48 protein-coding genes, 1 tRNA gene and 4 pseudogenes (1 of these 53 cut by a window edge) are annotated in these 56,562 nt (G+C 71.0%); 26 read left to right on the top strand and 27 right to left on the bottom strand.

The annotated features are described in order from the left end of the window. Positions 1-266, bottom strand: partial view of a uridine kinase gene (locus tag ACFWBD_RS17065; RefSeq protein WP_385667373.1) — the start only. 376 nt of this gene lie to the left of the window's left edge; 266 of the gene's 642 nt are visible here — the first part of the coding sequence; it begins with the start codon at positions 264-266; the stop codon falls past the left edge of the window. Positions 267-485: 219 nt separating this feature from the next. On the opposite strand from ACFWBD_RS17065, the gene ACFWBD_RS17060 reads away from it, so the two are divergent. The 3 genes from ACFWBD_RS17060 (at position 486) to ACFWBD_RS17050 (ending at position 3,458) form a co-directional block, all read left to right on the top strand. Next, the gene (locus tag ACFWBD_RS17060) at positions 486-1,283 is read left to right on the top strand and encodes a DUF2293 domain-containing protein (protein ID WP_385667372.1); all 798 of its coding nucleotides are present in this window, start codon (positions 486-488) and stop codon (positions 1,281-1,283) included. A gap of 56 nt (positions 1,284-1,339) precedes the next feature. After that, positions 1,340-1,819: a DUF1772 domain-containing protein gene (locus tag ACFWBD_RS17055; protein ID WP_385667371.1), complete on the top strand. Its 480-nt coding sequence runs from the start codon at positions 1,340-1,342 to the stop codon at positions 1,817-1,819. A 151-nt stretch (positions 1,820-1,970) separates the two neighbouring features. Then, on the top strand, positions 1,971-3,458 hold the full coding sequence (locus tag ACFWBD_RS17050; RefSeq protein ID WP_385667425.1) for a glutamate synthase subunit beta: 1,488 nt from the start codon (positions 1,971-1,973) through the stop codon (positions 3,456-3,458). Between the two features lie 109 nt (positions 3,459-3,567). Here ACFWBD_RS17050 and ACFWBD_RS17045 read toward each other — a convergent pair whose 3' ends face one another. Next, positions 3,568-4,185: a carboxymuconolactone decarboxylase family protein gene (locus tag ACFWBD_RS17045; RefSeq protein ID WP_385667370.1), complete on the bottom strand. Its 618-nt coding sequence runs from the start codon at positions 4,183-4,185 to the stop codon at positions 3,568-3,570. 47 nt (positions 4,186-4,232) lie between these two features. Here ACFWBD_RS17045 and ACFWBD_RS17040 point away from each other — a divergent pair, with 47 nt between their 5' ends. After that, positions 4,233-5,678 (top strand): PLP-dependent aminotransferase family protein, encoded by a 1,446-nt coding sequence (locus ACFWBD_RS17040; protein WP_385667369.1) that lies wholly within the window; start codon positions 4,233-4,235, stop codon positions 5,676-5,678. 83 nt (positions 5,679-5,761) lie between these two features. On the opposite strand, the pseudogene ACFWBD_RS17035 reads toward ACFWBD_RS17040, so the two are convergent. From ACFWBD_RS17035 to ACFWBD_RS17025, 3 genes and pseudogenes are all read right to left on the bottom strand, one after another. Then, positions 5,762-6,408, bottom strand: a pseudogene (locus ACFWBD_RS17035) (SAM-dependent methyltransferase). Between the two features lie 160 nt (positions 6,409-6,568). Further along, entirely contained in the window at positions 6,569-6,844 is a 276-nt protein-coding gene (locus ACFWBD_RS17030) for a DUF397 domain-containing protein (RefSeq protein ID WP_351767763.1), read from the bottom strand. Next, positions 6,845-7,705: a helix-turn-helix transcriptional regulator gene (locus tag ACFWBD_RS17025; RefSeq protein WP_385667368.1), complete on the bottom strand. Its 861-nt coding sequence runs from the start codon at positions 7,703-7,705 to the stop codon at positions 6,845-6,847. It lies immediately after the preceding gene. 268 nt (positions 7,706-7,973) lie between these two features. Between ACFWBD_RS17025 and ACFWBD_RS17020 the strand changes: the two are divergent. The 3 genes and pseudogenes from ACFWBD_RS17020 to ACFWBD_RS17010 all read left to right on the top strand — a co-directional run. After that, positions 7,974-8,672, top strand: a pseudogene (locus ACFWBD_RS17020) (ATP-binding protein); the annotation flags it as partial. Between the two features lie 257 nt (positions 8,673-8,929). Further along, entirely contained in the window at positions 8,930-9,376 is a 447-nt protein-coding gene (locus tag ACFWBD_RS17015) for a hypothetical protein (RefSeq protein ID WP_385667367.1), read from the top strand. A 330-nt stretch (positions 9,377-9,706) separates the two neighbouring features. After that, positions 9,707-11,572, top strand: a complete 1,866-nt coding sequence (locus ACFWBD_RS17010) for an ABC transporter ATP-binding protein (protein ID WP_385667424.1) — start codon at positions 9,707-9,709, stop codon at positions 11,570-11,572. A 4-nt stretch (positions 11,573-11,576) separates the two neighbouring features. On the opposite strand, the gene ACFWBD_RS17005 is transcribed toward ACFWBD_RS17010, so the two are convergent. Beyond that, positions 11,577-11,753 carry a hypothetical protein gene (locus tag ACFWBD_RS17005; protein WP_351767768.1) on the bottom strand — a complete coding sequence of 59 codons (177 nt, stop codon included), beginning with the start codon at positions 11,751-11,753 and terminating at the stop codon, positions 11,577-11,579. A 154-nt stretch (positions 11,754-11,907) separates the two neighbouring features. After that, positions 11,908-12,555: a DUF899 family protein gene (locus ACFWBD_RS17000; RefSeq protein WP_385667366.1), complete on the bottom strand. Its 648-nt coding sequence runs from the start codon at positions 12,553-12,555 to the stop codon at positions 11,908-11,910. Between the two features lie 342 nt (positions 12,556-12,897). Between ACFWBD_RS17000 and ACFWBD_RS16995 the strand changes: the two genes are divergently transcribed. After that, positions 12,898-13,866 (top strand): endonuclease/exonuclease/phosphatase family protein, encoded by a 969-nt coding sequence (locus ACFWBD_RS16995; RefSeq protein WP_385667365.1) that lies wholly within the window; start codon positions 12,898-12,900, stop codon positions 13,864-13,866. Positions 13,867-13,921: 55 nt separating this feature from the next. Here ACFWBD_RS16995 and ACFWBD_RS16990 read toward each other — a convergent pair whose 3' ends face one another. From ACFWBD_RS16990 to ACFWBD_RS16970, 5 genes and pseudogenes are all read right to left on the bottom strand, one after another. Continuing rightward, complete coding sequence (locus ACFWBD_RS16990; RefSeq protein WP_385667364.1) at positions 13,922-15,811, bottom strand: FUSC family protein; 1,890 nt, start codon at positions 15,809-15,811, stop codon at positions 13,922-13,924. A 532-nt stretch (positions 15,812-16,343) separates the two neighbouring features. Further along, on the bottom strand, positions 16,344-17,075 hold the full coding sequence (locus ACFWBD_RS16985) for a hypothetical protein (RefSeq protein WP_385667363.1): 732 nt from the start codon (positions 17,073-17,075) through the stop codon (positions 16,344-16,346). 74 nt (positions 17,076-17,149) lie between these two features. Beyond that, positions 17,150-17,539, bottom strand: coding sequence for a hypothetical protein (locus ACFWBD_RS16980; protein WP_385667362.1), 390 nt, complete (start codon positions 17,537-17,539; stop codon positions 17,150-17,152). A gap of 127 nt (positions 17,540-17,666) precedes the next feature. Further along, positions 17,667-18,449: an aspartate/glutamate racemase family protein gene (locus ACFWBD_RS16975; protein ID WP_385667423.1), complete on the bottom strand. Its 783-nt coding sequence runs from the start codon at positions 18,447-18,449 to the stop codon at positions 17,667-17,669. Positions 18,450-18,463: 14 nt separating this feature from the next. Next, positions 18,464-18,940, bottom strand: a pseudogene (locus ACFWBD_RS16970) (cytosine permease); the annotation flags it as partial. On the opposite strand from ACFWBD_RS16970, the pseudogene ACFWBD_RS16965 reads away from it, so the two are divergent. Both ACFWBD_RS16965 and ACFWBD_RS16960 read left to right on the top strand, forming a co-directional pair. Continuing rightward, a pseudogene (locus tag ACFWBD_RS16965) lies at positions 18,938-19,201 on the top strand (FCD domain-containing protein); the annotation flags it as partial. The pseudogenes ACFWBD_RS16970 and ACFWBD_RS16965 overlap by 3 nt on opposite strands. A gap of 57 nt (positions 19,202-19,258) precedes the next feature. Continuing rightward, on the top strand, positions 19,259-20,716 hold the full coding sequence (locus ACFWBD_RS16960; protein ID WP_385667361.1) for a LamG-like jellyroll fold domain-containing protein: 1,458 nt from the start codon (positions 19,259-19,261) through the stop codon (positions 20,714-20,716). 7 nt (positions 20,717-20,723) lie between these two features. Here ACFWBD_RS16960 and ACFWBD_RS16955 read toward each other — a convergent pair whose 3' ends face one another. Together ACFWBD_RS16955 and ACFWBD_RS16950 are read right to left on the bottom strand one after the other, a co-directional pair. Beyond that, positions 20,724-21,431, bottom strand: coding sequence for a uracil-DNA glycosylase (locus ACFWBD_RS16955; protein WP_385667422.1), 708 nt, complete (start codon positions 21,429-21,431; stop codon positions 20,724-20,726). A 281-nt stretch (positions 21,432-21,712) separates the two neighbouring features. Next, the gene (locus tag ACFWBD_RS16950; protein ID WP_385667360.1) at positions 21,713-22,396 is read right to left on the bottom strand and encodes a class I SAM-dependent methyltransferase; all 684 of its coding nucleotides are present in this window, start codon (positions 22,394-22,396) and stop codon (positions 21,713-21,715) included. Between the two features lie 174 nt (positions 22,397-22,570). On the opposite strand from ACFWBD_RS16950, the gene ACFWBD_RS16945 reads away from it, so the two are divergent. Further along, complete coding sequence (locus ACFWBD_RS16945; protein ID WP_385667421.1) at positions 22,571-22,837, top strand: DUF6343 family protein; 267 nt, start codon at positions 22,571-22,573, stop codon at positions 22,835-22,837. Between the two features lie 108 nt (positions 22,838-22,945). On the opposite strand, the gene ACFWBD_RS16940 is transcribed toward ACFWBD_RS16945, so the two are convergent. The 4 genes from ACFWBD_RS16940 to rpsA all read right to left on the bottom strand — a co-directional run bounded on the left by ACFWBD_RS16940 (position 22,946) and on the right by rpsA (position 26,811). Then, a complete protein-coding gene (locus ACFWBD_RS16940) occupies positions 22,946-23,326 on the bottom strand; it encodes a tetratricopeptide repeat protein (RefSeq protein WP_385667359.1) in 381 nt (126 codons plus the stop codon). A gap of 50 nt (positions 23,327-23,376) precedes the next feature. Then, positions 23,377-23,997, bottom strand: a complete 621-nt coding sequence (coaE, locus tag ACFWBD_RS16935; protein WP_385667358.1) for a dephospho-CoA kinase — start codon at positions 23,995-23,997, stop codon at positions 23,377-23,379. Positions 23,998-24,099: 102 nt separating this feature from the next. Beyond that, positions 24,100-25,038 (bottom strand): PAC2 family protein, encoded by a 939-nt coding sequence (locus ACFWBD_RS16930; protein WP_351767784.1) that lies wholly within the window; start codon positions 25,036-25,038, stop codon positions 24,100-24,102. 252 nt (positions 25,039-25,290) lie between these two features. After that, positions 25,291-26,811 carry a 30S ribosomal protein S1 gene (gene rpsA / locus ACFWBD_RS16925; protein WP_385667357.1) on the bottom strand — a complete coding sequence of 507 codons (1,521 nt, stop codon included), beginning with the start codon at positions 26,809-26,811 and terminating at the stop codon, positions 25,291-25,293. A gap of 228 nt (positions 26,812-27,039) precedes the next feature. On the opposite strand from rpsA, the gene ACFWBD_RS16920 reads away from it, so the two are divergent. Together ACFWBD_RS16920 and hrpB are read left to right on the top strand one after the other, a co-directional pair. Further along, positions 27,040-28,014: a class I SAM-dependent methyltransferase gene (locus ACFWBD_RS16920; protein WP_385667356.1), complete on the top strand. Its 975-nt coding sequence runs from the start codon at positions 27,040-27,042 to the stop codon at positions 28,012-28,014. A 121-nt stretch (positions 28,015-28,135) separates the two neighbouring features. Further along, the gene (hrpB, locus tag ACFWBD_RS16915) at positions 28,136-30,679 is read left to right on the top strand and encodes an ATP-dependent helicase HrpB (protein WP_385667420.1); all 2,544 of its coding nucleotides are present in this window, start codon (positions 28,136-28,138) and stop codon (positions 30,677-30,679) included. A 19-nt stretch (positions 30,680-30,698) separates the two neighbouring features. Here the strand turns inward: hrpB and ACFWBD_RS16910 are convergent, their stop codons facing one another. The 3 genes from ACFWBD_RS16910 to ACFWBD_RS16900 form a co-directional block, all read right to left on the bottom strand. Next, on the bottom strand, positions 30,699-31,691 hold the full coding sequence (locus ACFWBD_RS16910; protein WP_385667355.1) for a DUF3068 domain-containing protein: 993 nt from the start codon (positions 31,689-31,691) through the stop codon (positions 30,699-30,701). Between the two features lie 39 nt (positions 31,692-31,730). After that, positions 31,731-31,865, bottom strand: a complete 135-nt coding sequence (locus ACFWBD_RS16905; RefSeq protein ID WP_385667354.1) for an SPW_0924 family protein — start codon at positions 31,863-31,865, stop codon at positions 31,731-31,733. Positions 31,866-32,034: 169 nt separating this feature from the next. Further along, positions 32,035-33,771, bottom strand: coding sequence for a lytic transglycosylase domain-containing protein (locus ACFWBD_RS16900; protein WP_385667353.1), 1,737 nt, complete (start codon positions 33,769-33,771; stop codon positions 32,035-32,037). A gap of 356 nt (positions 33,772-34,127) precedes the next feature. Here ACFWBD_RS16900 and ACFWBD_RS16895 point away from each other — a divergent pair, with 356 nt between their 5' ends. Next, on the top strand, positions 34,128-35,066 hold the full coding sequence (locus ACFWBD_RS16895) for a DUF4184 family protein (protein ID WP_385667352.1): 939 nt from the start codon (positions 34,128-34,130) through the stop codon (positions 35,064-35,066). Here ACFWBD_RS16895 and ACFWBD_RS16890 read toward each other — a convergent pair. Together ACFWBD_RS16890 and polA are read right to left on the bottom strand one after the other, a co-directional pair. After that, complete coding sequence (locus ACFWBD_RS16890; RefSeq protein WP_385667351.1) at positions 35,032-35,463, bottom strand: hypothetical protein; 432 nt, start codon at positions 35,461-35,463, stop codon at positions 35,032-35,034. The two genes, ACFWBD_RS16895 and ACFWBD_RS16890, sit on opposite strands and share 35 nt — an antisense overlap. A gap of 159 nt (positions 35,464-35,622) precedes the next feature. Beyond that, entirely contained in the window at positions 35,623-38,346 is a 2,724-nt protein-coding gene (gene polA, locus ACFWBD_RS16885) for a DNA polymerase I (RefSeq protein ID WP_385667350.1), read from the bottom strand. A 187-nt stretch (positions 38,347-38,533) separates the two neighbouring features. Here polA and ACFWBD_RS16880 point away from each other — a divergent pair, with 187 nt between their 5' ends. From ACFWBD_RS16880 to ACFWBD_RS16840, 9 genes are all read left to right on the top strand, one after another. Beyond that, a complete protein-coding gene (locus ACFWBD_RS16880) occupies positions 38,534-40,828 on the top strand; it encodes an FdhF/YdeP family oxidoreductase (protein WP_385667349.1) in 2,295 nt (764 codons plus the stop codon). A gap of 51 nt (positions 40,829-40,879) precedes the next feature. Next, positions 40,880-41,368 carry a PaaI family thioesterase gene (locus ACFWBD_RS16875; RefSeq protein ID WP_385667348.1) on the top strand — a complete coding sequence of 163 codons (489 nt, stop codon included), beginning with the start codon at positions 40,880-40,882 and terminating at the stop codon, positions 41,366-41,368. 74 nt (positions 41,369-41,442) lie between these two features. Next, positions 41,443-41,874, top strand: a complete 432-nt coding sequence (locus ACFWBD_RS16870) for a hypothetical protein (protein WP_385667347.1) — start codon at positions 41,443-41,445, stop codon at positions 41,872-41,874. Continuing rightward, positions 41,871-42,578: a Tat pathway signal sequence domain protein gene (locus ACFWBD_RS16865; RefSeq protein WP_385667346.1), complete on the top strand. Its 708-nt coding sequence runs from the start codon at positions 41,871-41,873 to the stop codon at positions 42,576-42,578. Before ACFWBD_RS16870 ends, ACFWBD_RS16865 begins: the two co-directional genes overlap by 4 nt. 271 nt (positions 42,579-42,849) lie before the next feature. Continuing rightward, positions 42,850-44,076: a branched-chain amino acid ABC transporter substrate-binding protein gene (locus ACFWBD_RS16860; RefSeq protein WP_385667345.1), complete on the top strand. Its 1,227-nt coding sequence runs from the start codon at positions 42,850-42,852 to the stop codon at positions 44,074-44,076. Positions 44,077-44,187: 111 nt separating this feature from the next. Continuing rightward, the gene (locus ACFWBD_RS16855; protein ID WP_385280907.1) at positions 44,188-45,120 is read left to right on the top strand and encodes a branched-chain amino acid ABC transporter permease; all 933 of its coding nucleotides are present in this window, start codon (positions 44,188-44,190) and stop codon (positions 45,118-45,120) included. A 5-nt stretch (positions 45,121-45,125) separates the two neighbouring features. After that, positions 45,126-46,949, top strand: coding sequence for a branched-chain amino acid ABC transporter permease (locus ACFWBD_RS16850; protein WP_385667344.1), 1,824 nt, complete (start codon positions 45,126-45,128; stop codon positions 46,947-46,949). Positions 46,950-46,954: 5 nt separating this feature from the next. Continuing rightward, a complete protein-coding gene (locus ACFWBD_RS16845) occupies positions 46,955-47,860 on the top strand; it encodes an ABC transporter ATP-binding protein (protein ID WP_385667343.1) in 906 nt (301 codons plus the stop codon). Beyond that, positions 47,857-48,573 carry an ABC transporter ATP-binding protein gene (locus ACFWBD_RS16840; protein WP_385667342.1) on the top strand — a complete coding sequence of 239 codons (717 nt, stop codon included), beginning with the start codon at positions 47,857-47,859 and terminating at the stop codon, positions 48,571-48,573. Before ACFWBD_RS16845 ends, ACFWBD_RS16840 begins: the two co-directional genes overlap by 4 nt. A gap of 77 nt (positions 48,574-48,650) precedes the next feature. Here ACFWBD_RS16840 and ACFWBD_RS16835 read toward each other — a convergent pair whose 3' ends face one another. Continuing rightward, the gene (locus ACFWBD_RS16835; RefSeq protein WP_385667341.1) at positions 48,651-49,307 is read right to left on the bottom strand and encodes an ANTAR domain-containing response regulator; all 657 of its coding nucleotides are present in this window, start codon (positions 49,305-49,307) and stop codon (positions 48,651-48,653) included. A 102-nt stretch (positions 49,308-49,409) separates the two neighbouring features. Here ACFWBD_RS16835 and ACFWBD_RS16830 point away from each other — a divergent pair. Together ACFWBD_RS16830 and ACFWBD_RS16825 are read left to right on the top strand one after the other, a co-directional pair. Next, positions 49,410-49,484: transfer RNA gene (locus ACFWBD_RS16830), tRNA-Leu, on the top strand. 106 nt (positions 49,485-49,590) lie between these two features. Next, the gene (locus tag ACFWBD_RS16825; RefSeq protein WP_385667340.1) at positions 49,591-50,346 is read left to right on the top strand and encodes a transcriptional regulator; all 756 of its coding nucleotides are present in this window, start codon (positions 49,591-49,593) and stop codon (positions 50,344-50,346) included. 3 nt (positions 50,347-50,349) lie between these two features. Here ACFWBD_RS16825 and pyk read toward each other — a convergent pair whose 3' ends face one another. Continuing rightward, positions 50,350-51,786, bottom strand: a complete 1,437-nt coding sequence (pyk, locus tag ACFWBD_RS16820; protein ID WP_385667339.1) for a pyruvate kinase — start codon at positions 51,784-51,786, stop codon at positions 50,350-50,352. 191 nt (positions 51,787-51,977) lie between these two features. Next, positions 51,978-52,679 (bottom strand): SIMPL domain-containing protein, encoded by a 702-nt coding sequence (locus ACFWBD_RS16815; protein WP_385667338.1) that lies wholly within the window; start codon positions 52,677-52,679, stop codon positions 51,978-51,980. A gap of 149 nt (positions 52,680-52,828) precedes the next feature. Between ACFWBD_RS16815 and ACFWBD_RS16810 the strand changes: the two genes are divergently transcribed. After that, entirely contained in the window at positions 52,829-54,640 is a 1,812-nt protein-coding gene (locus ACFWBD_RS16810; protein ID WP_385667337.1) for a bifunctional metallophosphatase/5'-nucleotidase, read from the top strand. An 84-nt stretch (positions 54,641-54,724) separates the two neighbouring features. On the opposite strand, the gene ACFWBD_RS16805 is transcribed toward ACFWBD_RS16810, so the two are convergent. Further along, positions 54,725-56,146, bottom strand: a complete 1,422-nt coding sequence (locus ACFWBD_RS16805) for a lysine N(6)-hydroxylase/L-ornithine N(5)-oxygenase family protein (protein ID WP_385667336.1) — start codon at positions 56,144-56,146, stop codon at positions 54,725-54,727. Positions 56,147-56,562: the final 416 nt, after the last annotated feature.

Below are 56,562 nucleotides of genomic sequence, written 5' to 3'. Positions count from 1 at the left end.
GCGTCCACATCGTGCCGGCCGTACTCCAGGCGGAGGGAGGCGGGGCGCAGGAAGCCGTGCGTGTCCACGACCCGGGAGGGGCGGCCACGGGTGTGCAGAGCCTCGGCGACCCGCTCGGCGAGGTCTCCGGGACGGGCTGCCGGGGCGCCGTCGAAGGCGATGCGTGGCCAACGGATGCCGTCGCCGGGCTTCAGGTCGAGCAGCCGCTCGGCGAGGAGGTCGCCGAGCCGTTCCCAGGTGATCGCTTCGAGTCGCACCCGGTCCATGATGCGTCAGGCGCCGTTCCGGCCGCCTCGTCCCGGTGCGGCCTGCCTCCAGCGGCCTGCCTCCAGCCGCCTGCCTCCAGCCGCCTGCGTCCAGCGGCCCTTCGTCCGCGACCTGACCCCGTCGGCCACCTCCATCGACCGCCTCCACCGGCCGCTGTTCATCCGTCCACGGGCCGGTGGCCAGGTGCTGCCGCGTGCACCTGGGGGCATGAAGGCCGTATGGCAGCCGCAGCCCGCACCGCTCCCGCGCCCCGCACCGGGCTCCTCGTCGTCCAGCCGCTCCGGCGGAAGCACTGTGCCGGGTGCCGTCGCGGGCCGTTGCCGATGCTGGTCCTGGAGGACGCCGCGCCGCGCTGCCTCGACTGCGCCGATCTGGGGCACCTGGTGTTCCTGGCGCGCGGTGACACGGCACTGACCCGCAGGTCGCGGGAGGAGAGCGGGCTGTCGGCGGTGGTGGTGCGGTTCAACCGGCGCAAGGGGCGTTACGAGCGCCAGGGCGTCCTGGTGGAGGAGGCGGCGCTCGCGCGGGCCGAGGAGCGGTGCCTCGTGGACGCCGAGGCACGGCGGCGGCGCCGGACCCGGGACGCGCGGCGCCGGGCGGCGCAGGACGAGCGCTTCACGGAGGCGTTCGCTGCGGAGATCCTGCGGCTGCTTCCCGGCTGCCCGGGAGACCGGGCGCGCGGGATCGCCACGCACGCCTCCCTGCGGGGCAGTGGCCGGGTGGGACGCAGCTCCGCCGGGCGGGCGTTGTCCGAGGGAGCCGTCGTCTCCGCGGTCGTGGCGTCCGTACGGCATCTGGACACGCCCTACGACCGGCTGCTGATGAGCGGCATGCCCCGGCACGAGGCGCGTCGGCGGATCGCGGCGGACGTGGAGGCCCGGATACGGACGTGGCGGGAGGGAGGCGACGGGACGGCCGAGACGGTCCGGGAGTCCGAACGGCGGCCTGGTGGACGTCCGCGCATGTCCCCGCGGGTTTCGGCCATGGTCACCGATCATGAACGGGATTTCACTTGAGGTGAGGGGCGGACCCGGGCAGGATCTCCGCATCACGGGTGGGAGTTGACGTTGTCATGATCGATGGACCCTATGAGGTGCTCGCGCTGGCGGGCACTCTGACCACGGGGCTGATGGCCGGGGTCTTCTGTGCCTTCTCGGTCCTGGTGATGCGGGGACTCGCCGCGCTGCCGCCCGCGCAGGGCGTCGCGGCGATGAACGCGATCAACTCCTCGGCGATGACCCCGGCGTTCATGGTCCTGTTCCTCGGTGCGGCGGCGGTGTGCGCGGTGATCGCCGTGGTGACCTTCGTGCTGTGGCCGGACGACGGCACGGTCCACCTGCTGCTGGGCAGCGCGCTGTACCTGTGCGGTGCGTTCGCGGTGACCGTGACGGCCAACGTGCCGCGCAACGAGGCACTGGCGAAGCTGGACCCCGGCACGCCGGAGGCCGTCACGTACTGGCCGGTCTATCTGCGTCAGTGGACGCGCTGGAACCACGTGCGCGCGGTCGCGTCCGCGGCCTCGGCGGTCGTGTACGTCCTGGCCCTGGTCTGACCGGGCACGGACACCCGGCGACGTACCGGACGCCCAGCGCGGAAAGCGCTGTCCCCCGCTCTGCGTGGGTGGCCGACGCGACGTATCGTGGCCGAGAGAGTGCCGCCCGATGACGCTCGGCCTGTCGTACGCGTACGCGAGGAAGACGCCCATGGCCGATCCCAAGGGATTCATGACCACGCCCCGCGAGGACTGGCCCCGGCGGCCGGTCGAGGAGCGGGTGCGCGACTGGGACGAGGTGTACGTCCCCGGGGCGCTGCTGCCCATCGTCAGCAAGCAGGCCGACCGCTGTATGGACTGCGGCGTCCCGTTCTGCCACGACGCCTGTCCGCTCGGCAACCTGATCCCCGAGTGGAACGACCTGGTGTCCCGGGAGGACTGGCGGGCGGCGAGCGACCGGCTGCACGCGACGAACAACTTCCCCGAGTTCACCGGCCGGTTGTGCCCGGCACCGTGCGAGGCCGGGTGCGTCCTCGCCATCAACCAGCCGGCCGTCACCATCAAGAACGTCGAGGTCGCCATCGCCGACCGGGCCTGGGCGGACGGTCTCACGCCTCCGCGACCGCCGGACCGGCTGTCCGGCAAGACGGTCGCGGTGATCGGTTCCGGGCCCACCGGGCTCGCCGCGGCGCAGCAGTTGACCCGGGCCGGGCACACGGTCGCCGTCTACGAGAAGGACGACCGGATCGGCGGACTGATGCGGTACGGGATCCCCTCCTTCAAGATGGAGAAGCACCACCTGGAGCGCCGGATCGAGCAGATGCGGGCCGAGGGCACGAAGTTCCGCACCTCGACCACCATCGGGCGGGATGTCATGGCCGCGGATCTGCGGGTCCGCTACGACGCCGTGGTGATCGCCACCGGGGCGACGGACTGGCGCGAACTGCACGTTCCGGGGCGGGAGTTGACCGGCATACAGCAGGCGATGGAGTATCTGCCGCTGGCCAACCGGGTGGGCGAGGGGGACCTGGAGTCGTCCCCGATGTCCGCCGCCGGAAAGCACGTCGTCATCGTCGGCGGTGGTGACACGGGCGCCGACTGTCTGGGCACGGCGGTACGCGAGGGCGCCGCGTCCGTGACCCAGCTGGACATCTACGCGCAGCCCGGTGCGGAGCGCGACGAGGACACCGACCCGTGGCCGACGTATCCGAAGATCTACCGGCTCTCGGCGGCGCACGAGGAGGCGCGCGATCTGGAGTCCGCGCCGGCGGCGGACGCGGACGCGCGGCTGTTCGCGGCTTCCACGCTCCGCTTCACCGGCGACGGGGCCGGCCACGTGCAGTCGCTGCACCTCGTCGAGGTCGACGCGCGGCGGAGGCCGGTGGACGGCACCGCGCGGGCGCTCCCCGCCGACCTCGTGCTGCTGGCCCTCGGCTTCTCCGGGCCCGACCGGGAGGACGGGCTCGTCGAGCAGCTGGGGCTGACGCTGGAGCCGCGCGGCACGATCGCGCGGGACGCCGGCTTCGCGACGAACGTCCCCGGCGTGTTCGCCGCGGGGGACGCGGCGCGCGGGCAGTCGCTGATCGTGTGGGCCATCGCCGAGGGGCGGTCGGTCGCGTCGGCCGTCGACCGTCACCTGACGGGGAGTTCACGGCTGCCGACGCCGATCGGCCCGTACGACCGTCCGATGAGCACCTAGTCCCGGACAGGGCGTCCGGAACCGGGTGACCGGGCGACCGGGCGACCGGGCGTCCGGAACCGGGCGACCGGGTGACCGGGTGACCGGTGCGGCACCCGGCCGGATCGTCTCAGCGGCGCTCGTCCGTGCCGGCCAGCTTCCCCGTCGCCAGGGCCACCCGGTTCCAGGTGTTGATCGTGCAGATCAGGGCCAGCACCTGCGCGAGCTCCCGCTCGTCGAAGCCGGCGGCGGCCTCGGCGTAGACCTCGTCCGGGACGCCGCCGTCGGCCACCAGCGTGACGGCCTCCGTCAGGGCCAGGGCCGCCTGCTCCTTCTCGGTGAAGAAGTGGCGGGCCTCGCGCCAGACGGCGACCATGTGCAGCCGCTCCTCGCTCTCACCGGCCTTGCGGGCGTCGCTCGTGTGCATGTGGAGGCAGTAGGCGCAGTGGTTGAGGTGCGAGGCGCGGATCTGGATCAGTTCGACGAGCGCCGGGTCGAGGCCCTCGCGGGCGGCGGCGTCGAAGCCGATGAGGGCGCGGAACGCCTTGCCGGCGGTCTTCCCGAAGTCGAGGCGGGACCGTCCGGCCACCGCCGCCGCCACACCCGCACCGGCCGTGCCCGCCGTCGTGTTAGTCGTCGTGCCCGCCGTCGTGTTCGTCGTCGTGCCCGCCGTCGTGTTCGTCGTCGTGCCGGTCGCCGTGTTCGTCGTCGTGCCGGTCGTCGTGTTCGTCGTCGTGTCCGTCGTCATGTCCTTCAACCTACGGGCCGGAAAGACCCCCTGTAGGGTGCATTTCCATGGTGGATTCGTGGGTCAATTCCGCGGAGCGGATCGGCGCCGACCTGCATGTGGAGCTGGCCGGTCCGGGCGGTCGGCGGGCCGCCCTGATCCGGGCGCTGCGCGAGGCCGTGCGGGGCGGGCGCCTGCCCCCCGGCACCCGGCTGCCGCCGTACCGTTCACTCGCCGCCGACCTCGGCGTCGCGCGCAACACGGTGGCCGACGCGTACGCGGAACTCGTCGCGGAGGGCTGGCTGACCGCCCGGCAGGGTTCCGGTACACGGGTCGCCGACCGGACCGAACCCCTGCGGCCCGCCGAGCGCACGCCCGTCAAGGCACCGCCACGCGCGCGTGGCCCCCGGCACGACCTGCGGCAGGGCACCCCGGACGCGTCGTCGTTCCCGCGCGCGGCCTGGCTGGCCTCTTACCGGCGGGCCCTCCAGCAGGCGCCCAACGAGGCGTTCGGTCCCGGTGACCCCGCCGGTCGCCGGGAACTGCGGGAGGCCCTCACCGAGTACCTGGCACGCGCGCGTGGTGTGCGCACCGAGCCCGAGCGCATCGTGATCTGCTCGGGCTTCGCCCATGCGCTGCGTCTCCTGTTCGCCCCGGGCGGCGCGCTCCCGCGCGGTCCGCTGGCCGTGGAGGCGTACGGCCTGGACTTCCACCGGGGGCTGCTGGCGGCGGCGGGCGTGCGGACGACTCCGCTGCCGCTGGACGCGGACGGGGCGCGCGTGGAGCGGCTGGATCGCGAACGGGCGGTGCTGCTCACCCCCGCGCACCAGTTCCCGACCGGTGGCCCCCTGCACGCGAGCCGCCGGACCGCGGTGATCGACTGGGCACGCGCGCGTGGCGGGGTCCTTCTCGAGGACGACTACGACGGGGAGTTCCGCTACGACCGCAAGCCCGTCGGCGCCGTTCAGGGGCTCGATCCCGAGCGGGTGATCTACCTCGGCTCGGTCAGCAAGAGCCTGTCGCCCGCGCTGCGCCTGGGCTGGATGGTGCTGCCCGAGCGGTATGTCGACGGCGTCCTCGCGGCCAAGGGCGAGCGGGAGGCCTGGGCGAGCGTCCTGGACCAGCTGAGCCTGGCCGACCTCATCGTGTCCGGGGCGTACGACCGTCATGTGCGGCGTATGCGGCAGCGATACCGCGCTCGCCGGGACCGGCTGGTCGAGGCGCTCACCGCGCAGGCGCCGCACGTCGAGGTCACCGGGATCGCGGCCGGCCTGCATGCGGTGCTGCGGCTGCCGCCCGGCAGCGAGCGGTCCGCGCTCAAGGCGGCCGCCTGGCAGGGCGTCGCCCTGGACGGCCTGGCCGCCTTCCGGCATCCGGCAGCCGACATGGCGCCGGAGGACGGGCTCGTCGTCGGCTACGCGACGCCGGCGGAGCACGCCTACGGGGCGGCGCTGGACGCGCTGTGCCGGATCCTGCCGCCGCCGGACGCGCGGCGGCGCTCCGCGTCCGGGTGAGGCACGCGCGGCCCCGGAAGAGGCGCGCCGTGGGGCGTCCCGGGGACGTCCCACGGCGCGCACGGCCCCGGACGCGGCGGGCCTCAGAGCTTGCGGCCCACCGCCCCGTAGCCCGGGATCACGCCGTCGTCCTGCCCCGGCACCGGTTCGCCGAGCTCGGGGTGCCACTCGGGGACCACCGCGACGCCGGGTTCGACCAGGTCGAGCCCGTCGAAGAAGCGGCTGAACTCCGCGCGGGAGCGCAGCGCGAGGGTGACGCCCGCCGCCTTCGGCTTCGCCGTGGCCGCCGCCGACTCCTGCGGGGAGATGGAGGTACTCCGTGACCCCCTCCGACGTGCTGCGCAGCAGGGCGGCCGCGTGGGCCAGCACGATCGGGTCGTTGTCGCAGTAGACCACCCGGGCGTCGGGCGCGATCCGCTGGGCGACCTGGTGGAGGTTGGGCTCGGTCGGGATGCCCGTGCCGACGTCCAGGAACTGCCGTACGCCGTTCTCGGCCAGCCAGCGGGTGGAGCGGTGCATGAAGGCCCGGTTGACTCGTGCCATCACCGGCACCCGCGGGTCGAGGGCGAGCATCTGCCGGCCCTCCCCCACTGCCTTAAGAGCGTGGGCGGTACCCCCACTCGTCGACGGGGTAGTTGTCCTTCCCCCCGAGGTACCAGTCGTACATCCGTGCGGGATGGGGCTTGCTGGTGTCGATCTCTACGGCTCCGGTGGGGTCCTGCCCGGTCATGAGGCACTCCGTAAGCATGAGACGCGAATAGTGTTCAAGTCATTACCAAATTAAGGAAGTCGAGCGAAGACAAGGACGGGTGAGCGGGGATGGGGAACGACGGGTGGGGAAAGGGCGGGTGGGGAGGTGAGCCGAGCAAAAAAGTGTCAGACAGGTCCGTTCAGGACAGCAGGAAGTCCGCCTCCCCCGCCTTGGCGCCCTCGATGAAGGCCGTCATCTCGTCGGAGGTGTAGATCAGCGCCGGCCCGTCGGGGTCGGTGGACTGCCGGACGGCGATCCGGCCGTCGGCGAGCTTCATCGCTTCCAGGCAGTTGCCTCCGTTGCCGCCGCTCCACGGCTTGTGCCAGCCCTCGCTGCCCAGTTCCCGGGCGGGCATGCCGTTGTAGATCCGCTGAGCGCGGACCCTCGGCCTGGACTGGATCCTGATGTGATTCATTCACAACTCCTTGCGGAGATCCCGGAGGATCTCCTTCGTGCGATGTGCTGTAGCGGCCTGCGCCGCCATGCGGTCCATGACCTCGAGGTGGGTCGCCACCTCGGTGCGGGCGTCGAGGTAGACGGCGCCGGTCAGGTACTCGCTGTAGACCATGTCCGGAAGCTCCGGCATGGCGAATCGGAACAGCACGAAGGGCCCGTACGTGCCCGGATGCGGCCCGTTCTCGAACGGGGCGACCTGCAACGTCACATTGGGCAGCTTCGCGGCCTCGAGCAGGGTGTCGATCTGCGCGCGCATCACCTCCGGGCCGCCGACCGGGCGACGCAGCACCGTCTCGTCCATCACGACCCACAGCCGGGGCGCGTCCTGACGGGTGAGCAGGTCCTGGCGTTGTATGCGCAGGTCGACGAGGCGCTCGATGTCCTCCGGGCGGGTCTGGCCGATGGCGCCGGACTTCAGGACACCGCGCGCGTAGTCCTTGGTCTGGAGCAGGCCGGGCACGAAGTGGGGCTCGTACTGGCGGATCAGGGCGGCGGCGCCCTCAAGGCTGACGTGCATCGAGAACCAGCCGGGCAGGACGTCGTGGAACCGCTGCCACCAGCCCGGTTTGTTCGCGTCCTCGGCGAGCTGGACGAAGCCCTCGGCCTCCTCGTCGGTGATCCCGTAGGCCTTCAGCAGCAGCTGGAGGTACGGGATCTTGAGGCTGACCTCGGCCATCTCCATACGCCGGACCGTGGCGGGCGCGACGCGCAGGATGCGGGCGGCTTCCTCGCGCTTGAGCCCTGCGCGTTCCCGCAGGTCCAGCAGGCGCCGGCCGAGGACGACCTGTCCGACCGTCGGCGCGGACCGCGGTTCGCTCACGCCCCACCTCCACGAAGAGCCCGGCCGGTCACGCGCGGGGGCCGCACGAGCCCCGACCCGGCCGGTCACGAAAAGAATCCCGACAGCCTTACGGCGCCGCTCGACGATCGATTCGAAGTTCTGTACGAATACGTACGGATCTTCAGCGATCCCAATTGGCGCCGTTCAACGTGCTGTTGCGAGCAGTGTGCCACGGCCCCCCACCGCGTCACACAGCACTCTGCATTTTTCAGAGTGACACTTGCCAAGTGTTCACGGCGGGGCGATAGTGGCAAGCGTGATTCCGTCCGCGCCCTTAGGAACAGACGCCGCCGCAGGCCGCCCCCAGGGTCTCGGTGCCAGCGCGGGAGCAGGCCCAGACCAGGCCGCTGCCGAGCGCCGGTTCCGATTCGAACTGGCCGCCCATCCGGGTTCCCCCGCCCAGGCCAGACGCCTGACGAGGGCCCGGCTGACCGGCTGGTCGGTGTGCGAGGACACCTGCGACACCGCCGCCCTGGTCATATCCGAGCTGGTCACCAACGCGATCGTGCACACCGCGAGCGACGTCGTCGTCTGCGAGCTGCACGACGGCGACGACCTGGTCCGCATAGCCGTGCGCGACGAGGGGTGCGCGCCGGGTGATCCCCATCCCTCCCCGCAGCGTCCCGAGGAGGAGCACGGCAGGGGGCTGCTCCTCGTCGAAGCCCTCTGTCACGCCTGGGGCGCCCAGGAGCACGGGCCCGGCCTGCTGGTCTGGGCCGACCTGACCCGCAAGGCCGAGGCTCTCCGCGATCCCGCCGAGCCCCGCAACAGCCTCGGTACGGCCGAGCCGCACCACTCCGACCTGGGCGAGCTCCTCGACACCCTCGACGAGTTCCACGACGGTCCCGCCGAGCCGCACACCGACCCGGCCGGTCCCCGCAACGACCTCGGCTGGGGCTCCCGCCCGAAGCCGGCGCCGTCCGACGGCCCGGGTGACGAGGACGAGCAGGCCGAGCAGTGGTACCGCGCCATGGCCGGCCGGGCCGCCCGACGACCACACCCCGTGCCGTCGGCCGCAACCGCCGCGACCTCCGCCAAACCCGCACCCGCACCCGCACTCGAGGGGCCGGCCCCCCGCATCGCACCGCAGTGGCACCGCGCCGCCGGCGGCCATGCCGGGCACGAGGGCGTCCGCGACGCACGGCCGGCCGGCCACTCCGCCGGTCCCCTCCCGATCGAGCACGGCCGCGAGCGGGGAAGGGCATGAGCGCGGTCTCCGGTCGGGCCCCGCTGCTGACCCTCGACACGCTCGTCCGCCTCAAGCGCGGGCCGGGCGGTGCGCACGCCCCCGAGCCGCCGCGCCGGCTGACCGTGCCCGACGGTATGGCGGCCCCGCTGGGCTGCGACGCCGTCTCCGTCCCCGCCCGCCTCGGCCCGCTGCTCATGCCGCGCCTGCCGCGCGTGGGCTGCGTCTACGCCGACGAGGCGCGCTGGTGGTGGCTGGTGCCCTCCGACTCCGACTACGCCCTGGAGTGGCCCGCCCCCGCGCACTACGCCACGGGTGCGCTCCTGCCGGACTCGCCGCACATCCCCGGCCTCATCCACCGACCGGACGGCACGCTTCCGTACACCCCGCCGATCCCCCTCTACCTGGCCCTGTGCCGTCTCACGGGCACGACGCCCACCTGGTCACGGGCGATCAGCGCATAGCCCGCCGCCCCTCCGCCGGCCGAAGCCGATCCCGGGGCAGTCCGGCGCACGCCCGCGCGTCCCGGCTCTCCCGCCCCACGCCCTGCCCTCACCCGTCTCGTCCCGCGATAGTGGCCGTTCGTCGACTATCGCGATCGGGGGAGGCCGACGGTGGGAGAGGCGCGAGGGGCCGGGACGGCACGGGGGGCGGACCAGGCACGAGAAGCCGGCAAGGCACGGCAGACGGACAGGGCACGGGAGACGGGCAGGGCACGGAAACCGCAGAGTTCCGACGATCGTGACGTGTCCGAGTCGGAGCGGCTGCTCTTCGGCGGCCCGCTGCGCTACGACATGGGCTGGAACCAGCACCGGGACGCCTTCCTGGAGCTGAACTTCCGCGCCATGGTCACCCGGCTGCCGTCCCTCCTGCGCACCAGCCTGCGTCTGGCCCGGCAGGCCGACCCGAAAGCCGCCCGGATCGTGCTGTCCGCCGAGATCGCCCGGGGCGTGGCGCAGGCCATCGGCCTGCTCGCGATGAACGCCGTGCTGGGCCGGCTCATCACCGGCGGCCCCATCGAGGACCGGCTGCGCGGCGCCGCCCCCGCGCTGGCCGCCATGGCCGTCGTCCTCCTGATCGGGGCGCTGCTGCGGGCCGCGTCGACGTATGCGACCGGGCGGCTCGAGCCCAAGGTGGAGCGGGTGGCGACCGAGCTGTATCTGGAACGGGCCGCCGCCGTCGAGCTCGCCGCGATCGAGGACCACGCCTTCCACAAGCTGCTGGACACCGCTCAGTACGGGGCCCGGTCCAGCCGCTACATGATCAGTCACGGCACGCGCGTGGTGAACGCGATGATCTCGCTGGCCGCGTCGGCGGGCGTGCTCACCGTGCTGCACCCGCTCCTGCTGCCGCTGCTGGTGACGATGACGCTGCCGAGTGCCTGGAGCGCCCTGACCAACGCCCGGCGCCGCTACGAGTCCTTCCACACCTGGGTGCAGCACGCGCGCGCGGGCCATCTGATCGCCGGTCTCCTCACCGAACCGGCGGCCGCGCCGGAGATCCGAGTCCACGGCGTCGGCCCGTTCCTGCTGCGGCACTTCCGCGCGATGTCGGAGACGGCGGAGGCGGAGCAGGCCCGGCTGGCCCGTCTCGCGGCCCGCACCGGACTGTTCGCGGCGACCTGGACGGGCCTGGCGACGCTGGCCACGTACGCCACGCTGGGCGGGCTGCTGCTCACCGGGACGATGGCGCTGGCGGTGGCGGGCACGGCCGTGATCGCGATCCGCAGCGGCTCCGCGAGCCTGAACACCCTCGTCCTGGAGGTCAACCAGCTGCACGAGGAGGCCCTGTTCGTGGGCGACCTCCAACGCCTCTACGTGGAGGCGGCCGAACGGGCGATCCCGGTGGGCGGCGCGGCCCTGCCGCAGGAGCCGCGGGAGATCCGCTTCGAGAACGTCACGTTCGGCTATCCGGGCGAGTCGGCGCGTCCCGCCCTCGACGACGTCAGCCTCTCGCTCCCTCTCGGCCGCATCATCGCGCTCGTCGGCGAGAACGGCTCCGGCAAGACGACCCTGGTCAAGCTGCTGGCGGGGCTCTACAAGCCGGACCGGGGCCGGATCCTGTGGGACGACGTGGACGCGGCGGGCGCGGACCGGCACCAGCTGGCCGAGCGCATCGCGATGGTGGCGCAGGACTTCAAGCGGTGGCCGTTCACGGCGCGGGTCAATGTCGCGATCGGCCGTTCCGCCACGCCGCTCACCGAGGAACGGCTGGCCGCGTCGATCGCGGAGGCGGGCGCCCAGGAAGTGGTCGAGGACCTGCCGCGCGGTCTGGACACCCTGCTGGCCCGCCACTTCAGCGGCGGGCACGAAATGTCCGGCGGTCAGTGGCAGCGCCTCGGCATCGCCCGGGCGGCGTACCGGCGCGGGCGCATCCTCATCGTGGACGAGCCGACGGCGGCCCTGGACGCCCGGGCCGAGCTGGAGGTCTTCGAGAAGATCCGCGCGCTGGCCGACAGCGGCCAGACGGTCGTGCTGATCACCCATCGGCTGGCGTCGGTCCGGCACGCGGACCTGGTGCACGTCCTGGACCAGGGCCGGCTGGTGGAGTCCGGGACCCCGGACGAGCTGCTGGCGGGCGGCGGCGTCTACGCCGAACTGTACACGCTTCAGGCCGAGCAGTTCACGGCGCAGGTGCCCGCCCCGTCACAGGCGGGCTGAGGGCTCACCGCGCGGTGTCGCCGCCCCGGACGACCACCAGGAACGTGTCCGTGGCGAGGTCCATGACGACCTCGGCGGCCAGTCCCTCCATGCGTCGCGCGTGCGCGAACTCCTCGGCCGGCCACGAGCCCCGCGGCCCACCCGCGGGAAAGCGTTCGAGCACGGTCCGCCCGTTCACCATCTCGCACCTCCGATCAGCGTCGTACTTGTAGGAGTTAACGCTCTGGGGAGGTCGAAGGCCTCGGCCGGTTGCGGGACTGAGACGTAGTTGACACGCGTTCAACGCAGAGTGTGAGAATCCGGTCACCTTACGAACATCTCGGGCACGCTCCGTGTCAGAACCCGTACTCGTCGGGGTAGTGGACGCGCGCACCGCTCGGCGGCCCCAGCGCCGTGCGGTCCAGGAAGCCCATCGCCGGGCCGAGCCGGCCGAGCTCGCGCTCGAACACCGAGTAGGTGTGGAAGACCCGGTCGCCCTCCCGGAGGAAGCAGCTGACCCCGGGCCGCTCGGCGAGGCCGCCGTCCCGCCCCACCGTCGCTTCGAAGTCACCGTTGAAGTCGTCGTCGTACGAGGAGTACCAGGGCACCGTCCAGCCCATGCGCGCCTTGAACGGCAGGATCCTCGTGAAGGGCGCTCTGGACACCACGCCGAACGAGGTGCCGTACGCGTTCAGGTGGGCCAGATGACCGACCTGGTCGAGGAACGCCGCGCAGCAGCGGCAGCCGCTCTGCCAGTCGGGGGCGAACATGAAGTGGTGGACGACGAGTTGGCGGCGGCCGTCGAACAGCTCGAGGAGCCCGGCCTTGCCGTCGCCGCCCTCGAGGACGTACTCCTTGCCGACCTCGGCCATGGGCAGTCCGCGCCGCTCGGCGGCGAGCGCGTCACGCGCGCGTGCCACCGCCTCCTCCTCGGCCCGCAGTTCCTCGCGCGCGGCGCGCCACTCCTCGCGCGAGACGATCTCCGGAAGCACCGGACCCGCCATGGCGTCTCCGGAAGCACCGGACGCGCCATGGCTGCCCCTCCTGTGCGACGGTCCGTCGGAGGGGTGCCTTGCGGGTGCCACGGAAACCCATCGCCGGCGCGGAACGCATTTCGGGATCGGCTGTGCGGGAAGGCTCCGGGGGCTCCGTGGGGTCCGGGAACTCCGTGGGGTCCGTGGGGTCCGTGGGCTCCGGGAAGGGCGGCGGAGAAGACGTCACCGCGACGACGTACGACGGTGTCGTGCCCGCGAGTGAGCCGTGGCGCGCATCTCGTCCCGAGCCTGTCGCCGGGCCCGACGGGACGGGCACTCTGGCGCCACGACACCTCCTGGAGGGAGCCCGGCATGCTCCTCGGCACCTGGAACCTCGAGAACCTGTACCGGCCCAAAGGACCGTTCGGCCCGAAGGACGAGGCCGCCTACGAGACGAAGCTCACCGCGCTCGCCGCCGTCGTCACCGCGCTCGACCCGGCCGTGCTCGGCGTCCAGGAGGTCGGGGAGCCCGAGGCGCTGGCGGACCTGCTGGAGACGGTGGGCGGCACCTGGCACGCGGCGCTGTCCGCGCACCCCGACGGCCGGGGCATCCGGGTCGGCGTGATCAGCCGCACGCCCCTGGAGGTACTGGCCGACACGCGCGCGTACCCGGCGAGACTGCGGCCCGTGCAGGCGGACGACTCGGGGGCCGTCTCGGACGGGTCGGGGCGCGGCTTCCTCGCGGTGGAGACGGTCACGCCGGCCGGGCCGCTGCGGGTGGCGGTGGCCCATCTGAAGTCGAAGCTGCTGTCGTACCCGGGTGATCGTTTCTTCCCGCGCGACGAGGGCGAACGGGCCCGCTACGGCGCCTACGCCCTCTGCCGTCGGGCCGCCGAGGCGACGGCGCTGCGCGCGCTCGCCGACGACCTCCTGGCCGGCGACGGCCGCGAGCGGGACGTGGCGGTGCTGGGCGACCTGAACGACGAGGTCCAGGCGGCGACCACGCAGATCCTGCTCGGACCGCCCGGTTCGGAGATCGGCACCCGCGGGTTCGAGACGGCCGACCGGGGTGACGCGGTCCGCCTGTGGGACGTGGCCCCGCTGATCCCGGCCGACCGCCGCTACTCACGGATCAACTCCGGTCGCCGCGAGCTGATCGACCACGTACTGACGAGCCACCGCCTGGTCCACCGGCTGACATCGGCGGGCACGGGCACGCGCACGGATGCGGGTCCGGGGTCGCAGGAGGGGTTGCGGCTGCCGTCGGTGGGGCTCGATCCGGCGGAGCGCAGGAACGAACCGGGGTCCGACCACGCGCCGGTGTGGGTGCGGATCGACTGACGGACCGGGATCCGACAGCACAGGGAAGGTCAGGGCGGGGAAGTGCAGCGCAGGGCTACCCGGCCACCGGCAGATCCGGCACGGGCGCCCGCAGCCCCACCCGTTCCCGCCCCGCCGCGAGTTCGTCGAGGAGTTCGGCGAGCCGCTCCCGGTGCTGTGCCGTGAGCCGTCCGGTGTCGTCGAGGTGGACGGCGCAGGCGGTGGTCGTGTCGACGAGCCGTTCGAGGACGGCGGCGACCTCGTCCGTGCCCTCCGTGTGCCGGGCGAGGGCGGGCAGCTCGTGGGCGGCGAGGGCGATGGCGGTGCGGGCCTCGGCGAGGGCGCGGTAGGCCTCGCGGCGCAGGGTCCAGCGGGCGGCGCGGTCGTCGGGGCCGTCGAGCACATGGGTGAGGTAGGCCTGCGCGGCGCCCGCGGCGGCGGCGAGCCGGGCACGTACCTGACCGCCGCGCTCCCCCGGCATCGGCAGATGCCCGACGATCAGCACGATCGCGCAGGCCAGCAAGGTTTCCACGATCCGGCTGACGGAGGCCTGGGGCTCTCCGCCGACCATCACCAGGGACAGCACGAGGACGGTGACGACGGCCGTCTGGGCGGCGAAGTGCCGGGTGGAGACGGGGATGAGCGCGCCGCACAGGGCGACCAGCGCCACGAGCCCCTCCGGCCGGGGCAGCAAGGCGGCGAAGCCGGCGAAGAGCAGCGCCCCGAGCACCGTCCCCGCGGCCCGGCACAGCACCCGGGACACCAGGGGCCCGAGGTCGGGCTTGACCAGGAAGACGGCCGTGGCGGGCAGCCAGTACCAGTGCGTGTGACGGCCATACCACTGGGAGTGGTACAGGGCCTGCGCGACGGCGACACTGGCCCCGAAGGAGAGGGCGACCCGCAGCCCGTACTCACGGCCGCCCGCGCCGAACCCGGCGCGCAGCAGGTGGCGGACGCCTCGTCGGCGGGCGTGCAGGTTGCCGCCGCCGCCCTGGTCGAAGGCGTCGGCGGCGTGCAGCAGGGCGTCGTCGAGGGCGCGCAGCGCGGGGGCGGACCGGGAGGGTGCGGGCAGTGGCCCGGTGTGGGTGTTCTCGCGGACGGCGGCGGCGAGCCGTCGGGGCCCGGCCGAGGCCCGGTCGGAGAGGCGCTCCGCGGCCCAGGCGAGGGCGGTCGCGGCCTCGGCGAGGGGCAGTGCGGCGGCGTACTGGGCGCGCAGCCGCCGTTCGGAGGCGGAGCTCGCACCGCGCCGGAGCCGGGGTCCGGCGAGGGCGTCCTGGGCGTGGTCGAGAGCCGCGGTGAGCGCGGCACGGCGGGCGGTGGCGTGCTCGGTCCCCGTGGCGTCGAGCAGCTCCGCGACGGCGTCGTACACCTGGGCCACCGCGTCCCGTTCGCCGTCGAACCGGAAGTCGCCGGTCATCGAGCCGGGTGTGGGCAGCACGAGCCGCAGCGCGAGCAGCCAGCCCGCTCCGGCGAGGAAGGCGAGGGCGCGCGTCCACCCGGCGTCCGCGACCGGCATCCCGGCGCCGATCGCCGAGGCGACGAGCAGCTGCGTCCCGGCGCCGGACGCGACGGGCCCGATGGCGCTCATCCCGCCGGCGAGGAGCCCGAGCCCGGTGAGGACGGCCGTCAGCGCGACGGCGCCGACGTGATCCCCGACGTAGGTCCCGACGAGCAGCCCTCCCGCACCCACGAGCGCGGGCGCCCCGAGCCGTTTCACGGCGGTCCGCCTGCTGCCGGGCCGGTCGTTGATCCCGGCGAGCATCGCGGCGATGGCGGCGACCACCCCGAGAGAGAGCCGGCCGACGAGGACGGACGCGAGAAGCAGCGGCCCGGCGGCGAGCGTCCCACGCGTGACCGCGCTCCAGGGGACGGGCCCGCGCTGGGCGCGCAGGGCGTGGGCGAGCCAGGGCGGAAGGGCGGCGAGCGGGCGGAGTGCGCGGGCGGGTATGTGCGGGCGCGGGGACACGGAGCTCCTGTCGGGGCGAGGGCGGGGGTGTGCCTTCGGGCGACGGTGGCCGGGGCTTGTCAGCGGTGAGCTGTGGTGTCCACGGTACGGGGCGGTCCTGGAGAGGTGGGGGCGGTTGTGTTTCGGCGAGGTGACGCCTGGCCCGGATCCCGCGTTCATTATGAACGCAAGGCCGCAAACGGGAGCGGGACCGGGGGCGTAGCCTGCCCCCGGCCCCTGTGGAGCCACCCATGTCGCACGCCGGCGCACTTGAGGACCCAGGTCAGTCGTGATGTCGTCGCGTCCTGCCTTTGGACCACCGCGCATCGAGCTGCGCGGGCCGGACTTGAACCGGCAATTCGACGTCCGGGGGCCTGGGCCCGGTCGCTCCGGCGATCGGCGGCGAATGCTGAGTCTGGAGCGAGAGTCTGAGATTCATCGCGATCCGTCCCTGAATTTCTCGGCGGGTACGGTTCGCTCATCACGACAAGCTTCAGCTTCAGCTTGCGCTCCTCGCGCACCCCGGTCACGAAGGACCGGGGAGTCTCGAAGGCTACCCGAACAGATAGCCGAACACGGCGTCACCGACCCGCTGGTCGACGACGTCGGCGCCGTTCGCCTCCTCCCGGGCGAACTTCACCGCCTGCTGCACCTTCTCCAGGCGCGCCAGGAGTTCGTTGACCCGGCGGGCGGGAAGGGCTCCCGAGAACTTCACGGTCGTCCAGTAACCGACCGGTATGTCCTCGTAGTACACCTCGACCTGCGCCGGGTGCTTGTCGGTCGCCTCCGCCTTCACATGGTTGCGCGGCACCTTCTTGGTGCGCAGCGTCCGTACCGGCTCGGTCTTCCACGCGTCGGTGGAGGGGTCCTGCGCCCAGGACTCGGAGGCGTCGAGGACGGGCAGCCTGCGCACGAAGGCCGTCAGGTCGACGAGCTGCTTCTCGAGGAAGAGCAGGTAGGACACCGGCACTTCGGCGACGAGCACACGGCCGTCGACCTTCACGTCGGCTCGGGCGGTGCAGTTGGCCCAGTCCTTCGTGGCGGTCACGTCGAACAGCCGGGTCAGCGTGGCCGCGGTCTCCCGCAGCACGTCCTCGGCCTTCACCTGTACCCGCGTCGACTCGGGCGGCAGCTGCTCGCCCTCCTCGTCCTTGGGCTGGTAGGTGCGCGAGATACCGGCCAGCAGCGCGGGCTTCTGGAGTCCGTGCTGAGCCGTGCTCAGGTCCTGGTGGGCCTTGGACTTGATGCCCTTCTCGACTGCGATGATCTGATTGAGTTTCGCCACGACGAGGACGGTAGCGGCTCCAGCACGATCACCCCAAAGGGTTATTGACCGAAGAGACGCCGGGCCTTCCCTGTTCAGCCGTTCCACACGTCCTGGTGGCGATGGCGGGTGGGCGGGTGGTCCAGCTCCTCGGCCGCGGCAAGGAGCGCGCCCGGCGGGGCGGCGCGGAGGTGGTTGCGCGCGGTGGAGCGGAACACGGACAGCGCGGCGCGCGCACGGGACTCGTACGGGCCGGCGATCCGCTCGTTCAGGGACCGGGGGAAGGTGTAGGAGCGGAACGCGCGCACCAGCGGGTCGGGCAACGGACGACGCCGCTCGTGTCGCGCGCGGGCCAGCTCCCGTGCGCTGTACCGGAGTTCGGTGAGGCGGTGACCGGTGTCCCGGCCGAGGCCCAGACGTTGGGACGGCCGTTGATCCGGGTGGACGCGGTGCCGGAGACGGACGTGGTGGACGGTACGGGACATGACGGACCTCCGAGGGCCCGCCGGAACTTCCGGCGAGGCCGCTAGAAGTCCGCCCCCGTGAATCGGCCGAGGTATGTGCTTCGCATGGGAGCAAGCGTGGCGAGTCCGGCCCGGGGTTGTCCAACGGTTATCCCACCCGGACATGAGGAGTCCCCCTTGATCCGGTGCCCCGCCATCCCTGAATTCGTGTCCCTACGGATCGGCCCGCCCACACCCTCCGCTTCGGCACCGGCTTCGCGAAGCTCCCCGCCCGGCTGGTCGTCAGGCCCAGCCCGACGAGTCCTTCGGCCGGCTTCACCGCAGCGCCCACGCCATCGACGACCGGCAGGCCCAGCTTGTCCCCCACCATCCTCTCCAGCCCCGTCATCCCGGCGCACCCCGAGACCAGTACCTCGGCCCCCGCCGCCCGGGCCCGCTCGGCGGCCGCCACGAAGGCCGCCCCCGTGCGGTCGCGGTCGCCCAGATCGCGGACGCCGAGCCCGGTGCCGACGACGGTGGCGCAGTTGCGGCCCACCCCGGCCAGCTCCAGGCTGTCCTCGATCTGGCCGCAGGACCGCTCCAGCGTGGTCACGACCGCGTACCGGCGCCCCAGCAGACATGCCAGATGCGCCGCGGCCTCGGCGATGTCGACGACGGGCACGTCCACCAGCTCCCGTACGCCCTCACGTCCGTGCTCACCGAAGCGGGCCATGACGACGGCGTCGTAGGGCGGCCCGTCGTAGGTCCGCAGCGCGTCCATGACCGCCGCGGCGGAGAGAAAGCTGTCGAGCCAGCCCTCCGCCGGCTCGGGCCCCCAGGCTGGGGTCAGGCCGGTCACGGTGGTGCCCGGGCCTGCCGCGGCCCGGGCACCTCGCACGATCTCCTCGGTCATCTCCTGCGTGGTGTTGCAGTTGGCGACGACGATCCGCACGTTCCGCACGTTCCTCAGACCTCCACGGGCTTCTCGGCGGCGGCCACGGACCCGGCGGTCCGCTCACTGCGGCACAGCAGCACGTACAGACCGGCCCCGACGGCCGTCCCGATGAACCAGGAGTACGGCGCCACATCGCTGAAGGTCTTCACCAGCGCGAGCACCGCCGCGACCGCCGCGGAGGGGAGGAACGCCCACAGCGCCTTGGGGTTGACGCCCTTGCGGTAGTAGTAGCGGGAGCCGGGGGTGGCGTCGAACAGCTCGTGGACGTCGACGCGGCCGCGCTTGGCCCAGTGGTAGTCGACCATGATCACGCCGAACAGCGGGCCGAGGAAGGCGCCGAGACCGCCGAGGAAGTAGTTGACGACCGTGGGGTTGGAGAACAGGTTCCACGGGGTGACCACGAGCGCCGCGACCGTGCTGATCATGCCGCCGGCCCTGAAGGTGATCTTCTGCGGCCAGACGTTGGCGAGGTCGTACGCCGGCGCCACACCCTGCTGATCTCGGTCATGGAACCGGTCGCCGGCCGCCTGCAATGGCTCACCCGGCGCAACGAGGAATGGCCCCAGCTCCTCACCGAACACCAGGACCTCTACGACGCCATCGCCTCAGGCGACCCGGCCCGCGCCCGCGCCCACGCCCTGAACCACGTACAGGCCAACTACCGCTCCACGGTCCGGCACCTGTTCGGGGAAGCGAACCTCCCGGAAACCCCGCCCCTCCCCGATCACGCTCCGCCTAGAATCCCCTGACCCTTCGGACAGGTGTCCGAAGGCGCACACACGCCGAACGGGACGGGGACAACGACCATGGTGAGCAGACGCGGACTGCTGAGCGGAGCCGCACTCGTGGGGGCGGGCGCGGTGACCGGCGTGCTCGGCGCTGCCGGGAGCGCGGCCGCCGACACCCCACTGGACACCCCGTTCACACCGGTCGCCGCACCCCATCTCGCCCAGGCCGAGCAGATGGTCCAGTACCAGCGCCTCCTCGCGGCCGGCTACCTGCCCGCCGGCCTCACCGGCCACTGGCCACTGGACGGCTCCGGCGCCGACCTCTCCGGCCGCGACCACCCCGTCGCCCCCGGCGCCGGCGCGAGCTGGACCACCCTGCGGGCAGGCGGCGAACTGACCCTGGACGCGGCCTACGCCGCCACGGCCTCCGTGCTGGACACCACGGCCCCGTTCACGGTCTCCGCATGGGTACGTCTCGCGAACGACGCCGTTCTGACCAACATGTACACGGCGGTCAGCCAGGACGGCACCGGCTGCAGCCGCTTCCTGCTCCAGTACGACGACACCGCAGGCGCCTGGGCGTTCAAGGTGCGCGCCGAGGACCAGAGCGTCAAGATCTCCGCGCTCGCCACCACTGCCCCCGCGCCGGGCAAGTGGACCCACCTGAGCGGCGTGTGGGACGGCGCCCGAGTCCACCTGTACGTGAACGGCGTACTGGAAGGCTCCGCCGACGCCACCCTGTCCTGGGCCGCCACCCAGGGCTTCAACATAGGCCGGGCCCGCTGGAACGGCTCCTACGTGAACCACCTCAAGGGCTCCGTCGACGATGTGCGCGCATACGGCCGCGCCCTGAGCGCCGACGAGATCTCCCTGATCAGCAGCCGCACGGCCCGCCTCAACAACGTCTACCTGATCGGCTCCCCGTCGACCGTCACCTGGGGCACACCCGACGACCTGTCGAGCTGGATCGCCCGGGCCCGCTGCTCGTCCTTCGTCACCTGGGCGCTGAAACACACCTACGGATGGGCCACCGACGCCTACTTCACCCAGTACTTCCAGGACCGTGTCCCCGAGGCCGCCGACTACCGCCAGGCCTTCACCGACGGCACCGCCGGCCCGCGCTTCCAGCAGATCCGCAAGGTCGCCGACCTCCGGCCGGGCGATCTGATCGCGGTGGACTACAACGGTCAGGTCGAGGGCAACACCGGCCACATCGTCATGGTCCGCGAAATCAAGGGCATCTTCAGCGGAGTCGCCGACTTCACCGGCGAGACCCAGTACGCCGTCGAGGTCGTCGACTGCACGGCCGAACCGCACGGCGTGTACGCGCTGACCAACTATCCCAAGTATCCCGACACCCGCATGGTCGGCCTCGTCGCGGAGGAACAGTTCGAGGGCGTCGGCATCGGCCACATGATGTTCTACGCCTCCGACACCACCGGAGAATTCTCCCGCTACCGCTGGAGCGTCAACATCGCCCGGGACAAGGCCTACCCGGTCGCGTCACGGCCGGTCACCGCGGCACGCGTCGTCTGACCGGCGCTCACGAGAGCCCCGCCGCCCCCGCAGCCGTGCGCAGCACGTCGCGCAACATCCCGGGGGTGAGCCGGCCGGTGAAGGTGTTGCGCTGACTGACGTGGAAGCAGCCGAAGACATCGAGGCCGCCGGCGACTTCCGGACCGCCCGGACCGCCCGGACCGCCGAGCGGCACCCGGGCCCCGTGCCCGAAGGGGGGCCGCGGCCGGGGCACGGTCCAGCCCGCCTCGGCGAACGCGGGCAACGCGGCCTGCCAACCGAAAGCTCCGAGTACGACCACCGCGCGCAACGTCGGCCGCAGCAGCCTCAGCTCCTGCACCAGCCAGGGCCGACAGGTGTCCCGCTCCCCCGGCGTGGGCTTGTTGGCGGGCGGCGCACAGTGCACGGGCGAGGTGATCCGCACGCCGTACAGCTCCAGCCCGTCGTCGACGGACACGGCGGTGGGCTGCGACGCCAGCCCCACGTCGTACAACGCCTGGTACAGCACATCGCCCGAACGGTCCCCGGTGAACATCCGCCCCGTACGGTTTCCCCCGTGCGCGGCCGGGGCCAGCCCGACGATCAGCAGCCGGGCGTCCGGCGGCCCGAAGCCCGGTACGGGCCGACCCCAGTACGTCCAGTCGGCGAAGGCTGCCCGCTTGGTACGGGCGACCTCCTCACGCCAGCCCACCAGCCGAGGACACGCCCGACAGCCCCCGACCCTCCGGTCGAGCATGGCCAGGGCGGAGTAGGAGCGCGAAGCGGCGGAGGGGGAGGGGGAGGGGGAGGTCGCGGAAGGTGGAAAGGGGGAGGTCGGGGAGTCAGGAGCGATGGAGTGGGAGGGGGCCTTGGAGGCGTCCATGTCTCCACGGTAAGACCAGGCCGGACGGATCAGAGCGATCAGAGCGATCTAGAGCCGGATGGGCCCGAGGGGCCTGGGGCCCCCTCCCGTCTTCTCCTGGCCTGCCTTCCTTCCTGCGGTCCCTCCTGTGGTCCCTCCTCCCGCCCTTCCCCTCTCTACTCGGTCACCGGTACCGCCCTCACCCACATGCGGTCCTCCGTCAGATAGCGCTCCACTCTCAAGCCCGCTTCCGCCAGGGCCTCCTCGAACTGGTTCTTGGTCAGCGGGCGGGACCGGAAGGTCTGGGTCCACGCCGCGTCCGGGAAGTCGTACTCCGCGCGTACGGAGTGGACGCCGTCCCCGACGGGGTCGGTCGAGACGATCCGGATCGTGAAGCCGCTCGGGTCGACGCGCTCGCGCGGCACGTTCGAGTGGTAGTCCTCTCCTTCCCGTTGGATCAGTAGGCAGCCGCCCTTCGCGATGTGGCGTGCGCAGGCCCGCAGCATCCTTCGCCGTAACTCGACGTCCCCGTTGTGCACGAGGAACGAGGCGAGCATCACCACGTCGAACGTCTCGCCCAGGGCGAGGTCCTCGATGGGGCCGCATATCGTGCGGGCCCCGCGGACGCGCTCCAGCATCTCGGCGGACTCGTCGACCGCCGTGACCGTGAACCCGCGCTCCAGCAGGGCGTGAGTCACTCGGCCGACCCCGCTGCCCAGCTCCAGGATGTGCGCGCCCGCGGGCACCGCCGCGGCGATGACTTCCGGCTCGTTCCCCACCGGCAGCCGCGAGTAGAGCTCGACCGCGCAGCCGTCCGGAGTGATCGCACCGGGACCGGTTCCCTGATATCCGTCTCGCATTTCCAGCCTCATGCCCGTCCAACGGCCGGTCTCCGTACGGCCGTTCCCCATCCGCACTAGTTCACCCGTTCGAGGGATGGCCGCTCCGTTCGAGCCGCGCGGGAGGAGCACGCATCGACCCCCTGGAGAACGTCCGGACCAGGGAGTACGTTGCAAGGAGGAGCGGTGATCGGGATGCGTACGGGCAGTGAGCCGGTGACAGCGCGCAGTGCGCTGCGGATGCGTCTGTGGCTGACCCTGTGGGGCCTGGCCTGGGCGATCTTCGGGACGGCCGCGTTCGCTCTCGTGGGACGCCCGGGGTGGGCGGCCGCGTGCGGGGTGCTGTGGCTGGTGATCACGGTCGATCTGACGATGATCCTCAGACATCGGCGGCAGGGCCCCCACTATCAGCCGGGCCGCGACATCCCGCCGTACCGGCCGCCCGAGCACCGTCGCCCTTGAAGCCCGGTGATCAGGTGGCCCGGTGACCCAGTGGCCCGCTGTCCCAGCGGCTCGGTGATCCAGTGGCCCGGCGGTCCAGCGGCTCGCCGGCCCGGAAGTCGGCCGTTCTCAGCTTTCGAAGCGCGCCGCTTCGAGGTACTGCGGGTTCGGGTCCAGTGCCGCGGCCAGCCGGAAGTGGCGCTTGGCCTGGTCGCCCCGGCCCTGCCGCTCATAGGTGCGGCCGAGCGCGAAGTGCGCGAAGGCGTTGTCCGGTTCGCGCTCCAGGACGATGGTGAACTCCAGCTCGGCCGGCCGTAGTTGGGCGGCGGCGAAGAAGGCACGCGCGCGCAGCAGCCGGGCGGCGGTGTTCTCGGGGTGCGCGGCGATGACCTTGTCGAGCAACTTCACCGCGCCCCGCGGGTCCCGTGCGGCGAGCAGATGCTCCGCGGCACGGAAGTCGATGACATGTGTCTCCGGAGTACGTCCGGTCGAACCGCTGGTGTCGGGCACGGAAAAATCCTTCCCTTGCTCAATGCGTTCAACGCGCGGAGCGAGGGCCGCTATTCCGGTGTGGCCCCGTGCTGCGCGTGCGCTCTGCGCGTGAGGTCGGCCCACACGTCCTGCACGCGCCGGTGGAGATCCGCGAGCGGTACGTCGTTGTCGATCACGATGTCCGCGATCTCCCGGCGCTTGTCCCGGGTCGCCTGGGCGGCCATCCGCGCGCGCGCGTCCTCCTCCGTCATGCCACGGAGCCGGACGAGCCGGTCGAGCTGGGTCTCGGGAGCCGCGTCGACGACGACCACGACGTCGTACAGGGGGCCGAGGGCGTTCTCGGTGAGGAGGGGGACGTCGTGGACGACGACGGCGTCCTCGGGGGCGGCCGCCTCGAGTTCGCGGGAGCGGGCGCCGACCAGGGGGTGCACGATCGAGTTGAGGAGGGCGAGTTTCGCGGGGTCGGCGAAGACGACCGAGCCCAGGCGGGGGCGGTCGAGGCTGCCGTCGGGGGCGAGGACGTCCTCGCCGAACGCTTCCGCGACGGCCGCGAGTCCCGGGGTGCCCGGCGCGACGACCTCGCGCGCGATGCGGTCCGCGTCGATCAGTACGGCCCCGCACTCGACGAGCAGCCGTGACACCTCGCTCTTGCCGGCGCCGATCCCGCCGGTCAGGCCCACTTTCAGCATGAGCGGAAGCTTAGGGCCTGCCGGTGACGATGCACCCGACAGGCCCCTGCGTACTGCCTCTGCCTCTGGTCCTACCGCTGCCTTTACCTCTCGTCGGCTTGTTCAGCCCTCGCCCTCGCGCTCGGCGAGGAACCGTTCGAACTCCTGTCCGATCTCGTCGGCCGACGGGATGTCGACGGGCTCCGCGAGCATGTTGCCGCGGGTCTCGGCGCCGGCCGCGGCATCGTACTGGTGCTCCAGCCCCTGGACGAGGGAGGTGAGTTCCTCGTCGCCCTCCTGGATCTGGCGGTCGATCTCGGTCTGCGTCCGGTGGGCGTCCGTGCGCAGGGCGTGCGCGATGCCCGGCAGAACCAGGCCGGTGGCCGCCGTGATCGCTTCCAGGACGGTCAGGGCCGCGTCCGGGTACGCCGAACGGGCGATGTAGTGCGGGACGTGCGCGGCGACGCCCAGGATGTCGTGTCCGGCTTCCATGAGGCGGTACTCCACGAGCGCTTCGGCGCTGCCGGGGACTTGGGCCTCGTCGAAGGGGCTGCGGTGGCCCGGCATGAGGTCCGTACGGTTGCCGTGCGGGGTGAGGCCCACGGGCCGGGTGTGCGGGACGCCCATGGGGATGCCGTGGAAGTTCACCGCCAGGCGGACGCCGAGCCGCTCCACGATCTGCTTGACGGCGACGGCGAAGCGTTCCCATTCCACGTCCGGCTCGGGGCCGGACAGCAGCAGGAACGGCGCACCGGTGGTGTCCTGTACGAGCCGCACCTCGATGGTCGGCTCCTCGTACTCGGTCCACCGGTCGCGCTTGAAGGTCAGCAGCGGGCGGCGGGCGCGGTAGTCGACCAGCCGGTCGTGGTCGAAGCGGGCCACGACTTGGTGGGGCAGCGAGTCGAGGAGCCGGTCGACGATCTGGTCACCGGTCTCGCCCGCGTCGATGTATCCGTCGAAGTGGTAGAGCATGACAAGTCCGGCCGACTCCTGGGCCAGCGCCATGTCGACGACTGCCAGGCCCTTCGGCTCCCATGCGTACAAACCCTGCGGATCAAGCACTTGGACCGCTCCCCTCGTGTTCCTCCTGTCCAACGCGCGCCGGACCGTGGGCATTCCCGGTCCACGCCCCTTGATCAGGTGACTGCTACCGGCTTCTCACGGCGACCGGGTGAGGGCCGGTCGGGTCGGGGACGTGCGGGGGCGGTCACGGCGGGGGAGAGAACAGCGATGCCGCTTCCGGGCAGCACCGAGGGCCCGCACCTCGAAAGGTGCGGGCCCTCGACAAGCTGCTAACCCTCAGCGGCTACCGGTTCAGCTCTGGCCGCCGGCCAGCTTCTCGCGCAGAGCGGCGAGCGCCTCGTCCGAGGCCAGCGCGCCGGACGTGTCGGCACCCTCGGAGGAGTACGAACCGCCACCGCCACCGCCGCCGCCGCTACCGGACGCGGCCGGAGCCGCACCCGCCGCGTCGCCGCCCTCGGCAGCGGCCTTCTCGTCCGCCTCGCGGGACTTGATGACCTGAGCCTGGTGCTGCTCGAAGCGCGTCTGCGCCTCGGCGTACTGGTTCTCCCAGACCTCACGCTGCGACTCGAAGCCCTCGAGCCAGTCGTTGGTCTCGGGGTCGAAGCCCTCGGGGTAGATGTAGTTGCCCTGGTCGTCGTACGACGCGGCCATGCCGTACAGGGTCGGGTCGAACTCGACCGAGGCCGGGTCGGAACCGAAGGACTCGTTGGCCTGCTTCAGCGAGAGGCTGATGCGGCGGCGCTCGAGGTCGATGTCGATGACCTTGACGAAGATCTCGTCGTTGACCTGGACGACCTGCTCCGGGATCTCCACGTGGCGCTCGGCCAGCTCGGAGATGTGGACCAGACCCTCGATGCCCTCGTCGACGCGCACGAACGCACCGAACGGAACGAGCTTCGTGACCTTACCGGGAACAACCTGCCCGATCTGGTGCGTGCGGGCGAACTGCTGCCACGGGTCTTCCTGGGTCGCCTTCAGCGACAGGGAGACACGCTCGCGGTCCATGTCGACGTCGAGAACCTCGACGGTGACTTCCTGGCCGACCTCGACAACCTCGGAGGGGTGGTCGATGTGCTTCCAGGACAGCTCGGAGACGTGGACCAGACCGTCGACGCCACCCAGGTCCACGAAGGCACCGAAGTTGACGATCGAGGAGACCACGCCAGAGCGGACCTGACCCTTCTGGAGGGTCGTGAGGAAGGTCTGACGGACCTCGGACTGGGTCTGCTCCAGCCAGGCACGGCGGGACAGGACCACGTTGTTGCGGTTCTTGTCCAGCTCGATGATCTTCGCCTCGAGCTCCTTGCCCACGTAGGGCTGAAGGTCGCGGACGCGGCGCATCTCGACGAGGGAAGCCGGCAGGAAGCCACGGAGGCCGATGTCGAGGATGAGACCACCCTTGACGACCTCGATGACGGTACCGGTGACGATGCCGTCCTCTTCCTTGATCTTCTCGATGGTGCCCCAGGCGCGTTCGTACTGGGCGCGCTTCTTCGAGAGGATCAGGCGGCCTTCCTTGTCCTCCTTCTGGAGAACAAGGGCTTCGATCTCGTCACCGACGGCGACGACCTCATTGGGGTCGACGTCGTGCTTGATCGAGAGCTCACGGCTCGGGATGACACCTTCGGTCTTGTAACCGATGTCGAGGAGAACCTCGTCCCGGTCAACCTTGACGATGACGCCATCGACGATGTCGCCATCGTTGAAGTACTTGATCGTCTCGTCGATAGCGGCGAGGAATGCTGCCTCGTCACCGATGTCGTTGACCGCAACCTGCGGGGTGGTGGCGGTGGTCTCGGTGCTGCTCGTCATGTGGGAAAGGGCTCCGGTACGGACAGTGAGTCGTAGGTACTGCTACGCCGGAAGCCCGTGATCGCCCTGAAGAAGCCGGACAGCTTAGGAAGCACCTCACCAGAGAACTGGTGATGGCACCCCGAGAACCGAGGGGACATACAACAGATGCGAGCGCAGCCTGCTACGTCTGAGGTGCGCAGGCCCACAGCGCAACTTGTAGCATACGGGGGCAGCCGGGCCGGGTCAATGCGCGAACGCGCACACCCGGGGCGGATCACCGCATACCCGGCACACAACCTTTCTCCTGAGGTCACACCGGCCACAGGAAGCCCCTTCGGCGACACCTCGGGTGAGGCCGACGGGCGGGTTGCACGGAAGAGTACGACGAGGGAGCCGATCATCCAAGAGCCCGCATCGTCCGAGCCGGCCTTCGAGCCGGAAGCCACCCGCCGTGACGCCGACGTCACCGAGAGCTCCCGGGCCAACCGGGGCTGGTGGGACCGCAACGCGGACGAATACCAGATCGAGCACGGCACCTTCCTCGGCGACGGCCGCTTCGTGTGGGGTCCCGAGGGACTGGACGAGGTGGAGGCGGAGCTGCTCGGCCCGCCGGAGGAGCTGAAGGGCAGGTCGGTCCTGGAGATCGGCGCCGGCGCGGCGCAGTGCGCCCGCTGGCTGACCGAGCAGGGCGCGCGTCCGGTCGCCCTGGACCTCTCGCACCGCCAGCTCCAGCACGCGCTTCGCATCGGCGCGTCGTTCCCGCTGGTGTGCGCCGACGCGGGCGCGCTGCCCTTCGCGGACGCCTCCTTCGACCTGGCCTGCTCGGCGTACGGGGCGCTGCCCTTCGTGGCCGACCCGGTGCAGGTCCTGAAGGAGGTGCGGCGGGTGCTGCGGCCCGGGGGCCGTTTCGTGTTCTCGGCGACCCACCCGATCCGGTGGGCGTTCCCGGACGAGCCGGGCCCGGAGGGGCTGACCGTGTCCTCGTCCTACTTCGACCGCACTCCTTATGTCGAGCAGGACGACCAGGGCCGCGCGGTGTACGTGGAGCACCACCGGACGCTGGGCGACCGGGTCCGCGACATCGTGGCGGGCGGCTTCCGGCTGGTGGACCTGGTCGAGCCGGAGTGGCCGGCCTGGAACTCCTCGGAGTGGGGTGGCTGGTCCCCGCTGCGCGGGAACCTGATCCCGGGGACGGCCGTCTTCGTCTGCGAGCGGGACTAGCGGGGCACCTGCCCGCTCCGCCCCTCCTCTCCCTCCCTCCTACCTGACGCCTGCACGCGGGACGCCCACGCGCACGCGCGCGTGCGGCTCGTCTTCGGGGGCGTACGACACTGGTGGCGTGATCCCCCGTTACGACGCCCTGGACTCGCTGCCCGTACGGGCCGCACTGCCCGCCCTGAACGACGCCCTCGACGGCCACGGCACGGCCGTCCTGGCCGCGCCGCCCGGTACGGGCAAGACGACGCTGGTGCCGCTCGCCCTGGCCGGGCTGCTGGGCGGGGGCCCGGCGCGCCGGGTGCTCGTGGCCGAGCCGCGGCGGATCGCGGCCCGGGCGGCGGCCCGGCGGATGGCGTGGCTGCTGGGTGAGCGGCCCGGGGAGAGCGTGGGCCACACCGTGCGCGGAGAGCGGGTCGTCGGGCGGCGCACGCGCGTGGAGGTCGTCACGACCGGTGTGCTGCTTCAGCGTCTTCAGCGCGACCAGGAGCTGTCGGGCGTCGATGTGGTGGTGCTGGACGAGTGCCACGAGCGGCACCTCGACGCGGACACCTCGGCCGCCTTTCTGTGGGACGTGCGCGAGACGCTGCGGCCGGAGCTGCGGCTGGTGGCGGCCTCGGCGACGACGGACACGGCCGGCTGGGCGCGGCTCCTGGGCGGGGCGCCGGTGGTGGAGGCGCATGGTTCCGTCTTCGGCGTCGAGGTGGTCTGGGTGCCTCCGGCGCGTGCCGTGCGGCCGCCGCACGGCATGCGGGTGGATCCCGCGTTGTTGGCGCACGTCGCGTCGGTGGTGCGGCGGGCGTTGGCCGAGCGGTCGGGAGACGTGCTGTGTTTCCTGCCGGGCGTCGGGGAGATCGCGCGGGTCGCGGGGCTCCTCGGTGGGCCGGCCGGGGTGGACGTGCTCCAGGTGCACGGGCGGGCGCCGACGGCCGTGCAGGACGCGGTGCTGGCTCCCGGGGAGCGGCGCCGGGTGGTCCTGGCGACCTCCGTGGCGGAGTCCTCGCTGACGGTGCCCGGGGTGCGGGTGGTCGTCGACTCGGGGCTGGCGCGGGAGCCGCGGGTGGACCACGCGCGCGGGCTGAGCGCGCTCGCGACGGTCCGGGCCTCGCAGGCGGCGGGCCGGCAGCGGGCGGGGCGGGCCGGGCGGGAGGCGCCGGGTGCGGTGTACCGGTGCTGGGCGGAGGCGGAGGATGCCCGTCTGCCGTCGTTCCCGGCTCCGGAGATCCGGGTGGCCGACCTGACGGCGTTCGCCCTTCAGGCGGCGTGCTGGGGGGACCCGGACGCTTCCGGGCTGGCGTTGCTGGATCCGCCGCCGGGCGGGGCGATGGCGGCCGCGAGGTCTTTGCTGACGGCGATCGGGGCGGTGGACTCCGCCGGGCGGGCCACCGCGCGCGGGAAACGGCTGGCCAGGCTGGGACTGCACCCCCGGTTGGGCCGGGCCCTGCTCGACGGGGCCGCGGCGGTGGGGGTGGAGCGGGCCGTCGAGGTGGTCGCGTTGTTGAGCGAGGAGGCTCCGCGGGAGTACGGCGACGATCTGGCCGCCGCTCTGCGGTCCACCCGGCGCGGGGGTGACGCCTACGGTTCGCGGTGGCGGGCGGAGGTGCGCCGGCTGCGGGCCGTCGTCGAAGGTTCGACGCCGGCCGGGCCCACCGCCGCGGGAGGGAACGGAAGCGGAAGCGGAGACGGTGCCGGTGCCGGTGCCGACGCCGGTGCCGGGCTCGTCGTCGCCCTGGCCTTCCCGGAGCGGCTCGCCAGGGCCGACGGGGGTTCCTACCTCATGGTCTCCGGCACCCGGGCCGAGGTCCGCGAGGGCACCGATCTGCGCGGGGCCCCCTGGCTCGCCGTCGCCGTCGCCGACCGGCCCGTGGGGAAGGGGCACGCGCGCGTGCAACTCGCGGCGGTCGTGGACGAGGAGGTCGCCCGGCTCGCGGCCGGCGCGCTGCTCGACGCGCGGGACGAGGTCCACTGGGCCGACGGGGATGTCGTGGCGCGGCGGGTGGAGCGGCTGGGGGCGGTGGAGCTGGCGGTGCGTCCGCTCAGGAACGCCGACGCCGGGCTCGTACGCGGTGCGCTGGTCGAAGGGCTGGAGAAGGACGGGCTGCGGCTGCTGCGGTGGTCGGCCGATGCGGACGTCCTGCGGCAGCGGCTGGCGTTCCTGCGGCGGCAGCTGGGCGAGCCGTGGCCCGACGTCTCCGACGCGTCGCTGCACGCGCGCGTGGACGAGTGGCTGGAGCCGGAGCTGAGCCGGGCGCGGCGGCGGAGCGATCTCGGGCGGATCGATGCCGGGGAGGCGCTCGGGCGGCTGTTGCCCTGGGCTTCCGGCGAGGCGGCCCGGCTGGAGGAGCTGGCGCCGGAGCGGATCACCGTGCCGAGCGGGTCCAGGATCCGGATCGACTATGCCGATCCGGATCGGCCGGTCCTCGCGGTGAAGCTGCAGGAGATGTTCGGGCTCCAGGAGTCGCCGCGGGTCGCCGGGGTGCCGTTGCTGGTGCATCTGCTGTCGCCGGCCGGGCGGCCCGCGGCCGTCACGGCCGACCTCGCCTCCTTCTGGAGGGAGGGCTACAAGGGGGTGCGGGCGGAGTTGCGCGGCCGGTATCCGAAGCATCCCTGGCCCGAGGATCCGGCCGGCGCCGAGCCGACCCGGTTCACCAACGCGCGGCTCAGGCGGTGACAGCTCAGGCGGTGACGGCTCAGGCGGTGACGGGCTGCGGTGCGGCGGGCTCGGCGGCGGTGGGTTCGTCCGGGCGGCGGCCGCGGGCCTCCAGGTAGAGGGAGAGGGACATCAGGAGGGCGCCGAGCAGGAGGAAGCCCCAGGGGAGGTAGGCGGTCAGCAGCAGGACCAGGGTGCGGTTGGACTTGATCACGGACACCGTGTGCTCGATGTAGTCCTCGCGCATCTTCACGTGTCCGGCGAAGGCGGTGACCTTCGCGCGGCCGCCGAGCAGGGTGCCGCCGCGGAGTTCCTCCTTGTGGATCTCCTCGCCGTAGACGGGTGCGCCGGTGACGGGTTCGACCCAGAACTTGCGGACCGTGGTGTACCAGCGGGTGGTGCCGGTCCTGGCGACGGTCTCCGGGGTGATGCCCTCGACCGGCATCGTCCTGGGCATGGCGACCTTGGTCCAGGGGATGGTCTGCTCGAAGTAGTAGACCTCCAGGCCGCGGAAGTTCCGGGTGCCCTGGTAGTGGATGGGGGCCGTGGTGCGGGTCTGGGCGTCGAAGTACTCGTAGTCCCGCTTCTCGGTCAGGAAGGGCCATTTGAACTCGATGCCCTCCCGGCGCACCGGGTCGCCGTCGACCATCTCGCCGGTGGCGTGCACGGGTTCCTGGGTGTGGGCGTCGAAGATGTACCGCTCGGGGACCTTGGAGACCATCTTGCCGTCGGGCCCCTGGACGTAGGACAGGCCGTCCCAGACGACGACGTCCCGGCCTGCGGTCTTCTCGATCTTCTCGGAGGCCTCCACGTCGCCCTTGAGGGTCTGCACGATGGTGATCTTTGGGACCGTGCGGGCGGTCATGGTGCCGTAGTCGAGGAGGGTGGCGTTCTTCGCCTCCAGGACCATGGTCTGGTACTCGTTCGCCGGGATCTTGGCGAGGTGCGGGAAGGCGTACCAGCGCAGCAGCGGGGACAGCGCCGCGAAGAACACGGCGAGGGCGAGCAGGATCAGACTGGCCTTGCGCCGCATCTCGGCCTCCTTCGCGGGCGGAACCGGCGGGTGGGGCGGTTACGGGTGTGCGGGGACCGTCGTCAGCAGTGGCTTCGGGGAGGTCTTGCCGGCCGGTGTGTCCAGCGCGGTGAGGGTGAGGACCAGGGCGAGCGCGACGGCGAGACCGGTCGCGGCGGCGATCAGGGCACGCATACGGTCCTCCCGGAGCTGACGGGACGTCAGGTCGGGCACGGTAGCAACGGGCGGGCGAGATGAGAACACGTCGCACACGACGGCGGCGCCCCTGTGGAGAGGGGGCGCCGCCGGCGTCGTTCGCAGGAGGGCCCGAAGCGGAGTCCGGGGACCGGGGACCGGGGAAGGCTTACGAGCCTGCGGTCGTCGACTCGGACTCGCTGGGCGTCGGGGTCGGCGTCGAGGTCTCGGCGGCCGTGACGGTGAGTTCCACCGTCAGGGTCGCTCCGCCCGTGGTGGTGATGCGGAGCAGATAGGCGCCGGCGGTGTCGTCCGCGTACAGCTTGGGCAACTGGAGCAGGCCGTTCGCGTCCGTCCGGAGGTCCAGGGTGCGCACGGGGTTGCCGGCGGCGTCCTTGAAGTAGGGGCCCTTGTCGTTCGTGGTCGCGTCGACGGCCGACTTGATCAGGGTTGCGGTGACCGCGACCTTGTCCGCCACGGCACCCTTGTAGGTGGCCTTCACCTCGACCGGGTCGGCGAACTCGCCGCCGGCGGTGCAGGTCAGCGCGGTGCCGCTGGTGCGGGCGAGGGCGTCGGCTGCGCGGGCGGTGACGGTGGCCCTGTAGTCGAGGGCGGAGAGCGTGCGACCGAGGACCGTGGCACGGACGGTGAAGGCGCCGGTCTCCTCGCCCGCCTCGAGAGCGGGCGCGAGGGCTATGCCGGCGGCGCCGGTGGAGATCGTGGCGACGCGCTCGCCACCGGTGAACGTGGCGTCGGTGTCGCCGACGATGGTGAAGCGGATGCGGACCTTGGCGACGGCCTTTCCGGCCGCCGTCTCCGCGCGGGTGCTGATGCGGTCGGTGAACGCGTCGCCCGCCATGGCGGCGAGACTCGGCGTGCCCGCGTCCTCGAGGTGAGCGACCGTGTCGGTCGGCGTCGGGGTCGGGGTCGGCGTCGGGGTGCTGGGCGTCGACGGCTTGCTGGGCTTGCTGGGCGTCGACGGCGTGCTCGGCGTGCTGGGTGTGCTCGGCGTGCTGGGCGTCGACGGGGTGGACGGCGAGGTGGGCGTGTAGCCGGTGCCGTCGTCGCTGCGGTTGTCGGGCACGGTGCCGGTGCCGTCGGGGATCTCGTGCGTGCCCTTGCGGTAGTACTCCACCCACGACAGGACGGTGTTCAGGTAGTCCGTCGAGTTGTTGTAGCTGAGGATCGCGCTGCGCATCCCGGACGTGGCCGACATGTCCCAGTCGTAGCGGCACAGGTAGTGGCCGGCGGCGAGCGCGGCGTCGTAGATGTTGTTGGGGTCCTTCTTGCCGTCGGCGTTGCCGTCGCGGCCCGCCCACGCCCAGGTGGACGGGATGAACTGCATGGGGCCCACGGCCCGGTCGTAGGTGCTGTCGCCGTCGTACGCGCCGTTGTCGGTGTCGCTGATGTTCGCGAAGCCGACGCCGTTGAGGACCGGGCCGAGGATCGGCGAGATGGTGGTGCCGTCTGCGGTCACGTTGCCGCCGCGGGCCTGGCCCGACTCGACCTTGCCGATGGCGGCGAGGAGTTGCCAGGGCAGGTTGCAGCCCGGCTTGGACTGCGCCAGCTCCGCCTCGGCCTTCTTGTAGGCGTCCAGGACGGTCGCCGGGATGCCGGCCTCCGTGGTGCCGGTGGCGGCCGGGGTGGTGGAGGAGCTCTCGCTCGGCGCGGGGTTCGGGCTTTTCAGCGGCGGCAGGTCCGTGTAGTACGGCGAGTTGCCGGTGGCGCTGTCACCGGTGCCGGTGCCCGTTTCGGCGGACGACGGGGTGTCGGCGGCGGTCTGTCTGCCGTGGCCGTCGGCCGTGACGTCCGGTGCCTGGGACGCGGCCAGAGCCGCTACCGCCAGTGCGGCCACGGTCGTGTTGACCGCTCCCTTGCGCAGCCTGGTGCCGAAATGCGCCGACATGAAGTGGAACCCTCCCGTGGACGCGGTACGCCCGTCTCTTCGCCTGCACCCTGCCGTTGCGGCTGTTGCCACTGTGGTGGCCGTTGCCGCTACGGCCGCCGTCACCGGTGTGACGATCAACCCGCCCCGAGGGTTGCACCCATGGGCGGATTGCCCTGCTCCGCTCTTCCGTTCGACGCGCCCTCGGGCATGCCGACCCAGGCGACCCTACGACAACTTCTTTTGCACCGGCACCCGTTCGGGTGGCGTTTTCACCAGCCGGTCATGTGCGGTCGGTCTGGAACCGTGCCCCGCATACTGGACGTCGTAGATCACCGGGCCGGCCGGCCCGTCAACGTTCGCCCCGGGGAGCCCCGTTGCCGTTCACCCTGAGTCACGCGGCGGCCGTGCTACCTGCCGTGCGCGCCGACGGCACCGGTCGCGGGTCCCTGGTTCCGGCCGCCCTCGTGGCGGGTTCCTTCGCTCCCGACATGACCTACTACGCGGCGAGTGTCCTGTCCGGGGCCATGGAGTTCGGCGACGTCACACACTCCCTGCCCGGCGTGTTCACGATCGACGTGCTCGTCGCCTGGGCTCTGGTGGGGCTCTGGCTGCTGGTGCGCGAGCCGCTGGTGGCGCTGCTGCCGCGGTCCCGGCAGGGCCGGGCTGCCACGCTGACCCGCTGCGGGGCGCCACGCGCGCGTGTACGGCCGTCCACCGCCCTGTGGTGGTACGTCTCCGCGGCGCTCGGCGCGCTGACCCATGTGGTGTGGGACGAGTTCACGCACCTCGACCGCTGGGGCATGCGGCTGTTCCCCGTCCTCGGCGAGGACATCGCCGGATCGCCTCTGTACTGGTACCTCCAGTACGGGGGTTCGGCCGTGGCCGCGGTGGTGATCGCCGCGTTCGTGACGTACGCGCTGCGCCGGGCGCCGGCCGGCGAGCCGGTGGGGGTCGCGGTGCTGTCGGTGCGGGACCGGTGGTGGGCGGGCGCCGTGATCGGCGGTTGCGCGCTGGTCGCGGCGGTGCGGCGGGCGACGCGGTGGTGGGAGTACTGGGGGTCGCGCGAGGCGAAGCCGTGGGAGCTCGTCCCGACGCTGTGCTTCGGGGCGGGCGCGGGGCTGGTGCTGGGGATGCTGCTGTACGCGGTCGGAGTGCGGCTGTGGCGTCCGGCCCGGCCTGTCCGCCCGGCTCGTCCGGCTCGTCCGGCCGCCCGGGATGCCTGCGCCGGGCAGCCGGAAGCGGACGCGGACGGGGCTGCGGAAGCGGAAGCGGACGGGGTCAGTGTGCGGCGGAGCCGCCCCGGCGTTCGGTGAGGGGGGTTGCCGTCGCGACGAAGAGCGGGATGCGACGGTCCGTACGGGGTCCGCGGAGCCGGCCGAGGACGCCGAGCGCCCGGACCAGGTGTCCGCGTACCGCCTCGGCCCACAGGCGCCGCCGGCTGTCGTCCCGGGGAGCGAACCCGGCGAGGACCCGGGCCAGGAAACGGGGCAAGGGCAGGGGCAGAAGCCCGGTGAGAGCCGGACCGTGAAGCCGCGCGGCAGCCGCATGCAGGGCCGTGGCGGGGGTCCACGGGATCCGGGGGGTGGCGGCGCCCGGCGCGAGGGCGGGGCGCGGCCGCGTCCGGGAAGCCGCGCCGGGCCAGGACTCCGCGGCCGCCGTGGCGTGAACGCGTGCGTGGGCTTTCCGGCGGTGGAGCATGCGTATACCCATGGCGGCATCCTGATGGCCCTGACCCGGCTGGGGCCTGTTCTCGGGGGCCACGCGGGTGAGGGCCCTCGGGGGATGTACCGGCGGTGACCGAACATCTCGCGACGCCGACGGCTCCCACGACACCGGCGGGGGAGCGGCAGGCCGCTCCCCCGCCGGGGGCTAGTGCGCCGCCGACTCCCAGTCCGCGCCCGCGCCGACCGACACGTCCAGCGGGGCCCTGAGCTGGACGGCGCCGGCCATCTCACGGCGGACCAGCTCCTCGACCGCCGCACGCTCACCGGGGGCGATCTCCAGGACGATTTCGTCGTGGACCTGGAGCAGCATGCGGGAATTCAGGTCCGCCGCGCGCAGGGCCGCGTCCACCTTGAGCATGGCGATCTTGACGATGTCCGCCGCCGTGCCCTGGATCGGCGCGTTGAGGGCCATGCGCTCGGCGGCCTCACGGCGCTGCCGGTTGTCGCTGTTGAGGTCGGGCAGATAGCGGCGGCGGCCGAAGACCGTCGCCGTGTAGCCCGTCGCCCGCGCCTCGTCGACCGCGCGGCGCAGATAGTCCCGTACGCCGCCGAAGCGCTCGAAGTAGGCGTCCATCAGGCCACGGGCCTCGCCCGCGTCGATGTTCAGCTGCTGGGACAGGCCGAACGCCGACAGGCCGTACGCCAGGCCGTAGGACATCGCCTTGATCTTGCGCCGCATCTCCGCGTCCACCGCGGTGGGCTCGACGCCGAACACCTGGGAGGCGGCCGTGGTGTGCAGGTCCTCGCCGGAGGTGAACGCCTCGATGAGGCCGGCGTCCTCCGACAGATGAGCCATCACACGCAGCTCGATCTGGCTGTAGTCGGCGGTCATCAGGGACTCGAAGCCCTCGCCGACGACGAAGCCGCGGCGGATCGCCCGGCCCTCGTCGGTGCGGACGGGGATGTTCTGGAGGTTCGGGTCCGTGGAGGACAGCCGGCCGGTCGCGGCGACCGTCTGGTTGAACGTGGTGTGGATGCGGCCGTCCGCGGCGATCGTCTTGATCAGGCCCTCGACGGTGACCCGCAGCTTCGCCTGCTCCCGGTGGCGGAGCATGATGACCGGCAGCTCGTTGTCCGTCTGGCCGGCGAGCCAGGCCAGGGCGTCGGCGTCGGTGGTGTAGCCGGTCTTGGTCTTCTTCGTCTTCGGCAGGCCCAGTTCGCCGAAGAGGACCTCCTGCAACTGCTTGGGCGACCCCAGGTTGAACTCGTGCCCGGCCGCCGCGTGCGCCTCCTTCACGGCCTGCTGGACGGCGCCCGCGAACATCTGCTCCATGGCCTCCAGGTGGGGACGGTCGGCGGCGATGCCGTGCCGCTCCAGGCGGGCCAGGAGGGCGGAGGTCGGCAGCTCCATGTCGCGCAGCAGGTCGGCCGCGCCGACCTCCTCCAGCCGGCCGCGGAACGCCTCGCCGAGGTCGACGATCGTGCGGGCCTGCACCATGAGGGCCTCGGCCTCGGCGCCGTCGTCCGCCCCGAAGGCGAGCTGGCCGTCGGCCGCGGCGGCGGGGGCCAGCTCACGGCCCAGGTACTCCAGGGACAGCGCGTCCAGGTCGAAGGAGCGGCGGCCCGGCTTGACCAGGTAGGCGGCGAGCGCCGTGTCCATCCCGACGCCGGCGACGGACCAGCCGTGCTCGGCGAAGACACGCATGGCGCCCTTGGCGTTGTGCAGGACCTTGGGGCGGTCCTCGGCGGCGATCCAGGCCGCCCACGCGTTCTCGTCGGCCTCGTCCAGCTCCGCCGGGTCGAACCAGGCGGCCGCTCCCGCGGCGGCGGCGAGCGCGATCTCGGCGACCGAGCCCGCGCCCAGCGCCCAGGCGTCGACGGTGGCGACGCCGAGGGTGTCGGTGCCGTGCTCCGCGAGCCAGCCGGCCAGCTCGCCGGTGCCCAGCACCGTGCCGTCCAGCTCCACCCCGCCGGTGATCACCGGCGTCGCCTCGGCCTCCTCGCCGCCCGGGTCGACGGCGTACAGCCGCTCACGCAGCGACGGGTTCCTGATCTCCAGGGTGTCCAGGATCATCGCGACGGTCGTGCGGTCGTACGGGGCGCGCTCCAGCTCGACGACCGTCCTCGGCAGCTCGACGGTACGGACCATCTCGGTGAGGCGGCGGTTGAGCTTGACGGCCTCCAGGTGGTCGCGCAGGTTCTGCCCGGCCTTGCCCTTCACCTCCTCGACCCGCTCGACGAGCTCCGCGAACGAACCGAACTGGTTGATCCACTTCGCGGCCGTCTTCTCACCGACCCCGGGGATGCCCGGCAGGTTGTCGGACGGGTCGCCGCGCAGCGCCGCGAAGTCGGGGTACTGGGCGGGCGTCAACCCGTACTTCTCGACGACCTTCTCCGGGGTGAACCGGGTCAGCTCCGAGACGCCCTTCGTCGGATACAGCACCGTGGTGTGCTCGGACACCAGCTGGAAGGAGTCGCGGTCGCCTGTGACGATCAGCACGTCGAAGCCCTCGGCCTCGGCCTGGGTGGCCAGCGTGGCGATGACGTCGTCCGCCTCGAAGCCGTCCACCGCGAACCGGGACACGTGCATCGCGTCGAGCAGCTCGCCGATCAGCTCGACCTGGCCCTTGAACTCGTCCGGCGTCTTGGACCGGTTCGCCTTGTACTCGGTGAACTCCTCGGAGCGCCAGGTCTTGCGGGACACGTCGAACGCGACCGCGAAGTGCGTGGGCGCCTCGTCACGCAGGGTGTTGGCCAGCATCGACGCGAAACCGTAGATCGCGTTCGTCGGCTGGCCCGTCGCGGTGGTGAAGTTCTCCGCGGGCAGCGCGAAGAACGCGCGGTAGGCCAGCGAGTGCCCGTCCATGAGCATCAGGCGGGGCCGGCTGCCGGCGGGGGTGTCGGTCTTCTTCGCTGCTGTCTCTGCCACGCCCCCGATCCTGCCACGCCCCACTGACACTCGGTCCCGGCCACCACCGCTCACGGGATCCCCCGGGCCGCCGGCCGTCCGCCGCAAGCTTTGCTCCCGCCCGCCGACCCGCCCGCGGATGAACGGTGTCGGCGCCTCGTGCGAGGATCCCGGAGGTATGTCGCACAGGCGAGCGAGGGAGAGCGCGATGGCAACGAAGCCGCCCAAGGCCGATCCGGTCCAGGACGCTCCGCAGGTCGCCGAGCCCAAGCACGTCGCGGCGGGCCTGCCGGCAGTCGGGCACTCCCTGCGGATGGCCCAGCAGCAGATGGGTGTGAAGCGCACCGCGCTGACCCTGCTGCGCGTCAACCAGAAGAACGGCTTCGACTGCCCCGGCTGCGCCTGGCCCGAACCCGAGCACCGGCACACCGCCGAGTTCTGCGAGAACGGCGCGAAGGCGGTCGCCGAGGAGGCGACCCTGCGCCGGGTCACCCCCGAGTTCTTCGCCGCGCACCCCGTCACCGACCTCGCCGGCCGCAGCGGCTACTGGCTCGGCCAGCAGGGTCGCCTCACGCACCCCATGTACCTCCCCGAAGGCGGAGAGCGCTACGAACCGGTGACCTGGGAGCGCGCCTTCGACATCATCGCCGAGGAGACCGCCGCCCTCGCCTCGCCCGACGAGGCCGTCTTCTACACCTCGGGCCGCACCAGCAACGAGGCCGCGTTCCTCTACCAGCTCTTCGCCCGCGAACTCGGCACGAACAACCTCCCCGACTGCTCCAACATGTGCCACGAGTCGTCCGGCTCGGCCCTGTCGGAGACCATCGGCATCGGCAAGGGCAGCGTCCTGCTCAAGGACCTCTACCAGGCCGACCTGATCATCGTCGCCGGGCAGAACCCGGGCACCAACCACCCGCGCATGCTGTCCGCGCTGGAGAAGGCCAAGGCGGGCGGCGCGAAGATCATCAGCGTCAACCCGCTGCCCGAGGCGGGCCTGGAACGCTTCAAGAACCCGCAGACCCCCAAGGGCCTCACCGCGGGCGCCTCGCTCACCGACCTCTTCCTCCAGATCCGCATCGGCGGCGACCAGGCCCTCTTCCGCCTCCTCAACAAGCTCGTCCTCGAGACCGAGGGCGCGCTCGACGAGGCGTTCATCGCCGAACACACCCACGGCTTCGAGGAGTTCGCCGACACGGCCCGCGCCGCCGACTGGGCCGAGACGCTCACCGCGACCGGCCTCACGCGCGCGGAGATCGAGGAAACCCTGCGCATGGTGCTCGCCTCCGAGCGCACCATCGTCTGCTGGGCCATGGGTCTCACCCAGCACAAGCACTCCGTGCCGACGATCCGCGAGGTCGTCAACTTCCTTCTGCTGCGCGGCAACATCGGCCGTCCGGGCGCGGGCGTGTGCCCGGTGCGCGGGCACTCGAACGTGCAGGGCGACCGCACCATGGGCATCTTCGAGCGGCCCACGCCCGCCTTCCTGGACGCCCTGGAGAAGGAGTTCGGCTTCGCGCCCCCGCGCGGGCACGGCTTCGACGTCGTGCGCGCCATCCGCGCACTGCGCGACGGCGAGGCGAAGCTGTTCTTCGCCATGGGCGGCAACTTCGTCTCCGCCTCCCCCGACACCGAGGTCACCGAGGCGGCCATGCGGCGCGCCCGGCTCACGGTGCACGTGTCGACCAAGCTCAACCGCTCACATGTCGTGACCGGCGCGCGGGCCCTCATCCTGCCGACGCTCGGCCGCACCGAGCGCGACCTCCAGGCCGGCCCGAACGGGAAGAGCACAGAGCAGTTCGTGACCGTCGAGGACTCCATGGGCATGGTGCACGCCTCCCGCGGCCGCCTCGCCCCCGCCAGCGCCCACCTGCTGTCCGAGCCCGCCATAGTCTGCCGCCTCGCGCGCCGCGTGCTCGGCGAGGACAGCAAGGTGCCGTGGGAGGAGTTCGAGAAGGACTACGCGACGATCCGGGACCGCATCGCGCGCGTGATCCCCGGCTTCGACGACTTCAACGCGCGCGTGGCCCGCCCCGAGGGCTTCACCCTCCCGCACGGCCCGCGCGACGAGCGCCGCTTCCCCACCGCGACCGGCAAGGCCAACTTCACCGCGGCCCCCGTCGAGTACCCGCGGCTGCCCGAGGGCCGGCTGCTCCTGCAGACGCTGCGCTCGCACGACCAGTACAACACCACGATCTACGGCCTCGACGACCGCTACCGGGGCATCAAGAACGGCCGCCGGGTCGTCCTGGTCAACGCCGAGGACGCGCGCGCCCTCGAGCTCGCCGAGGGCTCCTACGTGGACCTGGTGAGCGAATGGCACGACGGCGTGGAGCGGCGGGCGCCCGGCTTCCGGGTCGTGCTCTACCCGACCAGCCGGGGCTGCGCCGCCGCGTACTACCCGGAGACCAACGTCCTGGTCCCGCTGGACGCCACCGCCGACACCAGCAACACCCCGGCCAGCAAGTCCGTCGTCGTCCGTCTGGAACAATCGGCTACCGACTGAGCGTTTGCTTAAGTCCAGCTGGACTGTGATCGACGAACGGAGCCGGGCCCCATGGGCGAGCAGCAGCACGTGAAGTTCCCGCAAGAGGTCATCGACGAGTACGCGGCCCTCGGCATCGACATCCTGGCCCTGTTCTCCGCCGGACACCTGGGCACCCGGATGGGCGTGGAGATCATCGAGGCCTCCGCGGACCGGGTCGTCGGCACCATGCCGGTCGAGGGCAACACCCAGCCCTACGGCCTGCTGCACGGCGGCGCCTCCGCGGTCCTCGCCGAGACCCTCGGCTCGGTCGGCTCCATGCTGCACGGCGGCAGCTCCAAGATCGCCGTCGGCGTCGACCTGAACTGCACCCACCACCGCGGGGCCCGCTCCGGCCTGGTCACCGGCGTGGCCACGCCCGTGCACCGGGGGCGCTCCACGGCGACGTACGAGATCGTGATCAGTGACGAGGAGGGGCGGCGCGTGTGCACCGCGCGGCTCACCTGTCTGCTGCGGGACGTACGAGCCGGCGACGGGGCGCAGGCGCGCCCCGCCAAGTGACGGGCCGGCCGCTCCGGAGGGTCACGCGTGCGCGGCCGTTGCCCGCCGCCACCGCGGCGGCCTAGCGTCGGGGCATGACCACGGCAGGAGCCCCCCGGACGGGGGCGGCGGGGCGGCTGCTCGGACCGGCGTGGCCGGCGGCCTTGCTGGCGGGCCTGCTGGCGACCGGCTGCGCAGCCTCCGGGAGCGCCGGCGCGAGCGGCACCCCGTCACCGCCCCCTTCCCCGTCCCCGTCCGCATCCGCCACCTCGCCCGAGGAGTTGTGCACCCGCATCGTCGCCCACTGGTCGCGCGAGATCCTGGACAGCACCACCTACGGGGACTACCAGTCGATGGGTCTGTCCAACGGCCAGTACGAGATCCTGCGGACCGTCGTGGGCGCCGCGCGGACCGCGAAGAAGCGCCAAGGAGCCGAGGCCGCCGACGAGTTGATCGACCGCGAGGCGGCCGAGGGCTGCGCCGACCGGTACCGCTCCGGCACCCCGACCGAGGGACCGTGGCAGTGAGCGGCACAGGCCCGGTGGAGCCCGGCGAGGGCACACATGCCTGGGACACCCCCAACGCCGACCGCACCCCCGCAGGCACCCACACCCGCGGCCCCGCCGCCGTCCTCGACACGGACGCCCTCGACACGGACGCCCCAACTCCCGGCGCCCGCCTGCTCCGCAGGCTCGCCCGACTCCATGCCGCCCACCGCCGGGCCACGTCGGCCGCCCTCACCGCGGTGGTCCTCCTCGCGGGCGGCGGCTACCTCTACGCGACCCGGCCGCACGACGCCGAACGGGCAACGCCCGCACCGCCGTTCCCGTCCCAGGTGGTGGACGTCAGCTACCTCGGCCAGGTCGCCGTACCGCCCGGCACCCGCCCCCGCACCTTCGCCTTCGAGGTGCTGCTCGGCGTGGAGTCCGGCCCGCCGGTCACCGTGACGCGAGTGGCCCAGCCGTATGCCGGGCTTTCCCTGACGTCGGCCCCACGGGCTCCGTTCCGGACGAAAGCGGGCTCCGTCCGCAAGGTCGTCATCACCATGCACGCAACGGAATGCGGAAAAGTCCCGAGAGACGCCGGACTGCCTTTCATAGACGTAACTCTACGTAATGCGCGCGCAATACAGGTCCACAGCTACATCCTGGGCGCGCGCTATGCGCACGACCTGTCCGAGGCCCTACAAGTCGCCTGCAGCAACGAATCCGGTCATCACCAAAACGCCTGAGACACCTGAACGAACCCCGGCCCGTCCTGCACGTTCTCAACATGCGGACAGGGCGAATCGGCCTGAATTCAGCTGTTCCACCCACCAAGTACCGCTCTGCATTACCTCGTGTCATAACAAGAGCGTCACAGCATCGGCCAGACCCTCCTCTCCGTCAGCTTCACCCGCTTAGAGTCACGCCCAGTCACCGCGCGGCTGGAATACCCCTCCGGCTCAGCGCTCGACTCGGCCTCTTCCAGGGGGGAGAGCCGCCCAGGGAAAGGACTGGAACGTGCGTCAACGTTCGCTCATCGCCATTACCGCCGCGCTGTCCGCGGGAGCACTCACCCTCACCGCCTGCGGCTCGCGTGACAGCGACGACAAGGGCACCGACAGCGGCGGCACCACCGTCACCATCGGTGTCGACGCGCCGCTGACCGGCGACCTGTCCGCCATGGGCCTCGGCATCAAGAACTCGGCCGACCTGGCCGTCAAGAACGCCAACAAGCAGAAGTACGTCGACGGCGTCACCTTCAAGATCGTCTCCAAGGACGACCAGGCACAGCCCTCCGCGGGCCAGCAGAACGCCGCCGCCCTGGTCGCCGACAAGAGCGTCCTCGGCGTCGTCGGCCCGCTGAACTCCTCCGTCGCCGAATCGATGCAGAAGGTCTTCGACGACGCCAAGCTCGTCGAGATCTCCCCGGCCAACACCGGCGTCTCCCTCACCCAGGGCGCCGACTGGCAGAACACCAAGAAGCGCACCTACAAGTCGTACTTCCGCACCGCGACCACGGACGCCGTCCAGGGCCCGTTCGCCGCCCAGTACGTCTTCAACGACGCCAAGAAGAAGAAGGTCTTCGTCATCGACGACAAGAAGACCTACGGTGCCGGCCTGGCCGGCACCTTCACCGAGGAGTTCAAGAAGCTCGGCGGCACGATCGTCGGCACCGAGCACATCAACCCCGACAGCAAGGACTTCTCCGCGGTCGCCACCAAGGTGAAGAACTCCGGCGCCGAGGTCGTCTACTACGGCGGCGAGTACCCGCAGGCCGGCCCGCTCAGCAAGCAGATCAAGGCCGCCGGCGCCAAGATCCCCCTGGTCGGCGGTGACGGCATCAACTCCGCCGACTACATCCCGCTCGCCGGCGCCAGCGCCACCGGTGACCTGTCCACCTCCGTCGGCGCCCCCGTCGAGGAACTCCCCTCCGCCAAGCAGTTCGTCGCCGACTACAAGGCGGCCGGCTACAAGGACGCGTACTCCGCCTACGGCGGTTACGCCTACGACTCCGCCTGGGCCATCATCGAGGCCGTCAAGAAGGTCGTCGCGGACAACGACGGCAAGCTGCCCGACGACGCCCGCGCCAAGGTCACCGCCGCCGTCCAGAACGTCTCCTTCGACGGCGTCACCGGCAAGGTCTCCTTCGACGAGTACGGCGACGCCACCAACAAGCAGCTCACCGTCTACGCCGTCGAGAACGGCGCCTGGAAGGCCGTCAAGTCCGGCACCTACACCGGCTGACCCACACCCGCACCACAGCTGAGCCGCGCGGGGCGCTGTTCCACAGGCGCCCCGCGCGGACTCGCATCCGGCCCCCCGTCGAAACATCCGAACCGTCTCGGAGGACATGCGGTGAACGAACTGCCGCAGCAGCTGGTCAACGGCCTGCTACTGGGATCCATGTACGGCCTTGTCGCCATCGGCTACACAATGGTCTATGGCATTGTCCAGCTCATCAACTTCGCCCACGGCGAGATCTTCATGACCGGAGCGTTCGGCGCTCTCACGGTCTACGCGTACATACTGCCCGACGGCACATCCATGGCGATCGCCCTGCCACTGATGCTCGTCGGAGCCGTGATGGTCTCCGTGACCATCGCCGTGGGAGCGGAACGGTTCGCCTACCGTCCCCTCCGCAACGCCCCACGTCTCGCCCCGCTCATCACCGCCATCGGCCTCTCCCTGGCCCTCCAGCAGGCCGTGTGGGCCTGGTACCCCGAGGCCAAGTCCGCCCGCACCTTCCCCGAGATCCCCGGCGGACCCTTCGAGATCGGCAACGTCACCATCCAGACCGGTGACGTCTTCCTGCTCATCGCCGCCCCCATCAGCATGGGCATCCTCGCCTACTTCGTCATGAAGACCCGCACCGGACGCGGCATGCAGGCCACCGCCCAGGACCCCGACACCGCCAAACTCATGGGCGTCAACACCGACCGCATCATCGTGATCGCGTTCGCCCTCGGCGCCACCTTCGCCGCCGTCGGCGCCGTCGCCTACGGCCTCAAGTACGGCCAGATCGACTTCCGGATGGGCTTCATCCTCGGCCTCAAGGCCTTCACCGCGGCAGTCCTCGGCGGCATCGGCAACATCTACGGAGCCATGATCGGCGGCGTCGTCCTCGGCATCGCCGAAACCATCGCCACCGCCTACATCGCCGACATCCCCGGCATGGACAAGTTCGGCAGCCAGTCCTGGGCCGACGTCTGGGCCTTCGTACTCCTCATCCTCGTGCTCCTGCTGCGGCCACAGGGCCTGCTCGGCGAGCGCGTCGCGGACAGGGCGTGACACCGATGACGACACAGACCACCACCGCCGAAGCGCTCGACAAGCCCGCTTCCGCGCAGGCCGGCCTCATCGGCATCCCGGCAGCCGCCGGCCGCGCCCTCGCCACCGGCGGCGGCATCCTCACCATCATCTCCACCTTCCTCGCCTGGACCTGGACCTCCGCCTTCCCCGGCGACCTCACCGTCTACGGCTACCCCGGCGGCCTCCAGGTCCTCGTCCTCATCGGCGCCGCCCTCACCACCCTCTTCGCCCTCGCCACCTACGGCATCAAGGGCCTCGGCTGGCTCATCCCCGCCGGCGGCGACGGCGCCATCAAGTTCGCCGCCCTCGCCACCTTCGCCACCAGCTGGTACACGGTCATCGCGATCAGCACCGACCTCGGCGGCGTCGTCAACCTCGAAATCGGCGGCTACCTCGTCGCCATAGGCAGCCTCGCCGCCTTCCTCGGCGCCCTCGCCCTGCCCTTCGAGCACCCCGAGGCCGACCCGATCGACCCCGACGACACCTCGTGGGAGCACACCAGGCACAAGGCCGCCCACAAGTGGGAGACCGTCAAAACCGCCTTCGCCTCCGGCACCGCCAAGCCCGTCGGCAAGCTGCCCTCCTACGCCGAGATCCTGATCATCGTCGCCGTCCTCGCCCTCGGCCTCACCGTCTTCACCTACGGCATCGGCACCGAGTACGACGAACTGTTCGTCGGCTTCCTCATCACCGCGGGCTTCGGCTTCGCCGCCCTCAACAAGGCCGGCCTCGTCGCCCAGGCAAGCCAGATCACCGCCCGGCACCAGAGCATCACCACCTGCGGCGCCTTCGTCACCGCCGCCCTCTTCCCCTTCACCCAGACCGACGACCAGTACGCGACCATCGGCGTCTACATCCTCATCTTCGCCACCGTCGCCCTCGGCCTGAACATCGTCGTCGGCCTCGCCGGCCTCCTCGACCTCGGCTACGTCGCCTTCCTCGGCGTCGGCGCCTACGCAGCCGCCATGGTCTCCGGGTCCCCCAGCTCCCCCTTCGACGTGCACTTCCCGTTCTGGGCCGCCGCACTCGTCGGCGCCGGCGCATCCCTCGTCTTCGGCGTCCTCATCGGCGCCCCGACCCTGCGACTGCGCGGCGACTACCTCGCCATCGTCACCCTCGGCTTCGGCGAGATCTTCCGCATCACCGCCAACAACCTCGACGGCACCTCCGGCCCCGACATCACCAACGGCTCCAACGGCATCTCCTCCATCCCGAACCTGAACATCCTCGGGTTCGACTTCGGCGCCGTCCACGACATCGCCGGATTCAGCATCGGCCGCTTCGCCAACTACTTCTTCCTGATGCTGATCATCACCGCCGTCGTCGTCCTCGTCTTCCGACGCAGCGGCGACTCCCGCATCGGCCGCGCCTGGGTCGCCATCCGCGAGGACGAGACCGCCGCCCTCGCCATGGGCATCAACGGCTTCCGCGTCAAGCTCATCGCCTTCGCCGTCGGCGCCTCCCTCGCCGGACTCGCCGGCACCGTCCAGGCCCACGTCACCTACACCGTGACACCCGAGCAGTACCTCTTCGCCGGCCCCATCCCCCCCAACTCCGCCTTCCTCCTCGCCGCCGTCGTCCTCGGCGGCATGGGCACCATCAGCGGTCCGCTCATCGGCGCGTCCCTGCTGTTCCTCATCCCCAACAAGCTCCAGTTCCTCGGCGACTACCAGCTCTTCGCCTTCGGTCTCGCACTCATCCTGCTGATGCGCTTCCGCCCCGAGGGGCTCATCCCCAACCGGCGCCGCCAGCTCGAATTCCACGAAGACGCGGAAGCGCCCACCGTCCTCACGAAGGCAGGGGCCTGACCACCATGACCACCGACACCACCACCAAGGACGCCCCTGTCGGCGAAACGGTGCTCGACGCCCGCGGCGTGACCATGCGATTCGGCGGCCTCACCGCCGTCCGCAACGTCGACCTCACCGTCAACAGCGGAGAGATCGTCGGCCTCATCGGCCCCAACGGCGCCGGCAAAACCACCTTCTTCAACTGCCTCACCGGCCTCTACATCCCCACCGAGGGAGAGGTCCGCTTCAAGGGCAACGTACTGCCCCCCAAATCCTTCAAGGTCACCGCCGCCGGCATCGCCCGCACCTTCCAGAACATCCGCCTCTTCGGCAACATGACCGTCCTGGAGAACGTCCTCGTCGGCCGCCACACCCGCACCAAAGAAGGCTTCTGGTCGGCCGTCCTGCGCCTCCCCTCCTTCCACAGGGCCGAAGCCGCCTCCCGCGAACGCGCCATGGAACTCCTGGAGTTCATCGGCCTGGAGAAGAAGGCCGACCACCTCGCCCGCAACCTCCCCTACGGCGAACAGCGCAAGCTGGAGATCGCCCGGGCCCTGGCCAGCGAACCCGGACTGCTCCTCCTCGACGAGCCGACCGCCGGCATGAACCCCCAGGAAACCCGCGCGACGGAGGAGCTCGTCTTCGCCATCCGCGACAAGGGCATCGCCGTCCTCGTCATCGAGCACGACATGCGCTTCATCTTCAACCTCTGCGACCGCGTCGCCGTCCTCGTACAAGGCGAAAAACTCGTCGAAGGCGACAGCGCGACCGTCCAGGGCGACGAACGAGTGGTCGCCGCCTACCTCGGCGAACCCTTCGAAAACGCCCCCGGCGACGAAGAGACAGCCGAAGTCGAGGCCGCCGAAGCGAACGCCGAAAGCGCCGCCACCCCGACGGACGCCGCGCCCGGCAAGGAGAACGACCGATGACCGCACTGCTCGAAGTCGAGGACCTCCGGGTCGCCTACGGCAAGATCGAAGCCGTCAAAGGCATCTCGTTCAAGGTCGAGGCCGGCGAGGTCGTCACCCTGATCGGCACCAACGGCGCCGGCAAGACCACCACCCTGCGCACCCTGTCCGGCCTGCTCAAGCCCGTCGGCGGCCAGATCAAATTCAACGGCAAATCGCTGAAGAAGACCCCCGCCCACGACATCGTCTCGCTCGGACTCGCCCACTCCCCCGAGGGGCGGCACATCTTCCCGCGCATGACGATCGAGGACAACCTCCGCCTCGGAGCCTTCCTCCGCAGCGACAAAGCGGGCATCGACAAGGACATCCAGCGCGCCTACGACCTCTTCCCCATCCTGGGAGAGCGCCGCAAGCAGGCCGCCGGCACCCTGTCCGGCGGCGAACAGCAGATGCTCGCCATGGGCCGCGCCCTCATGTCCCAGCCCAAGCTCCTCATGCTGGACGAGCCCTCCATGGGCCTCTCCCCCATCATGATGCAGAAGATCATGTCCACCATCGCCGAGCTCAAGTCGCAGGGCATGACGATCCTGCTCATCGAGCAGAACGCCCAGGCCGCCCTGTCGCTCGCCGACCACGGCCACGTCATGGAGATCGGCAAGATCGTGCTCTCCGGCACCGGCCAGGACCTCCTCCACGACGAGTCCGTCCGCAAGGCGTACCTCGGCGAGGACTGAACCCGCCCCTCGCATACGACGAGGCCCGCGCCCCTTCTCCGGGCGCGGGCCTCGTCGTTTACGTATATCCGGGCGGCTCAGCCCTTGGACGACTTCTTCTCGTCGGCGTCCTGAATGACGGCCTCGGCGACCTGCTGCATCGACATCCGCCGGTCCATCGACGTCTTCTGGATCCACCGGAACGCGGCCGGCTCCGTCAGCCCGTACTCCGTCTGGAGAATCGACTTCGCCCGGTCCACCAGCTTGCGCGTCTCCAGCCGCAGCGTCAGGTCCGCGACCTCGTTCTCCAGCTCCCGCAGCTCCGTGAACCGCGAGACGGCCATCTCGATCGCCGGGACGACGTCACTCTTGCTGAACGGCTTCACCAGGTACGCCATCGCACCGGCGTCACGCGCCCGCTCGACGAGGTCACGCTGCGAGAACGCGGTCAGCATGAGGACGGGCGCGATGCGCTCCTCGGCGATCTTCTCGGCGGCGGAGATGCCGTCCAGCTTGGGCATCTTCACATCGAGGATGACCAGGTCCGGCTTGTGCTCGCGGGCGAGCTCGATGGCCTGCTCACCGTCACCTGCCTCGCCGACGACGCTGTAGCCCTCCTCCTCCAGCATCTCCTTGAGGTCGAGACGGATCAGCGCCTCGTCCTCGGCGATGACGACACGGGTCGTCAGCGGAGGCACGTGCGACTGGTCGTCGTCGGGCGCGTCTACGGGCTGGGGCGACTCGGGGGCGGTCACGGGGGCTCCTCGTTCAGGGCACATGGGTACTGCTCACAAGAGCCTACCTAGCTGCGGTAAGGTGGGTGCGCGGAGGGTCAAGGGAAACCTTTGATTCATCGAGCCCCGGTAGCCCAATTGGCAGCAGGCAATGGATTCAAAACCCATACAGTGTCGGTTCGAGTCCGACCCGGGGCACTTTTCCTTCGATTCCAAGGTTGACATTAGGAAGCGGATGTTCCCGTTCTGGTGAACATCCGCTTTTTGCTGCGTGTCATCGCGATCACGCTCACAGAGTGGGCACATGTACGACGTCAGCACACGCAAGCGAGCAATCGCGCTGCTTTCACAAGGCCGCAGCCTCAACTCCGTAAGCCGGGAAACAGGCATCTCACGCGCCGCAATTCGCTCGTGGCAGGACCGACTTGAACCGCTGCCCCGAATGGCAGCCCCGCTTCCTGACCCACCGAGCGACCGAGTCTCGTACTCGTACCTACTCGGCCTCTACCTGGGCGACGGATGCATCAGCCCTCATCCCCGCGGCGGCCACTACCTCCGCATCGCGTGCGCGGATGCCTGGCCGGGCCTCATCGACGCCTGCGAAGCCGCCGTCCGCACGATCAGTCCCGCCCACACGGCGTACCGCGTCCAGGCAGTGGGCTACGTATCAGTAGTCGGCTACTACCCGCATTGGCCCCGCCTGTTCCCACAGCACGGCCCCGGCAAGAAGCACCAGCGGCGGATCGTCCTCGAACCCTGGCAGCAGGCCATCGTCAACGAACATCCCTGGGAGTTCATTCGCGGACTCATCCACTCAGATGGCTGCCGAATCATCAACTGGACCGAGAAGACCGTCCGCGGCGAGCGCAAGCGCTACGAATACCCGCGCTACTTCTTCACCAACCTGTCCGGCGACATCCGTGGGCTCTTCACGGACACCCTCGACAAGCTGGGCGTCGAGTGGACCTACTGCACCCGCAACGGAATCCCCTTCAACATCTCCGTCGCCCGCAAGGCCTCCGTCACTCTCATGGACACCCATGTAGGCCCCAAGTACTGACCCCTACTTGGGGCTGTCGTCCTCTCCGACGTGGTGGACTCGGACCAGGTTCGTCGAGCCCGACACCCCGGTGAGTGAACCCGCCGCGATGACCACCACGTCGCCCTTCTGGCAGCGGCCGTACCTCAGGAGCAGCTCGTCCACCTGGTCGACCATCGCGTCCGTGGAGTCCGCGTGCGGGCCGAGGAACGTCTCGACGCCCCAGGTCAGGTTCAGCTGGGAGCGGGTCGCCGGTTCCGGGGTGAAGGCGAGGAGGGGGATCGGGGAGCGGTAGCGGGAGAGGCGGCGGACGGTGTCGCCGCTCTGGGTGAAGGCGACGAGGAACTTGGCGTCGAGGAAGTCGCCGATCTCGGCGGCCGCGCGGGCGACGGCGCCGCCCTGGGTGCGGGGTTTGTTGCTTTCGGTCAGGTCGGGGAGGCCTTTGGCGAGGATGTCCTCTTCGGCCGCTTCGACGATCTTGGCCATGGTGCGGACGGTCTGGATGGCGTGTTTGCCGACGCTGGTCTCGCCGGAGAGCATGACGGCGTCGGTGCCGTCGATGACGGCGTTGGCGACGTCGGAGGCTTCGGCGCGGGTGGGGCGGGAGTTCTCGATCATGGAGTCGAGCATCTGGGTGGCGACGATGACGGGCTTGGCGTTGCGCTTGGCCAGTTTGATCGCGCGTTTTTGGACGATGGGGACCTGTTCGAGGGGCATCTCGACGCCGAGGTCGCCGCGGGCGACCATGATCCCGTCGAAGGCGGCCACGATGTCGTCGATGTTCTCGACGGCCTGGGGCTTTTCGATCTTGGCGATGACGGGGAGGCGGCGGCCTTCGTCGTCCATGATGCGGTGGACGTCGAGGATGTCGCGGCCGCTGCGGACGAAGGAGAGGGCGATGACGTCGAAGCCGGTGCGGAGCGCCCAGCGGAGGTCTTCTTCGTCTTTTTTGGAGAGGGCGGGGACGGAGACGGCGATGCCGGGGAGGTTGAGGCCTTTGTGGTCGGAGATCACGCCGCCTTCGATGACGCGGGTGTGGACGCGGGGGCCGTCGATCTCCGTTACTTCGAGGCAGACCTTGCCGTCGTCGACGAGGATGCGTTCGCCGGTGGTGACGTCGGTGGCGAGGCCGGCGTAGGTCGTGCCGCAGCGCTGGCGGTCGCCTTCCACTCCTTCTTCGACCGTGATGGTGAAGGTGTCGCCGCGTTCAAGGAGTACGGGGCCTTCGGTGAAGGTGCCGAGGCGGATCTTCGGGCCTTGAAGGTCGGCGAGGAGGCCGACGCTGCGACTGGTCTCGTCGGAGGCCTTGCGGACGCGGTGGTAGCGCTCCTCGTGCTCGGCGTGGCCGCCGTGGCTGAGGTTGAAGCGGGCTACGTCCATTCCGGCGTCGACCAGGGCTTTGATCTGGTCGTATGTGTCGGTGGCGGGGCCCAGGGTGCAGACGATTTTCGCTCGGCGCATGTTTCGAGCTTATGTCTTACCGGTGGGTAGGGAATTTGGAGGGCGTGGCCGCTCAACAACCTTTGGGTGAAGGGTTGTTGTCAAATGGCGTCAACCAATAAATTGTGCGGACTGCCGCTCTGATGAGCGCTTTTCCGTTTTCCGGATTCCTTGACCGCCCAGGATGCTTCGGTTTCTCCGAATGGGTGAATTCACAGGCTCGGCGGGTTCATCGTGAACTGTGCGCTGACGTCGGCCCGGACCTGCATTCGCTGCGGTTCGAGGTCGAGGGGCTCGGGTGCCGCGGTCTCGGTGTCCGCGGCTGCCATGGAGAAGCGGACGGCGCGGCGGTCGAAGGCGGAGCGGGGGCGTCCGCCCGCTGTGCCGGTGTCGGTGAGTTCGAGGAGGGCGGCGACGGTGGTGCCGAGGGCTTCCGCGTATTCGTTGGCGCGTTGTACGGCTTCGCGTACGGCTTGCTGTCGGGCTTGGCGGTGGACGGGTGAGGTGGGGCGGAGTTCCCAGGAGGGGCCGTCGATCCTGGTGAGGTCGAGGTCGGCGAGGCGGGTGGTGAGTTCGCCGAGGGCGGTGAAGTCGTTGAGTTCGGCGGTGAGGTGGATGGTGCCGTGGTGGGTGCGGACGCGTTCGCCCCGGCCGCGGTGGGTGAGTTCGGGGGTGAGGGATACGGCGCCGGTGGAGAGGTTCTCGACTGCGTCGCCGTAGGACTTGATCAGGTCGAGGACGGTGGTGTTGCGGCGGGTGAGGTCGTCGAGGGTGGTGCGGCGGTCGCGGCCGCGGGCGGTGATGGTGATGCCGATGCGGGCGATCTCGGGGTCGACTTCGAGTTCGGCTTCGCCGCGGACCGTGAGGAGGGGGGCGTCGGGTGTGCCGTACGGGGGATTCTGCGGGGAGGTCATACGTCCTACCTTGTCATGGCTTTCCCTGGTCCCTGGGGGGAGTTGACCGTGCTGGTCACCAGATCGAAACCTCCTGGACCTGTTGCCGTCGGTCATGCCCGGGTCAGAATCTACGCGCGTCGTCAACCTTTCCCCGAGGAGCATGAGACATGCCGTTGAATCGCCGGAAGTTCCTGAAGAAGTCCGCTGTGACCGGGGCGGGGGTGGCGATCGCGGGTGCTGCCGTGGCTCCGGCGCGGGCCGCCGAGGCGAAGAGGCCGGGGAAGCCGGTCAAGCAGCCGAAGCGGTACGCGCTGACCGTGCTGGGGACGACCGACCTGCATGGTCACGTTTTCAACTGGGACTACTTCAAGGACGCGGAGTACAAGGACGCGGCCGGTAATGCGCAGGGGCTGGCGCGTATCTCGACGCTGGTGAACCAGATCCGTAAGGAGAAGGGGCGCGAGAACACGCTGCTGCTGGACGCGGGTGACACGATCCAGGGCACTCCGCTGACGTACTACTACGCGAAGGTGGATCCGATCACCGCCAAGGGTGGTCCGGTGCATCCGATGGCGCAGGCGATGAACGCGATCGGGTATGACGCGGCGGCGTTGGGCAACCACGAGTTCAACTACGGCATCGAGACGCTGCGGAAGTTCGAGTCGCAGTTGCGGTTCCCGCTGCTCGGGGCGAACGCGGTGGACGCGAAGACGCTGAAGCCGGCGTTCCAGCCCTACGTGATCAAGACGTTCTGTGTGAAGGGTGCGCCGCCGGTGAAGGTGGCCGTCCTCGGGCTGACGAACCCGGGTATCGCGATCTGGGACAAGGCGTATGTGCAGGGCAAGCTGGCGTTCCCGGGGCTCGAGGAGCAGGCGGCGAAGTGGGTGCCGAAGCTGAAGTCGCTGGGTGCGGACGTGGTGATCGTGTCGGCGCACTCGGGTTCGTCGGGTACGTCGTCGTACGGTGACCAGCTGCCGTATGTGGAGAACTCGGCGGCGTTGGTGGCGCAGCAGGTGCCGGACATCGACGCGGTTCTGGTGGGTCACGCGCATGTGGAGATCCCGGAGCTGAAGGTCGTCAACGCGAAGACCGGGAAGACGGTCGTGTTGTCGGAGCCGCTGGCGTATGCGGAGCGGCTGTCGGTGTTCGACGTGGAGCTGGTGTTCGAGAAGGGGCGGTGGACGGTCGAGTCCGTTGCTTCGAAGGTGCTGAACTCCAACACGGTCGCGGATGATCCGAAGATCACGAAGTTGCTGGGTGACGAGCACGCGAAGGTCGTGGCGTACGTCAATCAGGTGGTCGGTTCGGCGACGGAGACGTTGACGACGGTGGAGGCGCGGTACAAGGACGCTCCGATCATCGACCTGATCACGAGGGTGCAGGAGGATGTCGTCAAGGCGGCGCTGGCCGGTACGTCGTATGCCTCGCTGCCGGTGATCGCGCAGGCGTCGCCGTTCTCGCGTACGTCGGAGATCCCGGCCGGCGAGGTGACGATCCGGGACCTGTCGAGTCTGTATGTGTACGACAACACGTTGGTGGCGAAGTTGCTGACGGGTGCGCAGGTGCGGGCGTACCTGGAGTATTCGGCGCAGTACTTCGTGCAGACGGCGGCGGGTGCGGTGGTCGACACGGAGAAGCTGACGAACGCGGCGGGGCGTCCGGACTACAACTACGACTATGTGTCGGGTCTGGCGTACGAGATCGACATCGCGCAGGCGGCGGGTTCGCGGATCAAGAACCTGACGTTCGGTGGGGTGGCGTTGGACGATGCGCAGCAGTTCGTGCTGGCGGTGAACAACTACCGGGCCAATGGTGGTGGCGCGTTCCCGCATGTGGCGTCGGCGCAGGAGCTGTGGGCGGAGTCGACGGAGATCCGTACGCGGATTTCGGAGTGGGTGACGGCGAAGGGTGTGCTGGATCCGAAGGACTTCGCGTCGGTGGACTGGAAGCTGACGCGTGAGGGTACGCCGGTCTTCTAGGGGTTCTTGGGCTTTGTCGCTCCGCGGGTCGGTGTTTCATGCGGTGGTCCGGTCGGCCACTGGGTGAGCACCGCCTTTCGCGTTCTAGCGTCGGTCGACGAGGGGGGTGAGGGTGGGGGCCTGTCGGGCTTGGGGGACTCGGGGTTGGTGTTGTTCGAGTCCGAAGGTGGTGAAGGCGGTGCGGGTGGGGAGGGGGTGGGTCTCTTTGCCGGTGAGGGTGTTGAGGATGGTGGCGCTGCGCCAGGCGGCGAGGCCGAGGTCGGGGGCGCCTACGCCGTGGGTGTGGCGTTCGGCGTTCTGGACGTAGACGTTGCAGCCGGTGGCGGTGACGGAGGGGTCGAGGATGAGGCGGAAGTGTTCGTCGACGCGGGGGCGTTCGCTGTTGTCGCGGCGGATGTAGGGGTCGAGGCCGGCGAGGATGCGGTCGAGGGGGCGTTCGCGGTGGCCGGTGGCGAGGACGACGGCCTCGGTGGTGAGGCGGGTGCGGGTGTTCTGCTGGATGTGTTCGAGGTGGAGTTCGATCTTGGTGGTGGCGATGCGTCCTGCGGTGCGGACGCGGACGCCGGGGGTGAGGACGGTGTCGGGCCAGCCGCCGCCCAGGGTGCGGTCGTAGAGCTCGTCGTGGATGGCGGCGAGGGTGGTGGCGTCGATGCCTTTGTGGAGTTGCCATTGGGCGGTGGTGAGGCGGTCGCGGGTGGTTTCGGGGAGGGCGTGGAAGTAGCGGGTGTAGTCGGGGGTGAAGTGTTCGAGGCCGAGTTTGGAGTACTCCATGGGGGCGAAGGCGTCGGTGCGGCCGATCCAGTGGAGTTGTTCGTGGCCGGCGGGGCGGTGGCGGAGGAGGTCGAGGAAGACTTCGGCGCCGGACTGTCCTGATCCGACGACGGTGATGTGGCCGGCGGCGAGGAGGGTGTCGCGGTGGGTGAGGTAGTCGGCGGCGTGGACGACGGGTACGCCGGGGGCGTCGACGAGGGGGCGCAGGGCGTCGGGGATGTAGGGCTCGGTGCCGATGCCGAGGACGACGTTGCGGGTGTGGGTGCGGCCGAGGGCTTCGGCTTCGCCGGCGGTGTCGAGTTGGGTGTGGTCGACCTCGAAGACGTCGCGTTCGGGGTTCCAGCGGACGGCGTCGACCTGGTGGCGGAAGTGGAGTCCGGGGAGTTGGTCGGCGACCCAGCGGCAGTAGGTGTCGTATTCGGCGCGTGGGGTGTGGAAGCGCTCGGCGAAGTAGAAGGGGTAGAGGCGTTGGTGGGTTTTGAGGTAGTTGAGGAAGGTCCAGGGGCTGGTGGGGTCGGCGAGGGTGACGAGGTCGGCGAGGAAGGGGACCTGGACGCGGGCGCCGTCGATGAGGAGGCCGGGGTGCCAGTCGAAGCGGGGGCGTTGTTCGTAGAAGACGGCGTTGAGTTCGGCGAGTGGGTGGGCGAGGGCGGCGAGGGAGAGGTTGCAGGGGCCGATGCCGATGCCGACGAGGTCGCGGGGGGTGTCGGCGCCGGGTTGTGGGGGTGTGTTCATCGGGGGGTGTGTCCTTCCACCAGGTCGAGGAGGGCGGCCAGGTCGTGGGGGCGGGTGTGGGGGTTGAGGAGGGTGGCTTTGAGCCAGAGCCGGCCGTCGAGGCGGGCTCGGGGGCATGCTCACGGGGGCGGGCTCCTCCGGGGTGCGGGGGCGGATGGCCGCAGCGGGGAGTGTCAGCTTGTCGGGGATTGCGTGGTCGCGTCCGGAACATCCGGTGAGCGGAACCCTAAAGGGGGACGTGTTCTTGCGGCCCTGGCGCGGGGCGCGGGGCGCGGGGCTGGCCCTGGTGCGGGGCGCGGGGCTGGCCCTGGCGCGGGGCGCGGGGCGCGGGGCTGGCCCTGGTGCGGGGCGCGGGGCTGGCCCTGGTGCGGGGCGCGGGGCTGGCCCTGGTGCGGGGCGCGGGGCTGGCCCTGGTG

This window comes from Streptomyces sp. NPDC060002, from assembly GCF_042737245.1.
Taxonomy (GTDB): domain Bacteria; phylum Actinomycetota; class Actinomycetes; order Streptomycetales; family Streptomycetaceae; genus Streptomyces.
Note: the sequence above shows the minus strand (reverse complement) of the source record. Positions and strands in the feature narration are given on the sequence as shown.

Excerpts from the sequence above, each read along its gene's own strand:
- ACFWBD_RS17060 (WP_385667372.1), top strand. The coding sequence starts at position 486 with ATGGCAGCCGCAGCCCGCACCGCTCCCGCGCCCCGCACCGGGCTCCTC.
- ACFWBD_RS17055 (WP_385667371.1), top strand. The coding sequence starts at position 1,340 with ATGATCGATGGACCCTATGAGGTGCTCGCGCTGGCGGGCACTCTGACC.
- ACFWBD_RS17050 (WP_385667425.1), top strand. The coding sequence starts at position 1,971 with ATGGCCGATCCCAAGGGATTCATGACCACGCCCCGCGAGGACTGGCCC.
- ACFWBD_RS17045 (WP_385667370.1), bottom strand. The coding sequence starts at position 4,185 with ATGACGACGGACACGACGACGAACACGACGACCGGCACGACGACGAAC.
- ACFWBD_RS17040 (WP_385667369.1), top strand. The coding sequence starts at position 4,233 with ATGGTGGATTCGTGGGTCAATTCCGCGGAGCGGATCGGCGCCGACCTG.
- ACFWBD_RS17030 (WP_351767763.1), bottom strand. The coding sequence starts at position 6,844 with ATGAATCACATCAGGATCCAGTCCAGGCCGAGGGTCCGCGCTCAGCGG.
- ACFWBD_RS17015 (WP_385667367.1), top strand. The coding sequence starts at position 8,930 with ATGAGCGCGGTCTCCGGTCGGGCCCCGCTGCTGACCCTCGACACGCTC.
- ACFWBD_RS17010 (WP_385667424.1), top strand. The coding sequence starts at position 9,707 with ATGGGCTGGAACCAGCACCGGGACGCCTTCCTGGAGCTGAACTTCCGC.
- ACFWBD_RS17005 (WP_351767768.1), bottom strand. The coding sequence starts at position 11,753 with ATGGTGAACGGGCGGACCGTGCTCGAACGCTTTCCCGCGGGTGGGCCG.
- ACFWBD_RS17000 (WP_385667366.1), bottom strand. The coding sequence starts at position 12,555 with ATGGCGGGTCCGGTGCTTCCGGAGATCGTCTCGCGCGAGGAGTGGCGC.
- ACFWBD_RS16995 (WP_385667365.1), top strand. The coding sequence starts at position 12,898 with ATGCTCCTCGGCACCTGGAACCTCGAGAACCTGTACCGGCCCAAAGGA.
- ACFWBD_RS16980 (WP_385667362.1), bottom strand. The coding sequence starts at position 17,539 with ATGTCCCGTACCGTCCACCACGTCCGTCTCCGGCACCGCGTCCACCCG.
- ACFWBD_RS16960 (WP_385667361.1), top strand. The coding sequence starts at position 19,259 with ATGGTGAGCAGACGCGGACTGCTGAGCGGAGCCGCACTCGTGGGGGCG.
- ACFWBD_RS16955 (WP_385667422.1), bottom strand. The coding sequence starts at position 21,431 with ATGCTCGACCGGAGGGTCGGGGGCTGTCGGGCGTGTCCTCGGCTGGTG.
- ACFWBD_RS16950 (WP_385667360.1), bottom strand. The coding sequence starts at position 22,396 with ATGCGAGACGGATATCAGGGAACCGGTCCCGGTGCGATCACTCCGGAC.
- ACFWBD_RS16945 (WP_385667421.1), top strand. The coding sequence starts at position 22,571 with ATGCGTACGGGCAGTGAGCCGGTGACAGCGCGCAGTGCGCTGCGGATG.
- coaE (WP_385667358.1), bottom strand. The coding sequence starts at position 23,997 with ATGCTGAAAGTGGGCCTGACCGGCGGGATCGGCGCCGGCAAGAGCGAG.
- rpsA (WP_385667357.1), bottom strand. The coding sequence starts at position 26,811 with ATGACGAGCAGCACCGAGACCACCGCCACCACCCCGCAGGTTGCGGTC.
- ACFWBD_RS16920 (WP_385667356.1), top strand. The coding sequence starts at position 27,040 with ATGCGCGAACGCGCACACCCGGGGCGGATCACCGCATACCCGGCACAC.
- ACFWBD_RS16910 (WP_385667355.1), bottom strand. The coding sequence starts at position 31,691 with ATGCGGCGCAAGGCCAGTCTGATCCTGCTCGCCCTCGCCGTGTTCTTC.
- ACFWBD_RS16905 (WP_385667354.1), bottom strand. The coding sequence starts at position 31,865 with ATGCGTGCCCTGATCGCCGCCGCGACCGGTCTCGCCGTCGCGCTCGCC.
- ACFWBD_RS16900 (WP_385667353.1), bottom strand. The coding sequence starts at position 33,771 with ATGTCGGCGCATTTCGGCACCAGGCTGCGCAAGGGAGCGGTCAACACG.
- ACFWBD_RS16890 (WP_385667351.1), bottom strand. The coding sequence starts at position 35,463 with ATGGGTATACGCATGCTCCACCGCCGGAAAGCCCACGCACGCGTTCAC.
- ACFWBD_RS16880 (WP_385667349.1), top strand. The coding sequence starts at position 38,534 with ATGGCAACGAAGCCGCCCAAGGCCGATCCGGTCCAGGACGCTCCGCAG.
- ACFWBD_RS16875 (WP_385667348.1), top strand. The coding sequence starts at position 40,880 with ATGGGCGAGCAGCAGCACGTGAAGTTCCCGCAAGAGGTCATCGACGAG.
- ACFWBD_RS16870 (WP_385667347.1), top strand. The coding sequence starts at position 41,443 with ATGACCACGGCAGGAGCCCCCCGGACGGGGGCGGCGGGGCGGCTGCTC.
- ACFWBD_RS16850 (WP_385667344.1), top strand. The coding sequence starts at position 45,126 with ATGACGACACAGACCACCACCGCCGAAGCGCTCGACAAGCCCGCTTCC.
- ACFWBD_RS16845 (WP_385667343.1), top strand. The coding sequence starts at position 46,955 with ATGACCACCGACACCACCACCAAGGACGCCCCTGTCGGCGAAACGGTG.
- ACFWBD_RS16840 (WP_385667342.1), top strand. The coding sequence starts at position 47,857 with ATGACCGCACTGCTCGAAGTCGAGGACCTCCGGGTCGCCTACGGCAAG.
- ACFWBD_RS16825 (WP_385667340.1), top strand. The coding sequence starts at position 49,591 with ATGTACGACGTCAGCACACGCAAGCGAGCAATCGCGCTGCTTTCACAA.
- pyk (WP_385667339.1), bottom strand. The coding sequence starts at position 51,786 with ATGCGCCGAGCGAAAATCGTCTGCACCCTGGGCCCCGCCACCGACACA.
- ACFWBD_RS16815 (WP_385667338.1), bottom strand. The coding sequence starts at position 52,679 with ATGACCTCCCCGCAGAATCCCCCGTACGGCACACCCGACGCCCCCCTC.
- ACFWBD_RS16810 (WP_385667337.1), top strand. The coding sequence starts at position 52,829 with ATGCCGTTGAATCGCCGGAAGTTCCTGAAGAAGTCCGCTGTGACCGGG.
- ACFWBD_RS16805 (WP_385667336.1), bottom strand. The coding sequence starts at position 56,146 with ATGAACACACCCCCACAACCCGGCGCCGACACCCCCCGCGACCTCGTC.